Consider the following 57671-nt stretch of genomic DNA (forward strand, 5'->3'; position numbering starts at 1 on the left):
GATTCATGAAGATTCTGATACTTTTTTATGTAATATTTTTAATTCAATGACAAAAAGGAATATTCGATAAATCAATATTTTGTTTAATAATATGTGGATATACTGCATTAAAGCCTCTTATTATCAACCAAATAGCAAGAATTGAATAGGTAATTGGAATAAGTTTAGGTAGTTTCAAAGCAAAGGTTTTACGAAACCAAGTTGCTCCTAAACTTATTCCAAGCATCATTGGCAAAGTTCCAAATCCAAAGAATAACATAAAAAACATCCCATCAATCACTCGTTCGGTCAGAAAAGCTCCACTTAGGGCCGCATAAACCAATCCACAAGGTAAAAATCCATTCAAAAGCCCAAACGTAAATTGTGTTACAAGAGAATGTTTTTTGAAAAGAGCCGATAATGAAGATTTAATAAAGTTAGTAAATCTAAAAATTTGAGGATTGAGACTTAACTTATTTTGCCAACTTTTGGGTAAAAAAACACCAAATAAAATCAAAGCCCCAAGTATGATTGAAAGTGATTTTTGAGAAATAAAATAACCTGTACTTTCTCCGATAAACCCCACAAACAAGCCCAATACACCATAAGTCAAAACTCTTCCTCCATTATAAAGTACCCTTCCTAAAATAAATTTCCATCTTTTTGAAGTATCGGCTGGTAACATCATAGCAATTGGGCCACACATACCAACGCAGTGTAAACTTCCAATAAAACCCATGATGAATGCTGAGTAAAACACTTTTTTATATTTTAGATACTTGGTTTAGAATAACAGATTCTAGAATCTATTATTCTAAACCAATTATAATGTCATTTTTTCTTCTTTATAATAACCTTTACCGTCTTTATTCCAAGAAACTTTTACAACCCATAAACCTCGGTCAATATTAGCTACTGGAATTATTTGGCTTTCCGCATTTGTAATATCAAGATTTACCGCAAAATCTTTGTGAGCATCAGCAGGGCGATAAAAATTAACCTTACCCGTTGACCCAATAGATTCTTTAGGAAAATCCAATGTAACCACCTTACTATCAGCTTCATAGGCAAATTTCAATTCTTTTGAAAGCTGATTTGTGTTATTCATCTGGTCAATATTTTCTTGGTAAGCAATTTCCTTTTGATAATAATCTTCACTCACCAAATTAATATCTTTTTGTTGTAAACATTTCCAGACCATAAAGCCCATAAAAGCCACAAAACTTAAATATACGATTGCTATTTTTTTTCCCCAGTTCATATTGTTTTGAATTAAGAATGATGTTTTCATTATTTAATTTATCATTCGATTTAAATTTTATTCTGCTGGCCCCAAGAAATTGGTTTTTACAGTTTCAACCAAAACATTGCCATTATAAACTTCAATTTTCAAAGGCGTTTTTATAGCTTTAATCGCTTCTTTTGGCATATCTAAAAAGAAAACTGCATCAGCTCTACCTTGCATTGGTACACTAATTTTGCTACCTTGAATCCTTATAACACCTTTATTATCAGCCACTTTCAAGACTAAATCAATTGGTTCGGAAGTTTTATTAATAAACTGTACATTATACAAGTTACTGATTTTCCCATTAGGTTGCTCTTGATACATTTGACCTGGCACTCGCATAATTGTCGTTTCAACCATTGTACGACTCATCAATAAAAACGCTTCAACCCCAACTAAAAGCAACAAAACCACAGAATAAGCATAAGCTCTTGGTGACATTTTAAATGGTGTCCGTTTTTCAATACTTTCTTGTGATGCGTATTTAATTAAACCTGTTGGTTTATCAACTTTAATCATTACTTCATCGCAAGCATCAATACAAGCTGTACAATTCACACATTCAAGCTGAGTTCCATTACGAATATCAATACCAGTTGGACAAACCTGTACACACAAAGCACAGTCAATACAATCACCTTGTTTGGCTTGAACTGTCGATTTTTCAGTATTTTTACTCAACTTACCTCTTGGTTCACCTCTGACGAAATCATACATAATTGCCATCGTACTTCGCCCCATCAAAACACCTTGTAAACGACCATAAGGACAAATTGCGATACAAACTTGTTCTCTTAAACGAGTAAATACGAAGTAAAATAAAGCTGTAAATACTAAAATACCGATAAATCCTGATAAATGGTAAGCTGGTGAAATTGTTACAATATTGATTGTTTCTTCAATTCCGATGATGTATGCCATTGTAAAATGAGCAATAATTACCGAAAAAATGATATAAATTATATGTTTAAGCGTTTTCTTCCTTATTTTTTCAGCAGTCCACGGGCCGCTATCTAATTTTTGTTGTTGACGAGCATCACCTTCAATCCAGTATTCAATTTTACGGAAAATCATTTCCAAAAAAACCGTTTGAGGACAAGCCCATCCGCACCAAAAGCGTCCATAAACAACAGTAAATAAAATGATAAATACAAAAAATGTAATCATTCCTATGCCAAACAACACAAAATCTTGAGGAAAGAAAGGTTGTCCAAAAATTACAAACTTTCTTTCAAAAATATTCATCATCAATAAAGGCTGTCCGCTGATTTTGATGAATGGTACTGAAAAAAATATGACTAAAAAAACAAATGTTGCAATGATTCTTTTGTTGTGAAAACTACCTTTTGGTTTTTTGGGATGCAACCAAATACGTTTCCCATTGGCGTCCACCGTGGCGATTGTGTCACGGTATTCTTCATCATAAAACTGTGAAATATCTGGTGTTGTGGTATTCATTTTATTTTGTTTAAACCCCACCATCTTGTCAAATCCAGCAAAATGGTGGGGCAAATTATTATTTTGTTGCAGTCGAATCTGCTTTTACACCTTGCGGAGCTTTTCCGTTTGGTGGGTTTGTTCCAGCAATTGATAAGATATAATTTGATACATCTTGCATTTCGTTTGGCTTCAAAGTTGCTTTCCAAGCAATCATTCCTTTTTCAGGAACACCATTTTTGATAGTTTTGAAAACATCATTGATTGTTCCACCGTGTAACCAATATTCATCAGTTAAGTTTGGACCAACGCCACCTTCACCTAATGCACCATGACAAGCAACGCATTTTCCAGTAAAAATCTCTTTACCTTTAGCCAGTACTTTTGCATCAGTTACCAATAATTTTACTGTTTTTTCGTCAATACTATTGGCATTTTTGGCTTGGTATTCTTCAATTTGTTTCTGAGCAACTGTCACTTCTTGTTGGTATTCTTCTTCTTGAAGCGGGCTTGAGTACCAAACGTGGTAATCGAGCATATAAACTATAGCAAACACAATTGTTGCATAGAATAAATATTTCCACCAAGGTGGTAAGTGGTTGTCGAGTTCTCTAATGCCATCATAATTATGATTAAGCAAAATCACTTCTTCTTTTTCCAACGGAACTGCTCCCGTTAAACTTTTCCACCAAGTATCGAAACTAAACGCTTCAACTATTTTTCCGCTTCGCTCTGCATCAATTTGTTTCAAAGCTCGGAAAATACCGAAAACAACGAACAAAATAACGATTGCGAAAATGACGAGAGTTACCAATACCAAGAATAGAATAAGTTCATCTCCTGTTTTGAATGATAAGTTCATTTATTACAATTTTTATGATTGATAAAATAAATTTCTACTGTTGTGAAAAACTACTCATCTTTACCAAAAGGTAGATTTTCCATGTGTTTTACGTATTTTTTGTCTGCTTTAAAAACCCAAAAACCTAATGCAGAAAAGAAAACAACAAACACGATTAGTGAAAAGATGGGATAAACCGATACGCCATCAATGCTAGACAATGCGTTTTTAAACATAATTGTATTTGATTTATTCGAGGTTACTAGACCATAGTGAAAGTTTATGGCCTAGCACCTTTCGAGTTCTTATTTAACAGCAGTTTGTTCTTTTTTGATGTCAGTTCCCATGCGTTGTAAATAGGCAATCAAAGCGATGATTTCTTTATCTGGACTTGCTTTGATTTTGGCATCAGCTAAAGATTGAACAATGCCATTTGCTTGATTTTCTGCATTTGCAATCGCCTCATCTTCAAAACCTTCTGGATACGGAACACCCAATTTACGCATTGCATTTACTTTATCAGGTAATTGATTTTTATTGTATTTATCTGATAATAACCATGGATAAGTAGGCATAATTGAACCTGGTGACATCGTTTGTGGGTCCATCATGTGGTTATAATGCCAGCTATCAGGGTATTTTCCACCAACACGATGCAAATCTGGACCAGTTCTTTTTGAACCCCATTGGAATGGATGGTCATAAACAAACTCACCTGCTTTTGAATATTCCCCGTATCGCTCAGTCTCCGAACGGAAAGGACGAATCATTTGTGAGTGACAGGTATAACAACCTTCACGAATATAAATATCACGACCTTCAAGTTCGAGCGGTGTATAAGGTTTCACCGAAGCGATGGTTGGAATATTTGATTCAACCAACCATGTTGGTACAAACTCTACAATTCCACCAATAATAACAGCAACCAAGGCTAAAACCATAAACATTATTGGTTTTCGTTCGATAACTGAATGCCAACCTTCGCTTGCAATTCTTACATTTTTTACCAAGGCTGGTGCTTCATCGTATTCGTCAGCAACAAAACTTCCTTGACCAGCTGTTTTGATGAGATTATAAATCATGATGAATGTTCCAACCAAATAAAGTAAACCACCGAAAGCACGCATGGCATATAATGGAACAATTTGAGTAACCGTTTCAAGGAAGTTTGGATAAGCCAAGAATCCTTCTTTTGTAAATTCTTTCCACATCAAGCTTTGTGTAAAACCTGCCCAATACATCGGTAATGTCCAAAACAATATACCAAGTGTACCTACCCAAAAGTGCGTATTTGCAAGCGAAACAGAGTATATTTTGGTTTTCCACATCCTTGGAACCATCCAATAAAGCATACCAAAAATCATGAATCCGTTCCACCCTAAACCACCTACGTGAACGTGAGCGATTGTCCAGTCAGTAAAGTGAGAAATAGCATTTACGTTTTTCAAAGAAAGCAAAGGGCCTTCAAAAGTAGCCATACCATAAGCAGTTACAGCAACCACAAAGAATTTTAAAACTGGGTCTTCACGCACTCTATCCCAAGCACCACGAAGCGTGAGTAATCCATTTAACATACCACCCCATGATGGAGCAATCAACATGATTGAGAAAACTGTTCCCAAACTTTGAGCCCAATCAGGCAATGAAGAATAAAGTAAATGGTGCGGGCCTGCCCAGATATATAAAAATATCAATGACCAAAAGTGAATAATTGAAAGTTTGTAAGAGAAAACTGGTCGATTTGCTGCTTTTGGCATGTAATAATACATCAAACCCAAAAAAGGAGTTGTTAAGAAAAACGCCACTGCATTGTGTCCGTACCACCACTGTACTAGAGCATCTTGCACACCTGCATAAATAGAATAACTTTTTGTCCAAGAAATTGGCAATTCGAGCGAGTTCACAATGTGAAGCATTGCAACGGTTATGAAGGTAGCAATATAAAACCACACTGCAACATACATATGTCGTTCACGACGTTTGATAATCGTACCAATCATATTGATACCAAAAACTACCCAAATTAGAGCAATAGCAATATCAATTGGCCATTCTAACTCTGCATATTCTTTACCAGTTGTTAAGCCCAACGGTAATGAAAGAGCAGCAGCTACAATAATTAATTGCCAACCCCAAAAGTGAATCCAATTGAGTAATGGACTAAACATTGGAGCTTTTAGCAACCTTGGCATTGAATAATAAACCCCCGCAAACATGGCATTACCAACAAAGGCAAAAATGATAGCGTTGGTATGAAGTGGGCGAATCCGTCCGAATGTTGTATAAGGAATACCAAAATTGGCAGTTGGCCAGAACAATTGGGTAGCCGCAGTAAGACCAACCAACATACCGACAACTCCAAAAATGACGGCCGCAATCATGAAAGCTTTTACAACTTTATTGTCGTAGTAAAAACCTTCTAATGCACCCCCACCCCCGGAATGGACATGAGAGTCGCTACTGAAAAAAGGTTTGGCAAATAATCGCATAAGATTTGGTTTATGGTAGTGATTGTGCAAAAGCACAGTTTAGAAAAAAGAATTATAATTATGAATTAAGTATAAAAACGCATCAAACGACTAATAATCAATCATTTACTAACAAAATACAAATTGCCAATGCACGGTGAAGTATGATTTCATGCTGTAAAATTACTTTTAGACCCCAATCAAAAACATGATTGAGGTCTGAAGTAATTATGATTAAAATCATAAAATCAATTAAGCGTTACAGGATTTTCAAAGGAAGCAATAAAACGTCGGAATCGATATTTCGTCTCACGATAATCAGTCTCAAAATATTTCATTTCGTCATTGAAATATAGATGGTCTTTTTTTTGGTCTTTATCAAAAATATTATCACTGATTACACCTTGTGCCATTTCTTTGTCGATTCCTTGCATTTCTAACAATAATCGTTTTACCAATCGTTGGAAATGATGAAATTGATTAACAAATTCGGCAACAACTAACGAATTATGAGGCTGAGAAAGCGTTTTAACTTTATATTCGTCCAAAATCTTCAAGAAAAATGAGGCTTCTTGCCTAGCTAATTCTAGTTCATTTCGCCAAATTTTATGTTCAAAGTAAGCGTGAGTCAATTGCTGTATTTTTGAAGTTGCCATTGCTAATTAGATTTTTAAGTATCGTATCACAATCGTACAAAAGTTTGCGATATTTTGGGTTAGTCCACTTTATTTAGAATTTTTTATTTCCACTTCATTCAATTTCTAAAATGTTACCATTTCAGAATCCTTCAATAAATCTTCAGGAACATCATCATAAATGCTTAAAAACGGCACTGAAGGATGAAAAGCAAATTTTCTGGTTTGACTTCTGTTAAATACTACATCAAGAAAAGAATGATGGCGAGAAACCATCGCTAGCAAATCAACACGATGAACATTTAAAAATGCTTTTATGCCTTTTTCTACATCATTATTTCTGATGAAATAATCTTCAGTTTTAATATCTCCAAAGTAATTATGATATTCAAATTTGGCCAAACCATCCAAACTTTCTGGCGTTTGGTTTTCCTTCAAAATTGTCAAAAATGTCAATTTGGCTTCTTTTCGTATCAATAAATCCTTTAAATTATCAAAGACCTTAAACTCATTAAGATGTTGATAATCAACGGCCAAAACAATATTTTTAATGCTATTGATAGTTGCATTTAATGGAACAACGAGTGTATTTACTGGTACATTTCTCACAACATCGGTTGCAACACTTCCAAAAAACAAATTATTTCCTGCACCGCTCGCACCAATAATGACCAAATCATAATGATGGGTTTGATTCAAAATATCAATCGCACTTGCTGGAGAAACTGGTAAAAATTCGGTTTTGAAAACATGAAAAGATTCGTCATCAAATTTTTTCAAATTTTTAACAAATTTTTCCATCATATTTTCTGCATTCACTCTCAAATCATCCAAAACATACATGGCTATCTCAGGCTGAGCATTAGTGCCATAAGTATTTAGCAAAGTAAACTCACATGCAGTATCACTAAACATTGCTAAAGCATAGTGAATCGCCTTTTCAGAAGCTTTAGAAAAATCGGTCGGAAGCAAAATCTTTTTCATCGAAATTATGAGTTATAATTAATTGATGAAACAAATGTAGAAGTCAGCCAATCCAAAAAAAATGATCGACATTTGATTAAAATATGAGAGAAATCAATTTTATATTACTTTTTCGCCTTTAAAAGTTAGTATTTGTAGTAAATTCCCAAACAGACTTTGTCTTGTTTTTGGACAGAATTATTAAGAAAAAACATCTAAATTGAGCTAAAACATAGATAATTTGGTTTCTTTTGTTGCTTACAAAAACTATTTAATCAAACAAATTCAAGCTTAAAACCAATAATTAAAATAAACATTATACTCCTTTTTCAGCCTCAATTTTTGGCTCACTCTTTTTTTCAACACTATCAAAAAGCATTCTAACTGATGGTGTATACGTATCATCATATTGTCCATCTTTAGTAGCCCAAATAAAAGCTCCTAAAAACCCAATGGCAACTGCTAAAGCGGCAATCGCTAAAAAAATTATTACTGTCATAGCTTAAAGTATTTGTAATCTTGAAAAGACATCAACAAGATTGGGTTCAATAATAAATACAAAATCAAAAGAGGTTGTTATTGTTTCATATTTATAACTTTTTGAAATATGCGAATAAATGCGTTAATCCGACTGCGAAAAGAACTACTGACATCGAACTAAGTGGCATGAAAATAGCTGCTAAAACTGGTGACAACGCACCACTTACAGCCCAACCAATACCGATAAAATTATAAACTAAAGATAATACAAAACTGGCTTTAACAATGTTAAGCGATATTTTACTAAATTTCAAAAAATCAGCTAATTGTCCAAATTTTGATGCATCTAAAATGGCATCGCAGGCGGGTGAAAATATTTTTATGTCTTCACTGATTGCAATTCCAACATCACTTTGGCGTAAAGCTCCTGCATCATTAAGTCCATCGCCAATCATTAACACATGATTTCCAAGCTTTTGCTGTTGGCTAATGAACTCCAGTTTGTCTTGAGGTTTTTGCTTAAAAAACAAAGAGTTTTGCTTTAAAAATTGCGATAATTTACTTTTATCCGCATCATTATCACCTGACAATAGAAATAACTTAAAAGATTTATTCAAATTTGAAAGAATACTTTGCCAGTCTTTTCTATAAGTTGTTTCAACAACAAAATAGCCTATTTCTATTCCATTTATCTCTATAAATGAATGTGTATGCGAAATATTCTGTTTATGGCTGGTTTTCACAAAACCTTCTTTGCCTAGTTTTACCAAATTTCCAGCAATACTCGCTTCAATTCCTTCACCCTGAAATTCTTGAAAATAATCAATTGGTAATGATTGAAAATTTGGAATATTTATTGATTGCTCAATCATTTTACTCAACGGATGAGCCGATTGCAAACAAAGAGTTTTTAACAATTTTTGTTCGTATTCACTTAAAGTAGAGCTTTGAATGTTGCCTTCAAAACTAACTTTTTCAGAATTACTTTCAGTCAAAGTACCTGTTTTATCGAAGACAATTTCATTAACTTCATTCAACAACTGAATCACGCCTTGATTTTTAACATAAAACTTATTTCTACCAAATATCGCCATCGTTGTTGACATCGTAAATGGCATCGAGAGTGTCAATGCACATGGGCAAGCAACCATTAATACTGCTGTAATGGAATTCCAAAACAAGCCTGGCTCAAAAAATGACCAATAAATACCAGCCGATGCTGCAATCAAAAAAGTTATTACCGTAAAATATTTACTGAATAAATTTGCTAATTCGGTTGTTGGCATAACTTTTTCTTTCAAAAAAGCTTCATTATTCCACAATTGCGTTAAATAACTTTGAGAAACAGGTTTCTGAACAATCAATTCTAAACGTTCTCCTTTTTGTCGGCCGCCTGCATATATTATTTCACCAGTTGCTTTGTTTACAGGGTCAGATTCGCCAGTCACAAAACTATAATCAATTGTAGCTTTTCCTTTACTAATAATTGCATCTGTCGGAATCAATTCTTGGTGATGAATAATAATTGTGTCACCTTTTTTGAGTTCCATTACATTCAAAAACATTTCAACATTCTCACGTATAACTTTTACTGCAAGCGGAAAATATGATTTATAATTTCGTTCAAACGAAAGGTAATTATAAGTTATTTGCTGCATCCATTTTCCAACTAAAAGGAAGAAAACTAATCCAGCCAAACTATCATAATAACCCGCGGTATGATTAACAAAAGTTTCAAAAATGCTTCGTCCGTAAAGCGTGATAATTGCCACCGCAATCGGAATATCAACACTAAAAATATTTGTGGTTTTATTTATATTTTCACGAATCGAAATGTATGCACCATTCAGATAATCAGAAGCTCCATAAAAGAAAACTGGTAATGAAAGCAGAAAATTAAAATATAAAAAAAACTTTTGATAAGTTGAATCAATACTGTTTTTTAGGTCGAGATGGAAATATTCAGGAAAACTCATCATCATGATATTTCCCATACAAAAACCTACCACGCCAATTTTCAGAATGAGGCTTCTTTGTAGCGTATTTTTAGAATTATTTTTTTCGGTACTATCCAAATTGAGCAAAGGTTCATAGCCTAAAGTTGCTAAAAGTTCGACAATTTCTCGAAAACTTACTTCCTCAGGATTATAACTAAGAGAAAGTTCTTTTTTTAGAAAATTGAGACGAGAAGTGACAACCCCTTTCTTGATTTTATTGAAGTTTTCTAAAAGCCAAACACAAGAGCTACAATGAGCGGCAGGAACATAAAAAGTCACTTTGCACAATTTATCTGACTGATAATCAAGCAATTGTAAAACAATATTATTTTCATCCAAATAATGATATTTGCCTTCAAAGTTTTTGGCTTTTAAGCTAACGCCAGCATTATCGTTAAGGTCATAATATGTACAAAGATTGTTATCCTGTAAAATTTCAAATACAGTTTGGCAGCCATGGCAGCAAAAATGTTTTTCTTCAAGTGTAATTGAATCATCGGGACATTCGTCACCACAGTGATAACATACAAGTTTTTCTTCAACCTCTACCAATGCATTCATAACGATACTTTTTGTGGTTGGATATTCATAAAATCGTTCATTTCTTTTCCTAGATTATTCTGACGCTCAAGCGACCAATAATTGGTAAAAGAAGATTCGAGCCAGGTTTTGCCTGATTTTCTAAAAATAGAAATTTGTAGTCCCATCTTTTCCCAAAATATTTCTTCCACTTCACAAACTTTCATTTGAGGTGTTATTTCAAAGCTATCTACTGCCTTTTTGTGGACAATATCTTTCAAAAGGCAATTATGTGCCGCATTACCCATCTCCTCACCTCGATGATATATTTCGAGGCGTAGATATGGGTAGCACTCACTGAAAAGTTTTATCAATTCAGATGCCCTCATTTCGGATTTAACAGATAGTATCATCGACGTATATTTAAAAATCAGATAACCATTAAAATTGGAAGCTTATCGTTTAATACCAACCGTTGGGTGTTACTTTCAACAAAAAGCCTTTCAAAAAAATTATGTTTCTTAGGTAAAGTAATTATCAAATCAGCATGGCTATTTTTTGCAATCGCCAAAACCGATTTGCTAAACTCTTTATCTTTATAAATTGTAAAAGTATGTGGAATATGAACGAGTTTTTCTCTGATTTTTAAGGCCGCTTTTTCGGTGTATTCTGAATCATCAGCACAAGTAAATAAATCTACTGAAACATCTAAATCTCTCAAAAAATCAATTATTTTATCTAATATTTGCGTATCAATGTCGAAGTTAAAATCTAATCCTAATATAGCGTTTCTATACATTGAAAACTTAGTTTTTGGTGGCACTAACAACATTGGTACTTTAGAATGATTTATCATTGTGGACGAAACACTGACAAAATATTTCGTACCAATGGGCGAATCACCAACGCTTCCCATGACTAATAAATCAGCTTCTGTTTCAGCCAAAATCTGTTCTAATGCATCAACAACCAATCCTTCTCTAGTTTGTATTTCAATTTTTTTCTCGTCAGGATAAATTGCTAAAAGTTTATCCTTTAAACGCTTAAGTTTTTTTATACTGGCATTTTCAAGTTCTTTTGATGAAACAGTAAGCATACTAATTTCAGAATCGTAAGGAATAATATAGCGAAATGCGTGAAAAAGAACTAGCTTTGCCTTAGTCTTTATGGCTATTTGAGCTGCAGTTTCGGCAGCTTTACGTGAACCCTTAGAAAAATCAGTTGCAAAAACTATTGTTTTCATTTAAGTACTATTTATCGTTACTTGAAATTACTTCTATTTTCATTTGCACAAATTTTGCCTTTTTAAGAGGCAAAATTTATGACTTATGTCATAAATCGGTATGATTAAAAAGCATTCAACACCCTAAACAAAGATTTTTTCTTTATTCATCCTTACTTATTTGGTTAAAACTGACTAATGTCATATTTTCGCTTATTATCATTTTACTAACTTGCCGATTATTCCAATGCCCAATTCAATTGCAGAAAATGATATGCTCAACCAAGTAGAGGCTATTTTTCAGTACGCCACTGAAGCCATACTCATCACTGATAATAATGGTAAAATTATAAAGGTAAATCCTAGTACAGAAGTGATGTTTGGCTATGAATCGAGCGAATTTATCAATCAGACGATTGAGATGTTAATCCCAAAGCGATTAGTTGAACGACACGAAAAGCACCGTGCAAATTTTAATAGAAATCCGCATGCTCGCTCTATGGGGGCAAATTTTGACTTGTTTGCTAAGAGAAAAGACGAAACTGAATTTCCGGTTGAGGTAAGTTTAAGTCCATATACTAACAGTCAAGGAAGTTTTGTGATTGCTTTTATAATTGATATTAGCATCAGAAAAAAAGCTGAAAATCAATTAATTGCCTATAAATCCGAGTTAGAAAAAGAAGTTGAAGAACGCACCATGATTTTGAAGGAAGCGATTCAGAAACTCGAACAAACTAAAGATGAACTTGATAATTCGTTGAAACGAGAACGAGAAGTAAATTCGATGAAATCAAGATTTATTTCGATTGCATCACACGAATTTCGTACGCCTTTAGCAACAGTTCTTTCTTCCTTATCATTGGTTGATAAATATTCTTCATTGCAAGATGAAGAAAAAAGGGTTAAGCATATCGGTCGAATAAAGTCTTCGGTAAGAAATTTAACTGAAATTTTGAACGATTTTTTATCATTAAATAAACTAGAAGAAGGAAAGGTATTTTTGAATATCGAAAAATTCAGCCCGTATGAACTCATAGAATCACTCATTCAGGATTTACAAGGAATCACAAAAGTTGGTCAGAAAATTACTACTTCTTCCAAAAAAGAAAAAAATTCATTGGCAAATCTTGATAAAACATTGGTTCGGAATATTCTTATTAATTTAATTTCAAACGCTATTAAATTTTCTCCAGAAAATACAATTATCAATGTAGAGGCTATTTTGAATGACAACGAACTGCTTTTGAGTGTTCAAGACCACGGAATTGGAATTCCAGAAGGCGACCAAAAACACTTGTTTGAACGTTTTTTTAGGTCGAGTAACGCAGGTGAAATTCAAGGAACAGGCTTAGGATTGAGCATCGTGGCACATTATGTAAATTTATTAAAAGGGTCAATTAAATATATAAGTAAAGAAAACGAAGGAACAACCTTCTTTATTAATCTTCCCAGAAATTATTAAGGATAATGAAAAAAATATTACTCATTGAAGATAATACCGAAATAAGAGAAAACACCTCTGAAATTCTTGAATTAGCTGATTATCAAGTAGTTACTGCCGAAAACGGCAGAGTTGGCGTTGAAAAAGCTCACCATGAAAAACCTGACCTGATTATTTGCGACATAATGATGCCAATTATGGACGGTTACAGCGTGTTACATTTGTTATCCAAAACGCCTGATACTGCCAATATTCCTTTCATTTTTTTGACTGCCAAAGCCGACCGCTCTGATTTCAGAAAAGGCATGGAAATGGGTGCTGATGACTATATAACAAAACCTTTTGATGACGTTGAGTTGTTGAATGCCATTGAAAGTCGTTTAAAAAAAATTGAGCTCTTACAAAAAAATTATTCTAAAGATTTGACGGGTCTTGACGAGTTGGTAAATGATGCGGGTGGCGACCAAGAACTTAAAAAATTACTAGAAAGTAGAGAAATTAGAAGCTATAAAAAGAAAAGTGAAATTTATCGAGAAGGCGATTATCCGCTTTATCTTTTTTGTGTGGTGAAAGGCAAGTTAAAAACTTTCAAAACAAACGATGACGGTAAAGAATTAATCATTAATATTTTTGATAAAAACGATTATTTAGGATACGTCGATTTGCTTCAAGAAAGCAATTATACAGAGTCAGCAGCAGCGATGGAAGATTGTGAAATATGCTTAATTCCCAAAAATGATTTTTATAATTTGATTCATAAAAATCGCCAAGTTGCCCAAAAATTCATTCAATTGCTATCAAATAACGTAAAAGCTAATGAAGAACAATTGTTAAAATTAGCTTATAATTCGGTTAGAAAACGAATTTCGGAGGCGTTATTAAAATTTCATGCTCATCTCACAAAAGAAGGAACTACAAGCAGCAATATGAAAATTAGCCGTGAAGATTTATCGAATGTGGCAGGGACTTCACTCGAAACGGCTATTCGTACGCTTTCTGATTTCAAAGATGAAAAACTCATAGAAATCGAATCTGGCAAAATAACAATTTTGAATTTAGAAAAATTAAAACGGTTAAAAAATTAAAAAAAGCAGGGCTTTCACCCTGCTTTTTTTTAAATAATCATTCCCATTGCTGGGTCAGTAAAACTTTCCTTACCTGTTTCAACATGGCCAGCATAACGTCTTTCAAAAACTTCATTTTCCTTTATTTTTACTGAAAAATCATACCAATTGTGGCTTTTTTGTAAATATAAAAGTATCTTAACTGTTTTTCCTTTAGCAAGTTCTACTTGCATTTTATCAGTTTTATAAGACAAATCGACAATTTCAATTGTTTGATTTTTAGGTTCCAAATTTTCTAACTCTAAAATCAAATTACCAGTTAGTATATTTTTTGATTCTTCAGTTGTTTCATAGTAAAGTTTGGTTTCAATGCTTGATTGAATAGCATTTCCTTTGAAACTTCTGAAAAAACCATTCGGTCCATATACATCCAAGTGATAACTGTTTTGTTTAAATTCACTTATTTCCCAAGTATCTGCAATTTTATCTCCCTTTTTAACCGCATAATTACGTGTTTTTAGCTCTTTTGTATGTGAATAAGTTACAAAAGGACAGCCCAAAGATTTTTTACCAAAAACACTATTTCCTGCCTGAAATTGAATCTCAAAATTTTTATTATCTTCCTTTAATTTACCTTCTACGTACAGTTCATAAGGCAAAGCACAGGCTTTTCTAACACCTTTTTCTTGCTTTGGCATTAATTCACTTTCATTTTGATTTTCGTTTATTTGCTTAATTTCTTCATCAGTCAAAGGACGAAAATTTGAAGGCAGTTTTTTGAATTTCGCTTGATGAACTGTCTGAATAAATGGCACTTTATCGACAAATGTTGGCAAAGAGATTTTCTCGCCATTGTACGGTTTAAAAATCGAAGTTAAATCTCCACAAACTGTTCTACGCCATTCGCTTATATTGGTTTCAGTAATATTTTTTTTAGTTTTTTTGTTTAAAAATTTCTCTAAAAACTGTAAAACTGATGTGTGATCAAAGACTTCTGAACAAACATTTCCACCCCTACTCCATGGTGACGCAATCACCAAAGGCACTCTAAAACCTAATCCAATTGGGTTTTCACGAGCATCTTTATCAGGATTTTTGTAGTTTCGAGCCTTCTCGTGAGCAATATTTACTTGCTCAACAGAGGTATCAATTCCCTCAGAAACTTTACCAGAATTTGGCTTTGAATGATGCGGAGCAACGAAAGGCGGCACGTGGTCAAAATAGCCGTCGTTTTCGTCATAGGCCAAGATAAAAATAGTTTTCTTCCAAACTTCAGGATTATGCGTCAAGATATCCATCACTTCTGAGACATACCAAGCACCATACCACGGAGCTCCTGGATGGTCAGAAAAGTTTTCGGGTGCAACCAACCAAGATACCGTTGGAAGTTTTTTGTTGGCAACATCTTTTCTGAATTGATAAAGAATATCTCCTTTTGGCACTTCCACAGTTCGTTTTGTGCCATTATCATCATATTCAAGACTTGTTAATTCATGAAAATTTGGGTCTTTTCGATTATTGGTGAACGCTTTTTGGTGGATGTTTTTTTGAAATTTACTTAGTTTTTCAAAAAATTCAGGCTTCCATTTCTCCAAATCTTCTTTTAAAATTTCTAAATATGCATTTTTCTTGGCTAATTCTTTCTTTGATTTTTCTGCTTCAAGACCTTTTAAATTAACAATATCTTTTTCTAATTGAGCAATTTCTTGCGGCAGAATATCCTTCATTTTCAACAAATACTTATAATATTCTGGTGAAAATTTAACATGATATTGCTCAAACCATTCTATTGGATTATCGGTAAAATTAGCAAGCCATCCTTCTTCTTCTCCTTCAAATCCTACTGGCAAACTGATTTCATTTTGGTAAATTTTCCAAGAAATATCATTTTCTTCGAGTCTTTCGGGAAAAGTTTTCCATTTTGCCCATTTACCATAATCAACATCTTCATTTTTCACATTGGCTTTTGAATCGAAGTCTGCTTTTTCACGAATTGTCCCTGTCCACAAATACAAACGATTGGGAGTTGTTCCAGTAAGTGATGAACAGAAATTTTGGTCGCAAACCGTAAATGCATCTGCCAAAGCATAATAAAACGGAATATCTTCACGGTTATAATGCCCCAAAGTTAGTGGCATATTTTTGTAGGCTTGGTTGCCAGATTGCTTCACTTGTAGCCATTTATCGTATTTTCCATCATTTCGTGCATCCACTTGATTTTCCCAAGAATGCGGCAGCGAACTCATCCAAGTAGCGTTTGAATCCTTTAAATTGAGTCGAAAAGGGGCATAAGTTTCACCTTTTGCATTCGCTTGAAGCCACACTTTATTTTTGTTTGGTAATGTAATTGCTCTTGGGTCATTGAAGCCTCGAACTCCTTGTAATGAGCCATAACAATGGTCAAAAGAGCGATTTTCTTGCATCAAGATTACTACATGCTCAGCATCCCAAAAAGTACTTCCTTCAGTTGGATTGATAGCTAAAGCCTTTTGAATTGAAGGAGGTAAAACGCCCATTAGACTTGCTCCACTCGTTAATAAAGATGCTTTTTTGATAAATTCTCTTCTTGATTCCATGTTTGGACTGAATAAATGCTAAATTTTAGTCGAAAATTACGGCTTTCTTAAATAATTTTAATAATTAGACTATTATTTTTTTGTAAACTATTCTGTTAATCAATTTTACCACTTAGCCGATTATTTTTTCCTGAAATTTTAGTTAGATTATCTCCTAAATCTTGGCGAGCAGTTTCGGCTACTTCTTGAAGTTCTGCTACAATTTCAGGGTTTAGCGTTTGCACATCATATTCTTCGCCTGAATCTCGACGCAAATCATATAAAGCCATCGGCACATCAACTTTTGCATATTTTCCTGGAAAACCATTTACACCTGGGAGCATTGTTTCATAACCTTGTCCATTTTTGTGAGGCAATACTAACTTCCAATTATCACGTCTTACAGCTCTAAGTTCGTTATTGGCATAATAATAATAGAAATATTTGCGAGGAGAATTAGACAAATTTCCTTTCAAAATAGGTAAAATATCAATTCCATCAATTTTATTGTCAGAAAGTTTTGTGCCGCAAATTTTTGCTAAAGTAGGCAAAATATCGAGTGTTGAAGTCAATTGATTACAAATTACTCCTTCTGGAGTTACACCTTTCCAACGCATAATGCAAGGCACTCGGTTACCGCCTTCAAAGATTTCACCTTTGCCTTCACGCAAACCAGCGGTTGAACCAGCATGATTACCAAAATTTAACCAAGGGCCATTATCGCTCGTGAAAATAACCAACGTGTTTTTATCTAAGCCATTTTCTCTCAATGTTTTCATGATTTCGCCAACCGACCAATCTACTTCCATCATAACATCGCCAAAAAAGCCTTGTTTACTTTTACCTTTAAATTTATCGGAAACACCGAGCGGCACATGAACCATCGAATGTGGCAAATACAAAAAGAACGGTTTATTTTTGTTTCTTTTGATAAATCCAAGTGCTTTTTCGGTATAAAGTGTGGTAAGTTTATCCTGACCTTTAAGGTCATTAATTGTTTCGATTTGCTCATTATTTTCAATTAATGGCAAAGGCGGATATGTAATTTTTCGATAATCGTCGGCATTTGTAATAGGTTTCCCATCAAAATCAACTGGCCACATATCGTTTGAATAAGGAATACCAAGATATTCATCAAAACCATGCTGAAGTGGCAAAAACTGTTTTTGATGCCCCAAATGCCACTTGCCAAAAATGCCTGTTGCATAACCTTTTTGTTTCAACATTTCGGCAATTGTCATTTCATTTTGACCAATCCCGATTTTAGAATTTGGCATCAAAGCTCCTGAAATACCAATTCTGTTTGGATAACACCCTGTCAATAAGGCAGCACGAGAAGCACTACAAACAGCTTGTGCGGCCAAAAAATTAGTAAATCGAATGCCTTCGCTAGCTAATTTATCAATGTTTGGCGTTTGGTAATCCAACGCACCATAACAGGCTAAGTCACCATAACCCATATCATCCATAAAAATGATGATAATGTTTGGTTGGACTATTTTTTTTGTGGTTGAACCAATAAAAAGGATTGAAATTAAAAATAAAACAATGTTTTTTTTCATAGTTAAGTATCAATTAGGGCTGAACAAAAATAGTCTTTCCAAATAATGAAAAGACTATTTTCTAAAATTTCATATAAATATCTACTACTTTTTATAAAAAGAATACGTTTTTATTCATATTTTTTTGTAAATTTCAATTATCTGTATTTATTAAACCTTTATTTCTTATTTCTCTATTGTGCATTATCATCAACTTCAAATATCCCAAAAGTGTTATTGTCTAAATCAACAAAATATCCTTGCCAACAACGAGTCGGAATCGCAAATTTTGGCAATGCGATTTGACCGCCATTTTCAATAATTACCTCAGCAGTTTTATCAAAATTATCAACTTGAATTGAACACACAAAAGCATTTGTACCGCTGCTTTGTGTAGGAACAGTCGCAGGCCTTTTCAGAAGCCCGCCATTGATACTATTTGTTTCAATTCTATAATATTCAATTGGAATAAAATCATCTTTCATGAACTTCCATCCAAATACAGATTCATAGAATTTTGCATCTCTTGCAGGATTTGAAGATTGTATTTCAAAATATCCAATTGTATTCATAGATTAAATTTAGATTGATAAACATTAGTTGTTTATTAAAACCAGCAACTCAGTTATTACTCTTTGTAATTCTGTTTTTTTAGACAAAACATCGGTCATATCTTTAAAATAAACCATTCTTCGGTCTTTATAATCACCTTCTAAAATTGTAGAACTTACTTTCGGAATAGAATCATTATGAAATATCAAATGTACTTTATCTTGCATTCGATGATTAAAGGTAAGGAAGTCTTCTTTGCAATAATAACTCGGAGCATTCCATTTGATTCTTTCAGAAATGCTTGCATCAGTTTCTTTGATAATCGTTCTCAAAACTTCAATTTCTGCTTTCAAAGGGTGATTTAATTGTTGCATATAAACACTTACTTTTTCGACATCTTTCATTGAGGATTAAGTTTATGATAATAGATGTATGAAACCGCTAAAAAAGCCAAAATTATCAAGGGAAAAAAGGCAAAAAAACCAAATCCATCCACACAAATATAGCTCAAACTGGCAAAAATAAAGTCAAAAGCAAAACCAGCATAAGCCCATTCTTTTATCCGACTTGAGATTTGAGGAATAACAAGTATCAAAGTGCCGACTACTTTAAAAACTACTAAAATATTTCCAAAATATTCGGGATAACCCAAATGACGAATTCCTTCTTTGGCTGCTTCAGTTTGCGAAGTGAATGCGGGCATTACACCTTCAAATAAAAAAATAAAAATTGTAGGAATCCAATAAATGATTTTGTCTTTTTTCATTGTTTTTATGCGTTTAAAAGGGTTTCAATATCAAATTTTCTCATTTTCAAGAAGGCGATCATTACTCTTTGACCTTTTTCGGGGTCGCTCATTAATTTACCCAAAATTGTTGGAACAATTTGCCACGAAAAGCCATACTTATCTTTCAACCAACCACACATACTTTCTTCGCCGCCTTCGGTCAATTTAGTCCAATAATAATCAATTTCTTCTTGTGTTTCGCAATTTACTACGAGCGATGCCGCTTCATTAAACTTAAACATTGGGCCGCCGTTGAGTCCCATCATTTTTCTTCCATTCAGTTCGAATGTGACCATCATTGGATTTGCGGAGGTAATTTTTGAGTTTTCAAAAATTGAACAGTAAAATTCCGCAGCTTCTTTGGCTTGACCATCAAACCAAAGGCAAAGGGATATTTGATTATTCATATTTTTTTCATAAAATATTTGTAGGTAAATTAATCCTTTTTAAGTTTATAACAAAGCACTACAATGCCACATTCAAAGCCTTTTGCGTGGTTTAAAGTAAGATTTTGTTTCGATGTAAGACTTTGAAAAATAGGCATTCCGTTACCTAATGCCGCAGGATTTACAAAAAGGTGATATTCATCAATTAAGCTTTGATTAATCAAAGCAGAAACAAAAGACCCTCCTCCATATACGATAATATCGCTGCCCGCCTGATTTTTTAAAGTATTGATTTCATCAGCAAGATTACCTTTCGCTAAAATAGTTTTCGACCATTCGGAAGTTTCGAGGGTTTTCGTAAAAACAACTTTTGGTGTTTCGCTCATTTTGATTGTAAAATCTTCGCTGCTTTCTTTTGCAGCGGCTGCCCAATGTGGAATAAACCCTTGAGCGAGTTTTCGGCCTAAAATAATACAATCAACGGGTTCTGTGATTTCGGCAACGTAGTTTTTCAGTGCATCATCCCAGTTCCACACCATCCAATCCATTTCCCCATTTGAGCCAGCAATGAATCCATCGACCGACATTTGTACTTGTAGTTTTAGCTTTCTCATAAGTTTTGTGTTAAAATTTAAAAGAGTGTAATTTCATCTCTTTAATTCTACAAATCTAATGGCTTTATTTTAATTTAAAAATATGCAAAAACGACAAAGTAACGGGTTGATTACGACAAAGTTATTTAATAGTTTTGTTGGATGAAAAATGTAATAATCTTAGTTCCCGAAACCGCCGTACCCGCTGCCATTGTTGACCCAAGGTATATGTTTGCTGCCGTCAACGAGTTTTATAAAAGTATGGAATTACAACCTGCTTTTAACATAAAATTAGTCGGAATAACGAAAGAAGTAAAACTAAATGATGGCTTAATTTCGGTTCATCCTGATTTTATTTTACCTGATGCTCAAAAAGCAGATTTAATAATTATTCCTGCATTGAGTGGAAATATGTCGCAAGCTATTCAGAAAAATGAAGCGTTTATTCCTTGGATTCAGGCACAATATCGTAAAGGTGCAGAAGTGGCTAGCCTTTGTATTGGAGCATTTTTATTGGCCTCGACTGGGCTTTTGAATGGCAAATCTTGCTCAACGCATTGGTTATACGCCAATGAATTTAGAAATATGTTCCCCGAAATACATTTGACTGACGATAAAGTGATTACAGAACAAAATGGTATTTATTCGAGCGGTGGAGCAACTTCATATTGGAATTTACTGCTTTATTTGGTTGAAAAATATACAAATCGTGAAATGGCAATTATGGCTTCCAAGTTTTTCCTTTTGGAAATGGGAAGAAATAGTCAATCGCCATTTGTTATGTTTCAAGGACAAAAAGACCATGAAGATACGCAGATTTTGCATGCTCAAGAGTTCATCGAGCAGCACTTTCAAACCAAATTAACAGTTGATGAATTAGCCGATAGATTTGGAATTGGTCGCAGAACGTTTGAACGAAGATTCAAGAAAGCAACCTCTAATACTGTTGTGGAATACATTCAAAGAGTAAAAATTGAGTCAGCAAAAAAACAACTTGAAAGTGGACGCAAGACCGTTAATGAAGTGATGTATGATGTTGGTTACACCGACCTCAAAGCGTTTAGAGATGTTTTCAGAAAATACGTTGGCATGTCGCCTGTTGAGTACCGAAATAAATATAATGCTTGATTTTTGGGGCATTTTTTGAAAATACCCCGAAAATTTTCATTTCTCCACCAACAAACTTTTCAAATATTGGCTATCAAGGTATTTTCCATGAGCAACCAAGCCACTGATATTTTGCGTAGCAGAAATATTGAGTAAAGGATTTTCATTCAATATCAAAATATCTGCTTTTTTACCTTTTGTAACGCTTCCATAAATAGCTGATTTGTTCAAAAACTCAGGTCCATTGATGATTGAAGCCTGTAAAGCTTGCAAAGGAGTAAGTCCATTTTTCACCATTAATTCTAATTCTTGGTGCAAGCCTAAACCTGGATAATCGAAACTATTTAAGTATCCTGCATCTGTTCCAGCTAAAATTTTCACTCCCGAACGTTGCAACAAAGGCAACAAAGAAGCTGCTTTTTCGATTGTTCTGTGTCGTATTTCAATGGCTTCTTTTGAATCTTTAGCTGCTCTTTGTACTCGCCAATCATAGGTTTTTCTTAGACCTGGCCCTATATATTTTAGAAAAGTATCTTTTTGATGGTCATTTACATCCAAAAAAGCAGTTGCATAACTAATTGATAATGTCGGTGTTACGGCTGTTTTATTTTTAGCTAAAACCTTAAATGCAGCTTCTGCAGTGGCTTCATCAAATTCATTGAGAGCTTTCAACGATAATTCACGTGCTGACAAAGAACCATTGGCAACTTGTTCAGTCAACTCTTTTTGGTTTTTTAAACCAGCCCGCAATAAATATGAAATATGCTCAATACTACTCAACCCAGCCTCGCTTATTTGTTCAATCGTAAATACCGACGGAATATGAGCAGAAGTTTTGTAACCTCTTTTGCGTGCTTCTTTTATGCTTCCCAAATATATTTCGGGCTTTATCGTATTATCCGTAATTTTTACAAAATCAACTTTTAATTTATCAAGCGAATCAAGAGCTTTATTTACTTCTTCAATTGTACCAACCTCAATATCCCCTTGCCAAATCGACTTGTAACCTTCGAGTTTTGGCCCAGATGTAAAAATAGTTGGTCCTAAAAGTTTACCTTCATTTACCGCTTGACGCCATTCCAAAACACTCGGCGAAATATCTGCAGCGGCATCACGAACGGCCATAATTCCATTGGCAATATACAGATTCATCAAATCTTTGTTCTCTTGAATCAAACTGTCGCCACCACCAAAATGTACATGCATATCCCACAAAGCAGGCATAACAAATTTTCCTTTGGCTGAAATAGTTTGGTTGGCTATGTACTTTTTACCTTCAGTTGCCGAACAAACATTAATAATATCGCCATTATTGACAATAATAGCTTTATTATTGGTAATTATTCCTGAATGAATGTCAATTATATTAGCATTAGTAATAATTAAATCGACTTTATTTTGAGAAAAAACTGGAGCATAAAGAAGTAAAAAGAGAATGCTCAATACGAAATATTTTTTCATGTTTGTTGATGTTAGGTTTTTAAAGTCAGGAATGAAAAAAAACATCGCCAACGAGAAGCGATGTTTTTCACTAAAATTATTTAACCGAAAATTTATAGGCTGTCGTTGATTCAAAAACTTCATTTGGTCTCAAAACCGTACTTGGGAAATTTGGTTTGTTTGGCGAATCTGGAAAATGTTGCGTTTCTACACAGAATGCCGAACGACGACCATAAATAGCTCCATTTTTACCTACTATATCCCCTTTTAAATGATTTGCTGTATAAAACTGCATTCCAGGTTCTGTCGTAAAAACTTCCATGCAACGCCCCGTTTGAGGTTCAAAAACTTCGGCAGCCAATCTTAAATTCGAACTTGTGTCGGTCAAAACAAAGCAATGGTCATAGCCACTTCCTAATCTAATTTGTTCATCTGTAATTTCATTGATTCGCTCACCAATTTGTTGGCGTTTAGTAAAATCAAAAGGCGTTCCAGCTACAGATTTCAATTCACCAGTTGGAATAACTGTTTCATCGACAGGTAAAAAATTATCGGCGTATAAAATCACTTCGTGTTCAAGCACATCAGTTGCACCATTGAGATTAAAATACGAATGGTTCGTAATATTGAGTACAGTTGCTTTGTCGGTGGTTGCCTTATAATCAATTCGAAATGTATTATCTTTTTGCAAAGTATAAACGACTACTGTTGTCAAATTCCCTGGATACCCTTCCTCTCCATCGACAGATAAATAGGTCAATTTCAATGAAGGTTCTTCACCATCTGTGACCACTACATCCCAGACTTTTTTATCAAAACCTTTCAAACCTCCATGCAAGGCATTGACACCATTATTGATTGCCAAAGTATATTTTTCACCATCCAATTCAAAAGAACCTTTTGCAATTCTGTTGCCATAACGACCAATAATTGCTCCAAAATAAGGCACACCTTTTAAATAACCTTCAAGCGAATCGCAGCCATGAACAATATCAGCCAATTTACCATTTCGGTCAGGTACAGATAATGCAACCAAAATCCCACCAAAATCAGTAATTTTTGCTTCCATTCCAGCAGTATTTTTTAATGTAAATAGGCTTGTTTCTTGGCCATCAGGTAGTTTTCCAAAAAAGTTTTTTTCGATACTCATTCTATTTAAAGGCTTAAAATATAAAATTGAATAGTTAAAAATTATCCACACTAAAATTCATTTTACTTCATTATCAATTAATAAAAAAGCAAATTTCACAAAAGTAATATTTAAAGTTGAACCAGTTTTAACTTTTCTTTTTTTGAGAGTCAAACCACAAAAAATACTTATAAACTGATAGGGATAGAGAGCTACTTAGGTAAGTTTTTTAATCATAATTTTTATCCAAAAAAATAGTTTTTATGAACAAATTGATCACCTAATATTTTTCAAAGCTAAATAAATATAATGATTTTATTAATTGATATTATTTGTTGAATACGACTAAAGAAAAAGTCGCTAAAAAAGCACTATTTGTCTATCATAGTATTGAAACAAGTATTCAATTTATTAGTTTAGCTAATGAAATGTATGAAGTCAAATTTGTTTATTTAATCAAAAAAATTACTTTTACTGATTAATTTTTCATTTTTACTATAATTTTATTTTCAATTCAATCAACAACCTAAACATGAAAAGAAGGGATTTTATCCAGTTATCTGGCATGGGTTTGGGAGCAATGATGGGAGCTTCAATTCCTGTACTCGGAAATATGGTTCCTGTCGAGCATCTTCTTGAGCCTGGTGCTGATATTGCAACCAAAAAACGATTAGCCGACATTGCTCTGAATGCTACAAAGTCACGTGGTGCTACTTATACTGACGTTCGTATTGGTCGCTATTTACAACAATTTATCTTCACCCGTGAAACCAAAGTTCAAAATATTGCAAATGCCGAATCTTACGGAGTAGGCATTAGAGTAATTGCCAATGGCACTTGGGGATTTGCTGCAACCAGCGATGTTACTCCTGATGGGATTGCCAAATGTGCCGAAACTGCGGTAGCCATTGCTAAGGCAAACGCCAAAATTCAGAAAGAGCCTGTAATTTTAGCTCCACAAAAAGGCGTTGGTGAAGTAACATGGAAAACCCCAATCGTGAAAAATGCTTTTGAGATTCCTGTGCAAGAGAAAATAGATTTATTGATGAAAGTCAATAGTGAAGCCATGAAAAACGGGGCTGGTTTTGTAACTTCCAATTTGTTTTTTGTGAATGAACAAAAATATTTCGCTTCGTCTGATGGTTCGTATATCGACCAAGATGTACATCGTATTTGGCCGACATTCACCGTTACTGCAGTTGACAAAGCAGCAGGAAAATTCAAAACGCGTGACGCAATCAGTTCGCCAATGGGAATGGGATACGAATATTTAGATGGTTTGGCAAGTGAGAAAATTTCTGCTCCAAATGGTTTAATTGGCTACCGAAACTCTTATGACATGGTTGAAGATGCCATTATGGCATCGAAGCAAGCCCAACAAAAACTCACTGCAAAAACAGTTCCTGCTGGCAAATATGATCTAGTGCTTGACCCAAATCATTTAGGTTTAACAATTCACGAATCGGTTGGACATCCAACAGAGCTTGACCGTGTTTTGGGCTATGAAGCCAATTATGCAGGTACAAGCTTTGCAACTTTAGATAAATGGAAAACCAAATCGTTTAATTATGGAAGCAAGCAAGTAAATATTGTGGCCGATAAAACACAACCCTACACACTCGGTACAGTTGGCTTTGATGACGAAGGCGTACCTTGCAAAGAATGGGATTTAATCAAAGACGGCATTTTGGTAAATTATCAAGCCACCCGTGACCAGGTGAATATTTTGGGCGAAAATGCTTCGCACGGCTGTTGTTATGCCGATAACTGGAATTCGGTGCAGTTTCAACGAATGCCAAACGTTTCTTTGCGTCCTGGAAAAGAAAAATTGAGTGTTTTTGATATGATTAAAGGTGTTGAAAAAGGCATTTATATCATCGGACGTGGGTCATATTCGATTGACCAACAGCGATATAACTTCCAATTTGGTGGACAATTATTTTACGAAATCAAAAATGGAGAAATTGTTGGGATGTTGGATGATGTGGCTTACCAATCAAATACGCAAGAATTCTGGAATTCGTGCGTGCAGATTTGCGACAAAGATGATTACCGTACATTTGGTTCATTTTTCGATGGGAAAGGTCAACCTTCACAGGTAAGTGCCGTTTCGCATGGCAGTGCAACTACTCGTTTCAACGGTGTAAATGTCATCAACACAGGAAGAAAAATCTAAATACAAAGTTTTGAAGGAACAAAGTCACAAAAAATATTGATAACGATTATTAAAAAACTGATGCCTTTGAACCTCAACAGCTTTGAACCTTTATTTCTAAAAAACTAAACAAATGGCTACATTAACAAAAGAAGAAGCTAAAAAAATCATAGATAAAGTTTTGGCGTTTTCAAAAGCAGACGAAATGAGTGTTGCTTTAAACGGAAGTCGCACAGGAAATATTCGTTATGCTCGAAATTCTGTTTCGACAAGCGGCGAATCGACCGACCTTTCATTAGCAATAACTGCAGTTTATGGGAAACGTTCGGGAACAGCAACAATCAATGAGTTTGATGATAAATCACTCGAAAAAACAGTAAGAAGAGCAGAAGAAATTGCACGACTTGCACCCGAAAATCCAGAATATATGCCTATGCTGGGGCCACAAACCTATATTGATACCAAAACTTTTGCCGAAAGTACAGCTAATATCGACCCTGATTTTCGTGCAAAAGCAGCTTTTGATAGCATCGAACCTTGTTCAAAAAAGAACTTAACGGCTGCAGGTTATATGGAAGACTCGTCTGGTTTTTCTGCTATTGGCAACAGCAAAGGGCTTTTTGCTTATAACAAATCTACATCTGTCGATTTTTCTATAACGGTGCGAACCGCCGATGGACTTGGTTCGGGATACGCAATTCGTGATTTTAACGATGTTTCTAAATTAAGCACAAAACAGGCAACCGAAATTGCGATGCAAAAAGCTTTGGCTTCAAGTTCAGCAAAAGCTCTTGAACCTGGAAAATATACAGTTATTCTTGAACCAGCTGCTTCGATTGATTTATTGCAAAATATGATGCGAAGTATGGATGCAAGAAACGCTGACGAAGGACGCAGTTTCTTGAGTAAAAAGGGCGGTGGTATTCGTTTGGGCGAAAAATTGTTTGATGAAAGGGTTAATATTTATTCTGACCCAACCAATCTTGAAATTCCGAAAGCAGGGTTTTCTGGCGATGGTCGTCCACAAGAGAAAATTTCATGGATTGAAAATGGTGTGGTAAAAAACCTAACTTATTCAAGATTTTGGGCTGATAAAAAAGGAGTAAAAGCAACGCCTCCACCCTCAGGATTTATCATGGCAGGCGGCACAGAATCGCTCGCTGATTTGATTAAAAGCACTGAAAAAGGCATTTTAGTTACTCGTTTTTGGTATATTCGTGCCGTGGACCCACAAACGTTGCTCTACACTGGACTTACTCGTGACGGAACTTTCTACATTGAAAAAGGACAAATTAAATTTCCAATCAAAAATTTTCGATTCAACGAAAGCCCGATAATTATGCTCAATAACTTGGAAGCAATGGGCGTTCCCTCTCGAATTGGTGGCTCATTAGTACCACCGCTTAAAATTAGAGATTTCACATTCAGCAGTTTATCTGATGCCGTATAAAATAAAATTGGGCTGAATGGCTAAATTAAGTTAAGCCATTCAGCTCAATTTTTCACCTTTTATAAAAATCCCAAAAAGTAGTATTAGCTATAAAAATTAAATTTATAACTTTAAATCTTCATTAATAACCTAATTATTTTACACAAAAACTGAAAAAGCTTTGAAAAGAAGAGATTTTATCCAGTTATCTGGATTGGGCTTTGGGGGGCTGATGCTTCCAAATATGCCCGTAAACGGCATTCCTGTCTTCGGAAATGCAGTTTCACAAGAAGCAATGCTTGATGGAGCAGTTGATGTTGCCGTTAAAAAAAGGTTGGCTGATGCAGCTCTCAATGCCGCAAAAGCCAAAGGTGCTACTTATACCGATGTTCGTATCGGTCGTTATCTCAATCAATTTGTGATAACTCGTGAAGACAAAGTTCAAAACATTGTCAACACCGAATCTTATGGTGTTGGTGTTCGTGTGATTGCAAATGGTTGTTGGGGATTTGCAGCCGTTGTTGATGCAAAATCTGAGGCAGATACTGCAAAAGCAGCAGAACAAGCAGTTGCAATTGCAAAAGCAAATGCAAAATTAATGACCCAACCAGTCATTTTAGCTCCACAAAATGGCTATGGAGAAGTAAGTTGGAAAGCTCCGATTCAAAGGAATGCTTTTGAAGTTCCAATCAAAGAAAAAGTTGATTTGCTCTTGGGTGTTAATGATGCTGCCTTGAAAAATGGTGCAAACTATGTCAATTCGGTGTTATTTATGGTTAATGAGCAAAAATATTTTGCCTCATCTGATGGCTCTTATATCGACCAAGATATTCATCGTATTTGGCCGATTGCAGCAGTTACTGCCATTGACCCAAAAACAGGCAAGTTTGAAACTCGTCAAGCATTGTCTGCTCCTGTTGGAATGGGCTACGAATACCTACAAACCAATCCTGCGGATAAAGTTTCAGGTATCACCACTCGCTACAACAAAGGTTACGATATGCTTGAAGACGTAACTGCAGCAGCAAAACAAGCCAAAGAAAAATTGACTGCAAAATCAGTAGAAGCTGGAAAATATGACTTGGTTCTTGATCCTTCTCATTTATGGTTAACGATTCATGAATCTGTTGGTCATCCGCTCGAACTCGACCGTGTTTTAGGTTACGAAGCCAATTTTGCTGGAACATCATTTGCAACATTAGATAAATGGCAAAGCAAAAACTTTAATTATGGTAGCAAAGAAGTAAATTTATTTGCAGATAAAACGCAAGTTGGCTCACTTGGTGCAGTCGGTTGGGACGATGAAGGCGTAAAAACCAAAAAATGGGATTTAGTAAAAGAAGGAACTTTGGTAAATTATCAAGCTATTCGTGACCAAGCCCACATTATTGGCGAAAAAGAATCGCACGGTTGTTGCTATGCCGATAGCTGGTCGTCAGTACAATTCCAGCGTATGGCAAACGTATCGCTCGCTGCGGGAAAAACACCACTTTCGGTAGCTGAAATGATAAAAGATGTAAAAAAAGGAATTTATATTATCGGTGATGGTTCGTTCTCAATTGACCAACAACGTTATAATTTCCAATTTGGTGGACAATTATTCTATGAGATTAAAGATGGACAAATTGCAGGAATGTTGAAAGACGTGGCTTACCAATCGAATACACAGGAGTTTTGGAATTCTTGTGTAAAAGTTTGTGACGAACGTGACTACCGTTTGGGTGGCTCATTCTTTGATGGTAAAGGGCAACCTTCACAATCAAGTGCAGTTTCACACGGAAGTTCAACTGCTCGTTTTAATGGCGTAAACGTGATTAACACAGCTCGTAAAGTTTAACTCATCATTTAATCTCGAAAAAAAATGTCAGTCATCTTAACAGAAAATGAAGCTAAAGCCTTGCTCAAAAAGGTTTTAAGCTACTCAAAAGCCGATGAATGTGAAATAAACTTATCGGCCAATATCAACGGAAATATCCGTTATGCTCGCAATGAAGTTTCAACTAGCGGAGCTTTAATGAATCAAAACCTTGCCGTTCAATCTTCTTTTGGCAAAAAAGTAGGTGTTGCTACTATTGATGAATTTGATGATGCTTCTCTCGAAAAAGTAGTTCGTCGTTCGGAAGAATTGGCAAAACTTGCTCCTGAAAATCCTGAATATATGGGAGTTTTAGAACCACAACAATACATCAATTCGAATGGATATTTTGACTCAACAGCCGATATAAATCCAGATGTAAGAGCAGAAGCAGTAATGAAAAGTCTTAAATTAACAAGAGAACAAAAGCTCATTGCTGCAGGTTTTCTTGAAGATACGAAAGGCTATTCTGCGATTATGAACTCAAAAGGTCTATTCGCATATTATAAAAGTACAAATGTTAATTATTCCTTGACAGTTCGTACTGAAGACGGCACTGGCTCTGGCTACGTTATTAAAGGTTTCAGCGATGTCAATAAGTTAGATACCGCAGCAGCAACCAACATTGCTATTCAAAAATCGCTTGGTTCAAAAGGTGCAAGAGCCTTAGAGCCAGGTAAATATACAGTAATTCTTGAACCAACAGCTGCCGCAGTTTTGCTTGAAAATATCTATTTTGATATGGATGCTCGCAGTGCAGATGAAGGTCGTTCATTTTTCAGCAAACAAGGAGGCAAAACTAAATTAGGCGAAAAAATTGTCGATGAAAGAGTTACATTTTTTTCAGACCCAACTTATGCTGATTTACCTGCTTCACCGTGGGCTGGTGATGGACAAGCCCAAGAAAAACGTATGTGGATTGAAAATGGAGTTGTGAAAAACTTAGCTTATTCTCGTTTTTGGGCCAAAGAAAAAGGGGTAAAACCGATTCCTTTTCCAAGTAATATGATTATGCTCGGAGGAACTGCAACTTTAGACGAAATGATTAAAAGTACGAAAAGAGGTATTCTTGTAACCAAACTTTGGTACATTCGAGCAGTTGACCCACAAACCCTTCTCCAAACTGGACTTACTCGTGATGGAACTTTCTATATTGAAGATGGTAAAATAAAATATCCAATTAAAAACTTCAGATTTAATGAAAGTCCGATAATAATGCTCAATAATCTCGAAATGTTGGGTAAAACCGAGCGTGTTGTCAGTACAGAATCGAACCAAAATTATATGGTACCGCCGATGAAAATTCGCGAATTCACATTTTCGAGTTTATCTGACGCTGTTTAAAAAGCCATAGGCATTTGGCTATAAACAATAAGCAAAATTGAAAAAAGTTTGTTGTTTATAGCCATTGTCTAAAGCAAAATAATATGAAACCATTTATTTTTACAAGAATTCAATATACTTCTGGAGATTGGGATACAGACCAACGAATGCCTTCAAATATTCTCAATTCATTGGTTGAATACACAACTATTCCGATTGATGAAAAAGAGAAAGTAGTGCTTTTGAGTAGCAATGAGGTTTTCAAAAGTCCATTTTGTTATTTAAGTGGGCATAAATTAGTTGAATTTTCGAGTCAAGAGCGTGACCATTTTCGGAAATATATCGAAAATGGTGGTTTTGTATTTGTGGATGATTGTAACCATGATATTGATGGACTATTTGCTAAGTCTTTTGAGCAAGAAATGGCTCGAACTTTCGGTGCAAATGCTCTTCAAAAAATACCAAATACACACCCAATTTATAATTGTTTTTTTCAGTTTGAAGGCCCTCCTACTACCACTTTTGAACTAAATGGCTGGGGTGATGACCTCGTGCATGATTATCTAAAAGCAATTATCATTAATGGTAGAATTGGTGTTTTATATAGCAATAAAGATTACGGTTGCGAATGGGATTATGATTTTAGAAACAAACGTTGGCTTGCAGAAGACAATACTAAATTTGGTGTAAATATTATTAACTATGCCTTGACAATCTAATTTTTCATTAATTGTTAGATTTTTCAAATTTCATAAAAATCATCAACAACTTGTCATTTATAACCACTTATCTAACACTTTATAACAATTGGAAACCAAAGAACTTCATCACTATAAATCGTTAGTAGCTAAGTTACCGCTACTAAAAAAAGAAATTGCCAAAGTTATTGTCGGTCAGCAAGAAGCCATCGATGAAATATTGATTTCACTTTTAGCTGGCGGTCATTGCCTATTGGAGGGTGTACCAGGCTTAGCCAAAACTTTGATGGTAAAAACCATTTCTGAGGCTTTGGAAATGAAATTCAAACGCATTCAGTTTACACCCGACCTCATGCCAGGCGATATTGTCGGTACGGAAATTTTAGAAGAAGACCACGAAACTGGTAAAAAATTCTTCAAATTTAACCGTGGGCCTATTTTTGCCAATATTGTTTTGGCCGATGAAATCAACCGAACGCCTCCAAAAACGCAAGCGGCTTTACTCGAAGCCATGCAAGAATATAAGGTAACGTATGCAGGAACAAACTACGATTTACCAAAACCGTTTTTAATTATTGCCACCCAAAACCCCATCGAACAAGCAGGAACGTATCCACTACCTGAAGCTCAACTCGACCGTTTTTTATTGTATATCAAATTGGGTTATCCTTCTGAAAACGAAGAACTCGACGTTTTGAAAAGCACTACTGGTACAAATAAACCTATATTGCAAACAATTATGACCGACGATGACATTATTGATTTACAAAAACTCACTCGTCAGGTACATATCAGCGAAGAATTGATTGTAAAAATCAACCAAATTGTTCGTTCAACTCGTCCATCAAATACCAATTCTACGTACGTAAAAGAATGGTGTGAATGGGGAGCAGGCCCTCGTGCTGGACAAGCCTTAGTACTTTGTTCAAAAGCAAGAGCGGTTGTAAATGAACGTTTTTCGGTACTACCCGAAGATATTGAAACACTCGCCTATCCAATTTTGAGGCATCGAATTGCCCTCAATTTCAGAGCCGAAGCTGAAGGAATTACGACTGATGATGTGATTAAAGATTTGTTGAAGAAGTAAAACCTATATGCTTACAACCGAACTAATCAAACTCAATAATCTTCAACTAGCAGGAAAACTGGTGAGTGAACAACTGATGTTGGGTATTCATCAAAGTAAGCGTTTTGGTAATGGAATTGAGTTTGAACAATACCGACATTATGAACCTGGCGACGACCCAAAACGAATTGATTGGAAGTTATATGCCAGAACTGATAAACATTTAGTGCGTGAATCTTCGACTGAAAGTAATTTTCATTTAAGATTTATCATTGATTTATCTGGGTCGATGAATTATGTGGAAAAAGGCGTGAGTCGTTTGCAATATTGCAAAATCTTGTTGGCTTCATTGGCATATTTAGGTTATCGACAAGGTGATTTAATGAGTTTATACGCCCTTCAAAACGACGAATTATCAACGCTTGTAGCTTCGGGAAAACAATCTTTTCAACGAATTTTATACACACTTGAAAAATCAATCGCCAGTGGAAATTGGAAAAATAGTAACCCTAAATTCCCTGCGTTTCATGCTGCCAAACAAAAAGAAGTTGTAATTATTGCATCTGATTTTTTACAAATTAATGAAGAATGGATTCAAATGATAAAAAACTTGGCAAATCCACACCGAGAAATCATTATTTTTCAAGTTTTAGGCAAACAAGAAATTGAATTTGACCTGAAAGGTTTCTATCGTTTCAAAGATTTGGAATCAGGAATTGAAATGGAGTTACAAGCAGAAAATATCAAAGATGAAGTTCGGAAAAATGCTGAAAATTATCTTAATAAATTACAAATCGAATTGCAAATTCCGTTTGTTCATTTAGTCAGAACTGACCTAGAAGCACCCATCGCCAATGTTATTACAGAATCTATAAAGAAAAGAAAAATTTAACATGGAATTTTTAAATCCGTTGATGCTTTGGGGGGCCTTAGCGATTTCAATTCCCATCATTATACATTTTTGGCATCAAAAAAAAGGCAAAGTCATTGAGTGGGCAGCTACACAATGGTTAATCGAAAAAAGCCTTCAACAATCAAGAGGCATTCGGCTTGACAATATTTTATTGCTGATGTTCAGATGTTTGCTTTTACTTGCATTATGTTTTTTTCTCTGTAAACCAATCATAAAATGGCTAAATAATGATAAAACTGCCAAGAAAATCCACCTTATTCAACCCAATATTTTAGTTACTGAAAATTACAAATTTGAAATTGAAGAAGCTTTAAAAAAAGGTGAAAAATGTTATTGGATCCATTCTAATACACCATTAATTCAATATCTAAAACAATTACCTTCTCAAGAAACTTTTAATGCAAATTTATTACAAAACAGCATTAATCAAATAAGTAAAAGCATTGATAATGAGACAATTGAGTTATATTTCATCAATAAAAAAACTTTAAATCAATATCCACATATTTATATTCCAACGACTTTTCATTCACACATTATTTCAGATTCTAGTTCACTTCGTAAGCAAAATTATATCGCATTTTCGGGTAATAGAAAATTATTCATAAATGAAAAAAATACGCTTATTAGTCAAACTATTACTACAAAAAACGGCATTATAACGCATCAAGGAGCTATCAAAGTTTTAGTTCAAAACAATGATGCAAGCGAAACACAAAGTATCAAAGCTGCATTAAAGGCTCTCAATGAAGTATATCAATTTGAGTTTTTAATTGATGAAAAATCTTCTCCAAACAAAGTATATGATGTCGTTTTTGATAATAAATTAATTCCTCAAATTCACAACAATCATACATTGTATATTTTTTCTGATGCTGATAGATACAAAAATCAAGATTTTAAAGCAGAAAACATTATTTTTCTTCCAAATCGTTTAAAACCTCAAACTTCAGAAATAGTTTTTAATGGAAGTTTAGCAGAATTTATTGGCGAAAAACTTATCAAACATTTTGATTTACCAAACTATGACCAAACACTAAGTAGCAACCAGATTAAAAGCATTTTTAAAATTCAAGAATCGCCAAATTTAGAAGAAAACGCTTGGTTTTCTAAAAGTATTTTGTTGTTATTTATTTTATTATTAAGTATTGAACGATGGCTGTCAATTCATAAAAACGCATGAACGAACTGAAAAAAATCATAGCGAAAGTAAATTTTCAACTCTATGCAGTTGCAATATTGATGTGCCTAATGGCAGCGGGTTCGGCGTACTTTTTTATACATTTATTAACAAAATCATTGTTTTTTGCAGGAATTGGAGGGTTTTTATCTTTCGCAGGAACAGCATTTTGGGTAAATCTTTTTAAAAATAAGAAAAAAGAAGCGATTCATCTTATCCATCAAAAACTTGAAGATACAGAATATAGCCTTGAATTATTGAACATTGAGCAACCAAATTTGGCTCAACAGCTTCAACTCGAAAGACTTTTCTCAAAAGTTAAATTCAAAACTCCTTGGGTATTTGATTTTAAATTAATTTACTTTTTGCTAATATTTATTATTTCATTATTATCATTTTTTTATTTCCCAAAATTCAATTTTTTACAGAAAAATACGCTTAAAAAACAAGGAATTTCAACTAATTCTATCGAAAAAACAGTTCAAATACCAACATTCATATCGTCAGAATTAAGCATTACTCCTCCTGCTTACACAGGATTATCAAGCACAAATTCAGAAAACATGAACGCCTCAGCTATCAGTGGCTCGATTTTAAAATGGCGTTTATCTTTCAGTAATCATCAAGATTTGACTGTCAAATTAAGTAATAATCAAGGCGAAGAAATTATATTATCTAAAAAATTAGATAAATTTGAATATGCCGACCAATTGGTAAGTTCAGGTTTTTATGCTTTCAAAGCTTTTTGGCATGATTCGTTGGTTTATCAATCGGATTATTATCGTTTGGAAGCAATTCCAGATTTAACTCCGAAAATCGAGCCGAGTTCAAAGGAATTATATAAACTACACTACTTGAAAGACCAAAAAAATGTGCAGATTTCGGCCAAGATTTCAGATGATTTTTCAGTTAATCAAGCCTTTATTGTTGCAACTTTAGCTCGTGGTTCGGGTGAAAATGTAAAATTTAGGGAAGTAAAATTTCCAATTGTAGAGAAAAATTTTAAAGAAGCAAATATTACTAAAAACATTGATTTGAAGTCGCTCAATTTTGCCCCTGGCGACGAATTATATTATTATTGGGCGGCTTTCGATAATAAACGCCCAATACCCAATTATACAAAATCTGACACTTATTTTATTGTTTATAAAGATACGTCGCAAACCGAAGAAGCTGATTTGGCAACGATGGCTATGAATATCATGCCTGAATATTTCCGAAGTCAAAGGCAGATAATTATTGATACTGAAAAACTGATTGCAAAGCGTAAAAAACTTTCAAAAGAGGTTTTTAATAGCACTTCAAATGAAATAGGTTTCGACCAAAAAGCCCTCAGATTACGCTACGGACAATATTTAGGCGAAGAAGAAGAAAGTTCAATCGGTGGCGTTAATGCTTTACCAAGTGATGTAAAAACTGACGGAGATATGCTAAAAGGCTTCCGACATGACCACGATGAAGGCGAAGGCGACCATGAAGATGGAGAAAAACATAATGAACACGAGCATTCTCACGAAACAGAAAAACTCAATGAAAGCGACCCAGTAGCAAGTTTATTGGCAGATTATGTTCACTCGCATGATGATGGCGAGGTGAATACTTTTTATGAACAATCGACTCGAAGTCTATTAAAAATGGCTTTGGAACAAATGTGGCAATCTGAGTTACATTTACGTTTGTATGAACCAGAAAAGGCCATTCCTTTTGAGAAAAAAGCCCTTGAATATTTAAAATCTGCTCAACAAAAAGCCCGAACATTTGTCAAGAAAACAAGTTTCGACCCTCCGCCAATCAAAGAAAAAGAAAAACGTTTAACGGGTGAGTTGACAAAATTTAATACAGCTTTTAAATATGAGAAAACATATTCACAACAACAAATTGAGCAATTAATAGCAGAAGTAATGGGGATTATTTCAGCGAAAAGTATAGATAAAAAATTAGACAAAGTTCAAAGACAAAAAGTTCTTGAATTAAGTTCTGTTTTGGGTAACAAAATCGTAAATAGTAGTTTATCAAACTGGTCGATTTTAAGTAATTTACAACAAATAATTAACGATAAAGACCTTTCTAAGAATGAACAATTATTGCTCAAAACCAAACTTTATCAGCTGATAAACAAGACTTTACCCAATAAAAACAATCCAAGAAACGCTTCGTATATGAGTGAGAAGAAATTAGAAAAAGCTTTTTGGAAAAACTTTTAATTATGACTTTAATTCTAAATATATTTAAAACGTTGACGATTTCCGAATGGTTAAATATCATTGGATTATGTTTATTGTTTGTAATACAGCTATTTGCTTTTTGGCGAAATAAATCAAAAATTGTTAGTCGTTTTTGGCTCAAAATTGGATTAAACCTATTGCTTTGGTTTAGTATCTGCATGCTTGTAATAAACCCGTCTTGGGAAAAGAAGGCTGATACAAGTAAAGTTTTGATTTATAGCGAAAAAATTGACACCCAAACTATTCAGCAACTGAAAGATAGCCTTCAAATTGGCGAAGTATTTTCTCAAAAGGATTTTAATCGTCGAGTGAAAGAGAACCCAAATTTTGTGTCAAAATTGGGGAAAATTTATTTTTTAGGACAAGATGCAACGCCTGAAATACTGAGCAAACTTAGCGAGCATCCTATTTCTTGGATTCCGAAATTCGGCATTGACGAGTTGCAAGATATTCGTTGGAACGGTATCATCAGAAAAGGAGAAATACAGGAAATAAATGGCAAAATTGAACTTTCGGAAGCGAAAACAATGAAAATCAAATGGGGAAATCAAGTTTTGGATAGTCTGAATTTACCAAAAGGGTTTTCAAGTTTTAACTTAAGATTTCCAAGTTTTTCGATTGGACAAACTTCCTTAAATTTAGAATTAAATCAAAATTTGCTTCAAACTATTGATTATTTTACAGCCAAAACGCTACCTCAAAACATTCTTTTCATTTTGAGTAATCCCGATTTTGAAAGTAAAACACTAGCAGATTGGCTTGGAAAAAGTGGTAATAAAGTAGAAATTCAAACAACGATTGCAAAAAACACGGTTAATAATGTTTCTATTAATAAAAACACCAACAAATTTACGCCAGATATTATCATCACCGACCCATCAAATGCTTCAAACAGTTTGGTAAAAAAAGCATTTTCAGAAGGAAAAAGTGTATTATTTATCAATCTTGAAAACCCCGATTTAGCGGCAAAAAGTATTAATCAAAATTTAGGTACAAAATGGAAATTGAAGAAAATAAGTAATGAGGAAAATCGCCAAATTTCGCAAGATTTATCGGCTTATCCTTACCAATTTGAAACTTACGCTTTACAAAAATCTATCCTTGATTATCCGATTGCGATTCAAAAAAAAATGGGTAAAGTTAGTTTAAGTCTGCTCAATGAAACATTCCAGCTTAAACTAAGTGGCGATAGCTTGACTTATTCAAAGATTTGGCAAAGTGTTTTTCAAGCATTAAAACCTTCTAATGATAATAATATTGAAATTCAAGCTCCTATTTATCAAAATATAAATACAGAAATTGCCCTAAATTCGACAAATTTTCAAAATCATTTGTCAATTGAAGACGATACAATTAAAACTAATCAGTCGGCTCTTAATCAAACTGTATTTAAAGCAGATTATACTTTCAGAAAAACAGGTTGGCAACCTTTGCAAGATTCATTAGAAATTTATGTTGACGGTTCTCAACCATCGTTGGCTAGAGCAAATTTGTTAAAACCTTATCTGAAAACAGGTACAATTTCAGAAGGTTCAGAGCAGCAATTAACTGTTAAATTAACCGAATGGGCTTGGTTTTTGGTTATTTTATTAATTTTAGCTGGTATTTGGGTGGAGGCGAAAATTGGGTAAAATACTAAAGTCAAGTTTTAAAACCAAAAGTTCTAAAACTTGACTTTAGTTACAAAAAACAAATTTTTATCTCAAAGCTTCTGCTCCATTTTTAATATCTTCAACAACTGTTGGGTCGAGAAGGGTTGAAATATCACCTAAATTTGAAGTTTCGCCTTCAGCAATTTTACGCAAAATTCTTCGCATGATTTTTCCAGAACGAGTTTTTGGTAAACCTGTTACAAACTGAATTTTATCAGGTTTTGCAATTGGTCCGATTACACGAGAAACGGTTGCCAAAATATCTCGGCGAGTCAAATCTTCATCATGTACAAAGCTTTCGCAAATTACGTAAGCGTAGATACCTTGGCCTTTGATGTCGTGCGGATAGCCCACAATGGCACTTTCTACTACACCTGTGTGCATATTTATGGCATTTTCAACTTCGGCAGTACCAATTCTATGACCAGAAACATTCAATACATCATCAACACGACCAGTGATTCTGTAAAAACCATTTTCGTCACGCATTGCACCATCACCAGTGAAATATAAATTTGTATAGGCTGAAAAATAGTTTGTGCGACAACGCTCGTGGTCGCCCCAAGTTGTACGTAAGATTGATGGCCATGGGAATTTAATACAAAGATTTCCGCTTACATCTCCACCTAAAATTTCATTGCCATTTTCATCAACCAACATCATTTGTACACCAGGCAATGGCAACGATGCCCAAGCAGGTTTCAATGGTGTGATTCCTGCCAAAGCAGAAATCATAATTCCCCCCGTTTCGGTTTGCCACCAAGTATCAACTACTGGACATTTATCTTTACCAATATTTTTAGAATACCATTGCCAAGCTTCCTCGTTTATTGGTTCACCAACCGACCCTAAAACTTTGAGTGAACTTAAATCTTTTCCTTCTACATATTCCAAACCAAAACCCATCAATGAACGAATGGCTGTTGGAGCAGTATAAAGAATATTTACTTTGTGTTTTTCAACAATATCCCAGAAACGACCCGCATCTGGATAAGTAGGCACACCTTCAAACAAGACCGAAATAGCTCCTGTTGCCAATGGCCCATAAACAATGTACGAATGTCCTGTTATCCAGCCGATGTCTGCTGTACAGAAATGTACCATTCCAGCTTTGTATTGGAAAACATTTAGGAAAGTATAGGCCGCATAAACCATATAGCCACCACAAGTTTGCACCACTCCTTTGGGTTTTCCAGTCGAACCTGACGTATAAAGAATGAAAAGAGGGTCTTCCGAATCCATTTCTTCGGCTGGACAATCACTTGTTACGTGCTTTTCTTCTTCTTCCCACCATACATCACGGCCTTTAATCATACTTACAGCCGTACGAGTGCGAGTTGCAACAATTACTTTTTTCACTGATGGACAACCAATCATGGCGTCATCAACGGTATCTTTCATCGGAATTGCCTTGTTTCCACGCACAGCTCCATCTGTAGTCACAACAGCTACACATTGCGAATCATTTATACGATCTGCAATGGATGATGCAGAAAAACCACCAAAAACTACTGAATGAATCGCTCCAATTCTGGCACAAGCCAAAACTGCAATTGATAATTCTGGAATCATCGGCATATAAATACAAACTCTATCGCCTTTTTTAACTCCATTACGTTTCAAAACGTTTGCAAAACGACACACACGCTCAAATAATTGGCGGTAAGTAAGTGTTACACTTTCTTCATTTGGGTCGTTTGGTTCCCAAATAATAGCTGGCTGATTTGGTTTATCTTTTACGTGGCGGTCGAGACAGTTTTCAGTAATATTGAGTTTTCCTCCAACAAACCATTCAATTTTTGGTTCACTGAAATTCCAGTTCAAAACCTTTCTCCACGGTTTTCGCCACTCGAAGTTATTGGCAGCAATTTCACCCCAGAAATCTTCTGGACTTTCGACACTTTTTTTGTACGCTTCTTCGTATTCTTGGAAAGAGTTGATTTTCATTTGGTTAAAAAATAAATATGTGATTGAATAAGTAAATGAGTGAATCCTATTTTATGAAAATGGTTTTCAACTCGAATATTTTAAAGGAATAATAAGTCAGACTTATTTGACAAAAAATTAAGTTAATTTTACTGAAACGCATTACCCACTTTTCGATGAATTAAAGTATTGGTTATTTCTGTTAAAATCATTGGGTCATCAATAGTTGATGGAACTGTATATGTTTCTCCATCAGCAATTTGACGAATGGTTTTTCTGAGAATTTTACCAGAGCGAGTTTTCGGTAAACGCTTTACTACCAATGCATTACGAAAAAATGCCACCGCCCCTATTTGGTCACGAATGAGTTTTACCAATTCATTTTCCATTTCATCTTCTGAAAACGAAACGCCATCTTTCAACACCACCAAACCAATAGGTCTTTGTCCACGCAACTCGTCTGAAATTCCAACCACTGCACATTCGGCAACGGCTTTATGTGAGCCAACTATTTCTTCCATTTCACCAGTTGAAAGGCGATGTCCTGCCACGTTGATAACATCATCAATTCGACCCATAATAAAAACATACCCTTCTTCATCAATATAACCACCGTCTCCTGTAAGATAATAGCCATCAAATTTATTGAGGTATGAACTTCTGAAACGTTCGTCATCGTTCCAAAGAGTTGGTAAACAACTTGGCGGTAAAGGTAATTTTATACAAACATATCCTTCTTCATTTGCTCCAAGCTTTTGTCCATTTTCACCTAAAATCTGTACATCAAAGCCGCATACTGGTTTAGTTGCAGAACCCGCTTTCACAGGAAACTGCTCTACTCCCATCATATTAGCCACAATTCCCCAACCACTTTCAGTTTGCCACCAATGGTCAACAATTGGTACTTTCGCAATTTGTTGTAGCCATTCTAAAGTTGGTGGGTCGCAACGTTCGCCTGCAACAAAGATTGATTTCAATGAAGATGTATCATATTTTTCTTTCAGTTTTGCCTCAGCATCTTCTTTTTTTATAGCCCTAAAAGCCGTTGGTGCAGTAAAGAATACATTAATTTTGTGTTCGTCAATTACTCGCCAAAACGTACCAGCATCAGGGTTTCGGACTGGTTTCCCTTCAAAAAAAACCGTTGTACAGCCATAAATCAACGGAGCATAAACAATATATGAATGCCCAACTACCCAACCCACATCCGATGCCGCCCAAAAAACTTCATTGGGTTTTACATCATAAATATACTGCATCGAAAAATTTAGAGCGACTGCATGTCCACCATTATCACGGACGATTCCTTTTGGTTTACCTGTCGTTCCTGATGTATAAAGAACATAAAGTGGGTCAGTTGCATTGACTGTAACACACTCGGCTGGAGCTGAATCATTTACAAAAGTCGCAAAATCAATATCTCTTCCTTCAACCATGCTGGCATGAGCCATTGGTCGTTGTAAAATTAAGCAATGAGAAATCTGGTGTTCTGCCAAATGAATTGCTTCGTCAAGTAAAGGTTTGTAGGGAATTACTTTGTCGAATTCGATACCGCAGGAAGCCGAAATAATCACTTTAGGTTTCGCGTCATCAATTCTTATTGCCAATTCATGCGGGGCAAATCCACCAAAAACTACCGAATGAATTGCTCCTAATCTTGCACATGCCAACATTGCAAATGCCGCTTCTGGAACCATCGGCATATAAATCACAACGGTATCACCTTTGTTTACTCCTAAAGATTTTAATGCCCCAGCAATCTTTGAAACCTCCGTTTTTACTTCTGAATAGGTAAATTTTATAGTCTTTTGAGTAGCTGCCGAATCATAAATTATTGCCGTTTGGTTACCCCTTCCTTGCTCTACATGATAATCAATGGCTAGGTAACAAGTATTCATTTCACCTCCTTCAAACCAACGATAAAAGCCACTTTTATCGACAGAAAGTATGCTGGATGGTTTTTTGAACCATGCTATTTTTTCCGCTTGCTCACCCCAAAATGCTTCAGGTTGGTCAATGCTTCGCCTGTAAAATGAGTCGTAATTCATCGTTTTATTATAGTTTTGTTGTACATTATGTATTTCAATGAATAAATAGTTGACCTAAAAATTTTCATTGAAGTATTATTTTAAAAATTTAAGCCACAACCCCAGAAGCCATCATATTCACTTTTTTCACTAAATCACGAGTGGAAAAAGGCTTTGGAATATATAAATCGGCTCCGACACTATAGCCTTTTTCAATATCAGCTTCTTTACTTTTGGCACTCAAAAAGATTACTTTTGTTTCAGCAGAATCTTTGTTTTGTTTAATAAATTTACAGACTTCGTAACCATCAACTTTTGGCATCATAATATCAAGCAAAACTATTTTTGGATGTTCTCTTTTTATGATATCAAATGCTTCTTCACCATCACGGGCAATGAAAACAATGAAACCTTCTTTTTTCATCAAAAACTCTAATGAAAGTAATATATTAGGTTCATCATCAACGATTAGCACTTTTATGTTTTTCTGAATATTCATGGACGTAGTTCTTTGTTGTAATAGATATTATCTGTTTATTTTTGCTTAAATACTGATTATTTTTAGGTATTAATCGGAATCGTAAATGAGAATTTAGACCCTTTATTGACTTTGCTTTCAACCCAAATTTTACCGTTATGTAATTCAATTATTCTCTTTGAAATAGCTAGACCTAGTCCACTTCCTTTCGGTTTTCTGATGGTTTGGTCGTGGGCTTGATAAAATTTATCAAAAATTAACTCTTGATAATCTTTTGAAATTCCTGAGCCATCATCAATCACATTTACGTACAAATTATTATCTTCGACATAAGCTGTTATTGTGATGCTACCTTTTTGAGCCTCAGTAAATTTGAGTGCATTTGACAATAAATTTAGCATTACTTGCATCATTCTGTCCTTATCTCCATTAAAAACAGGAAGATTTTTGTCAATGATTTTCTTAATTTTCACTCCTTTTTCTTTTGCGAGTTGCTCAATAGTTTCAACTGAATCTTCAATAATTTCTTGTAAATCAATTGTTTCGCTTAGAACCCTCACTTTTCCCGATTCTAACTTTTCCAAATCTAAAACTTGATTGATTAAGCGACTTAATCTATCTGATTCTTTAATAATTGTACTCAAAAAATGTTGTCGTTCTTCATGTTCCAAATCATCGTTATCATATAAAATTTCGGACAATGCTTTAATTGAAGTCAATGGCGTACGAATTTCATGCGTTACTGTTGCTAAAAAGTCATCTTTAAGTTTATCGGTCAACAATAATTGCTCGTTAGCAGCTTGCAATTGCTCGGTTAACTGCTTCAATTCTTGCGATTTCTGTTTTAATTCCTTATTTACTTCCATCAATTCCTGCGATTTTTTCAGGATTGCCACCACTTCATCAAGCGAAATATCTTCTTCCTTTGAAACTGACGAAACCATCATTCGGGCAGAAGCTGTACCAACAATTCCAGCCAAAAGTTTTTCAGAATAGTTTACAAAGCGAGCGTCAGCGTAGCGATTTTGCATATTTACATTATTTCTGGTTGCAAAAACCCTAATAATTCGCTCTGTTCGATTACTACCTAAAAAACTTTCTAATAATGATTTCAAATCGCTTACTAATGCTTTTCCACGCCAAGCAACTGAGTTTTCGATTCCTTTAGAATAATGAAAGACATCGACAAAAAGTACGGCTTGATTGTGTTCTATTGATGTTGGTTTAGTGCATAATGAGCAAAAAAAGTAAAGAGCTGTATTAAAAAATAATGTCCAAAATGTAGCATGAGAAATATTGTCCATTCCTTGCATTCCAAACAATTCGTAAGGTTTCAGTAATGAATTACCAAATAGTCCATTGGTCATAATAGCTTCAGAAAGTACCCCCGAACTGACCAATGAAGGAATAATTAATGTAAAAAACCAAATAACAGTACCACCAATCAAGCCAATCATTGCACCTTTTTGAGTACCTCTTTTCCAAAATATTCCCCCTAAAACAGACGGTGCAAATTGAGCGACAACCACAAAAGCGGTCATTCCAATTGAAACTAAGGAGTATTTTTCTGTAATAAATTTAAAATATAAATACCCTAAAAAAATAATCAGTGCGATTGCCAAACGACGCATGTATTGAATAACTTGACTCGGATTGAGATTAATGATTTCTTTCGAGGCAGGAATTCCCAAAAAAATTGGCATCAATAAATTATTACTAACCATAACACTAATGGCAATCGTCTCTACGATAATCATTCCTGTTGCCGCTGAAAATCCACCGATATAGGTAATAATTGCTAGAAATTCGTCAGAATAATTTAATGGTATTGACAAAACGTATAAATCAGAATTCATCGCCTTATCACCAAAAATAATTTCCCCAGCAAGCGTAATTGGCATCACAAAAATATTGATGAGCAACATATATAACGGAAACAACCACATAGCTCTATTAATGTATTTTTCATCAACATTTTCAACAACTGCTACTTGAAATTGTCTTGGTAAAAACATAAAGGCCATCATTGCCAAAAAAGTATGCCAAAACCATTTCGACATTCCACTATCTTTATCCAGAACAAAGTTTTGTTTGGCTGCGTGAATAATATTCGCCTTAGAAAAAATATCTTCAAATCCATCAAAAAGCCAATATGTAACGTAAATTCCGATGGCAAGAAATGCAATTAACTTTATGATAGATTCGGTTGCAATTGCAGCAACCATGCCTTCATGTCGTTCGGTGGCTTCAACATTTCTCGTACCAAATAATATTGTAAAAAGTATCAATATGATGACTATATAAAAAGTATGGTCGGTCAAAATGTTATTGTTTTGAAGACTTTTTGTCAAAATCCCAAAGCTGTTAGAAATTGCTTTAAGTTGTAATGCGATGTATGGAATGCCTGATAGCAAACAAATGATTGTTACTAATACACCCAGCGAGCGATTTTTTCCGTAGCGAGACGAAATAAAATCAGCAATACTTGTCAGCCGTTGGGTTTTACAGATACGAATGATTTTTAGAAGTATCGGTATTGCCAAAAACATCACTAAAGTTGGGCCAATATAAACTGTCAAAAAATCAAGGCCGTCAGTAGCGGCTCGACCGACACTTCCGTAAAAAGTCCATGCTGTACAATAGACAGCCAACGAAAGAGCATAGATATTGGCATTGCTTACAATACTTTTATCTCTTTTTGATTTTTGCTCGGCTTGGTAAGCTACAATAAACAAAAAAGCTAAATAATAAATAGAAATGAGTCCTAAAATATAGCTATTCATTCTCTGGTGTATTTACTTCGTTTTTAGATTCTGCAATAAGGGCAATTATAATAATTCCGATAATCCAAACACTGAAAATATATACATACACAAGAGGAATTCCTAAAACAAAAATAGCTTTATTGAACAATGATAAAATCGGGAAATTGAGTAAACAAATCAAGAAAATCGTTATTGCAATTGCTTTTTGTTGTTTCATTTTAGGGCTTCATATTTATTGCACTAAGCTACGGTAGATGTGGTATTATTCCAAGATATATTTAGCTATTTTTGCTAAATAAATATAGAATTAAATAAACGAGCTAGTCCTAAAATAAGAATGTATGCCAATGGGTTTTATCCTCAACTGGCATACATTGCTCTATTAAACCCTAAGCCTTACTTAAATAGTATTACTTATTATCTTTTCGATAGCTGATTGGCTTAGTGTATCAACTATAGTGTTTTTCAATCTTTTGAATCAAACTCACCTTGAATCGAATATAGACCAAATGCACCTAATGCACCTGCAATCATTGGACAAAGAATAACGGTATAAATAACTGCTGGAATTACATTTTCACCACCTTTATTCCAAAGTGAAATTGCTTGATTTACGATAAGGTAATAAACTGCAAACCCACCAATGATTATCCAGAGAAATCCTAAAATTCTTTTTATAGTATTCATTTTATTAATGTATTTATGAGTTAAAAAATTAGTCGTTTACTTTATTATCATTGTTATTTAAGTAGATTGTTCCGATTACAAAACAAACTCCAGCAATGATAATTGGATACCAAAGTCCTTCCAAATATGGTTTGTCAATCACTTTTGCTAAACCTGCTTCAGTAGCAACTGTATTTGCTTTAGTAGCATTTGTCACTAAGAAAGTAGCAATTGCAGGAAGTAAGCCTCCGAAAATACCATTTCCGATGTGATAAGGCAATGACATTGATGTATAACGAATTTTGATAGGGAACATTTCAACTAAGAATGCAGCTACTGGCCCATAAACCATTGTTACGAATAACATTTGAATAAATACAAACCAAATTAATGTCCATTTGTCAGTATCAGTGATGGTCACAGTTTTCTTTGTATCAACCAATGGTTTACCATCTTTTTCATTGATTTCAACTACACCATTTTTCAATGTTTTGGTTTTTACTTCTTTGTACGTTGTACCGTCAGTAAAAGCTTTCGTTACAGTAAATACTGAATCAACGCCACCATTTTTGTTTTTAGCATTTTCTTTCAATTCTGCTACTGAAGTTGCTTTTTCTACAATCTCAGTTTTGCCTTTGATATCAACTGTATCGTACATTTTAGAATAAATCGTACGGTATGACAAAATTGCAACTAACATACCACCCAACATAATCCACTTGCGACCAATACGGTCTGACAACCAACCAAATACAACAAAGAATGGAGTTCCGAGGCAAAGTCCCCAAATCATAATACTATCTACTTGCTCTTTTGGAACATTCATGATTTTCTCGATGAATGACATTGCATAAAACTGACCTGTGTACCAAACTACACCTTGACCCATCGTAACACCTAATAAAGCTAGTAATACATATTTGAAGTTCAAGCGATTTCCAAAAGATTCTTTCAAAGGATTTGTTGAAGTTTTTCCTTCAGCTTTTGCTTTAGAAAACAATGGAGATTCGTGCATATTTCTACGAATAATGTACGAAATCCCAACCATAAAAATAGAAGCTAAGAAAGGAATTCTCCATCCAAAAACATCAAAATCTTCTTTACTCAATACTAATTTTGTAATTGCAATAACAATCAAAGAAACGATTAGACCCGCCGTTGCAGTAATTTGAATCCACGAAGTCATATATCCTCTTTGTTCGGTTGGTGAGTGTTCGGCAACATAAGTTGCAGCACCGCCATATTCACCACCCAAAGCAAGACCTTGCAATAATCTTAATAACAATACCAACATTGGTGCGGCCATACCGATGGTTTCGTAAGAAGGAATACAACCGATAGCAAACGTTGCTCCACCCATCAATAATAAAGTGACCATGAAAGTATATTTTCTTCCAATTAAGTCACCTAGACGACCGAAGAACAATGCACCAAAAGGGCGAACGACAAAACCAGCTGCAAATGTGGCTAAGGTAGAAAGGAATGACAATGTTTCATTACCTGGGCCTGCTGGAAAAAATTTAGAAGCGATTACTGTAGCTAAACTTCCGAAAATATAGAAGTCATACCACTCAATCATTGTACCTACTGATGATGCTCCAATAATTGAAAACATCGAATTCTTTTTACTGTCAGACATAACGTAAATAGTTAAAAGGTTTTAAAATAAATTTTAGGGTTGATAATTAAAATGTATAAGCTGTTGAAAATAAGAATCTTACGTTACCAACATTTGTTAAAGTTCCTGAAACTTTACCTGTTTTGTCGGCATTTCCCCAATTTGCTGCTGTATATTCTAGTTCTGGAGAGAATCTCATTTTACCTGATTTAAAATCAATTCTTCCTGCTGCTCTAACAACATCTTTCACTGAACGCTTTTCTAAACTAATTCCACGTGCATAAGCCGCTTTTCCAGCTACATCTGCACCATTATTTACTGTGTATCCCAAAAATAAAGCTGGTGCTACTTTTGCATCGTTACTCATCAATTCCAACCAGAAGGCGTTTGTTTTAGTTGGTTTATATTCTTCCTGAAAAGGATTAGATGTTGATGCAACACTTACATAACCACCTAACATAACCATTTGAGTGATATTTTGACCCAAAATTCCGTATGCTTTCAAAGTTGCTTTCTTACCAGTAATTTTTGCATAGGCATTAACTGATAAACTATTTACTTTACCAGTATTTTCGATTGTCACGGCTGGTGTTCCACCAGTAATAGATGTGCGAGGTTTCAATGAACGTGCCTCTGCTCCTATTCCTAACAAAACTTTAGCATTTTTGTATTGTAAATTCCCATGAATAGTTGGCATTACAGAATTTACTGATGGTTCATTTGCAACGCCTGTAGGTGAAACCGAACCAAACTCACGGTCTTTATAAACTGTCAAAGCAAATGAGGTAGTTTTGCTCAATGAATGCGTAACTTTTGCTTGCGAAACCCAACCAAATGGATTGAATAAAATACCTGTACTAAAGTTGGCTACACCTGGAAAACACTCTGGAATAAACTGCGGATACCACGATTGTCCGAGTGTTAATTTCGTTTTTGTCCAATCTAAACTTGCATTGGCATGTCTAAGTCTAAATAGACCGATTGTTCCTTCGGTGTTTCCAAAAAAATCACCTTCAAAAAATGCTGATGTTTTTGCACCAAAAGCATCTGGTCCAGTAATTTTCAAATTTATTCTCGAAACAATCGAAAGGAAATTTGATTGTGGCACTGCATTCAAATCTTTTCCATTGGCATCTTTTACAACATCAGAAGGATAAAGATTTAAGTGATTTTCTCTTACTTGAGCGTTTTTGCGTGAATCCCAGATATAATCAGTTCTGACGAATCCACCAATTACGGTACTAAATACTGGTTGAGGCTTTGCCGCTGGTGCTGAAGCTGTGGTTTCAACCTTTTTTTCTTCTGTTTTTTTCTCTTGTGCCTCAGCTTGATTATATAGCGAAACACTCACAATTAATGGAAGGATAATTTTTTTCATAGGTATTCAGATGGACTTTTATTATGGTTTTGTTGTACGTTTTAACGACACAAAACTTCCATTAAATCCTATGCTAACCTAATCCTTGATATAGCTTTGCTAAGAACAGATAGAATTCATTGTACTTTAAATTTTCTTAATAAATAGAATCAAGTGAAACAAAAAGCCTCATAAACAAAATTATATATCAATTATTCAAAATAAATCAACATATTATTCTGTCAACTATATACTTAAATTAACGATTACAGAACATTCTTCAAAATATAGAAATAGTAGATTAAGCAGTAAATATATTGTACTATTTCATGATTTTTTATTATTTCTTAGATACACTAAAAACTAAAAGTGTTATTTTTTAAATCTTTCCCATTTAATCAACATAAACTTATCTCCAAGTTCGGTTACTACCATTCCTGCACCTTTAAGGTTTTCACGATTGGCGTAAAACTCAGCTAATTCCTTGTGATTCATTACTTTATAAGTTGGATGATAAAGGGTTTGTTTCGGAATTTTTACTTGGTATTTTTTTACCCAATTCATCACAGAAACGTGACTTACGCCTAATAAACGCTCTATTTCACGATAACTCACCCCTTCAATGTAAAGCTGTAATGCTTTAATGACATAGTAGCTTTCGATACTTTTTCCCATCTTCTCGACAGTAAAATTATATCCACAATCTTTGCACTTAAATCGCTGGCGTTCTTTGATTATACCATTACGAGAGATATTATTTGAGTCACATTGAGGGCAGTTAGGTAAGTTCATAGGTATCTATATTTTTTTAGCAAAGATATATTTTTTTAGCAAAAATAGATTATTTCAAGAATATATTTTCTTTTTTCTCTAAAATATTTCAGAATCTTGTTTGAAACAAAAAAAAATACAAATAAAAAAAAGCTACTAAATCATGCTGATTTAGTAGCTTTTCTAACGATTAAAATATACCTAGTGCATCGAATCTGCCAATTTTCCTTCGGGAAGCTTTATATCATATCGATACACTTCTTCAATAGAATTCAAATCATCAGGCAAAATCTCCATGATGGTTTTGATAAGACCTGAATTTAAGTCTAAAACCCAACCGTGCAAATGAGGATAATCACCAGCAGCCCACGCTTTTTGAATAATTGTTGTTTTAGCTAAATTACGCACTTGCTCCGTGACATTGAGTTCAACAAGTCTATCAAATTTATCTTGTCCGTCAGAGATTTTATCAAGTTCTGGTTGATGTTTAACGTAAACATCTTTAATGTTTCGTAACCATTTATTAATTAAACCATAATCTTTATTGTCCATAGAAGCTTTCACCCCACCACAATTATAATGTCCAACCACTAAAACGTGCTTAACTTTCAACACTTCAACAGCATATTGAAGTACACTAAGCATATTTATATCAGTATGAACAACCAGATTGGCAACGTTTCGATGCACAAAAATATCACCAGGTTGAGTACCAGTTACTTGGTCGGCAGGTACTCGACTATCGGCACAACCAATCCATAAAAATTCAGGACTTTGATGGGACGCTAATTCTTCAAAATAGCCTTCATCGACACGAAGCTTTTCGGCCGCCCATGCTTTATTCGCTAATAATAGTTTTTGATACGACTGCATTACTTTGTCTATAATTTAGTTTTTTTCTTGAAATTCCTTTAAATTCAACTTCTATATTTCTAACTTTTACCTCCCTTTGAAATTCTTCGAGAGTTATAAATATATCATGGTCAATAAACGATGCCTTAGTACCATCAATGAATACAAAATCTCCTTCTTGCAAAGAGGCTAATTTTTGTTTTAGCTCAGGTTTATTGATGTAAAAAATATCTTTATTAAACTGTATCAATACATTTTTTTTATCTCGCATAAAAGAAATAGAGCCTTTGTAATTAGTGTACAAAATATAACACATAGCTACAAAAACACCTATCCCGATTCCTTTGAGTAAATCTGTCAAAACAACGGCGATAACTGTTACTAAAAATGGAACAAATTGGTCGTGACCTTCTTTATAAACTTCTTTGAAAATTGATGGTTTAGCTAGTTTATAACCAACCATTATTAATACAATTGCCAAAGATGCAAGTGGAATTTGGTTTAAAATTGTAGGAATAGTTAGCGTACAAATCAATAGAATTAGGCCATGAATAATTGTTGAGAGATTTGTTTTTCCACCCGCATGAATATTGGCGGAACTTCGCACAATAACCTGTGTTAGTGGTAATCCACCCAAAAATCCTGAAACAATATTCCCAGCTCCTTGAGCTAGTAACTCTTGATTTGTTGGTGTAATTCTCGAATCTGTATCAAGTTTATCAGTAGCTTCCACACTTAATAAGGTCTCCAAACTTGCAATAATGGCAATAACTACAGCTGTTTTCCAAATTAAAGGGTTTGAGATAGCAGAAAAATTAGGAAATTGAAATAAATTAGAAAAGTCTTTAAGTGAATTTGTAACAGGAAGTGCAACAAGGTGATTGGTTTCTAAATGAAAAAAAGAAGGTAATATAGTTAATCCAGTATTAAGAATAATTCCAACAATTACGGCAACTAAAGCCCCTGGAATCATATTTAAGATTTTATTTTTTTTGATAAAAGGTTGCTCCCACAAAATCATGATACCTAAGGAAATTACACCAATCATTAAAGCCCCTTCATTGAATAATTCGGTCACTCTGATTAATTCAGAAAATGTGTTTTGTCCATCATTTTGAAAAAAACTTTCATCTCCTTCATAATCCAAATCAATTCCCATTGCATGTGGAATTTGCTTGAGAATAATAATTATACCAATTGCGGTTAGCATTCCTTTAATAACTGAAGTCGGGAAATAATAACCAATTACACCAGCTTTTAATGCTCCTAAAATAATCTGAAATATACCAGCTAAAACTACTGCAAGTAAAAACGAATCGTATGCACCGATTTCTGTAATTGCATTTAAAACGATGACTGTTAAACCAGCAGCAGGGCCGCTAACTCCTAATTGAGAACCGCTCAATAATCCAACAACAATTCCTCCTACAGCACCCGCAATTACACCCGAAATGAGCGGTGCTCCAGACGCTAAAGCAACACCTAAACATAAAGGCAGTGCAACTAAAAAAACTACCAAACCTGCTGGCAAATCAGATTTGATATGCTTAAAACTAAAGTTATTCATAAAATAATAGTGTATTATCAATTGAATCGCAGATGCGACATCCAATCTAAATATGATTATTGAGACAAAATCAAAAACCTTTCCATATTGACATAACGCCTTAAAACAAGCTTTTACAGTCAATCGAACAAGATGTGTTTTTGAAAATAAATCGAAATTATTTTAGAATAACTGTGGCGGTGGTGAGTCTATCGACTTGAAATGTTGCGAAATGATTGAAGAAACATCATCACAAACAACTGTTTTTGGAAAAAAAATAGTGAGACTAAACTGAAACAACGTACTGGCTATAAAGTATTTTTCAATATCAATTTCGGTGGAAGAATCTTCACCTTCATTATTATCTTCAATATCATTGACTTCTACTGATGCTTTAAAATCGTTAAAATACTCTCTAACGGTCGAAAATTCGACTGTCAATAAGAGCAAAATAAGTAAGATTTTTTTTAGCATCAATTAAATGTTTTATAATGAATTTAAGATTTCATTATCCAAAAGTAACACAACAACACAAATATTAAATAATTGGTTTCAGAAAAAACTTCAACATATTATTATTTTTCCAAATAATAGAGGTTTTTACAAAGCATTTATTTGAAATTAATTCATCAAGCTACAAAGCAAATTCAACTATTTCATTAGCCAAATTTTCGGATAAAGTAGGTGCAAGTGCAACTCCCATGCCATTCATCCGCACGCTCATTGAAAGTTGTGAATGAATACATTTACTTACTGGTGTTTTAGAAGTGTCAAAAGCCATAATTCCACTCCAACGATGTTCGATTTTAACCGATTTATGTGTTGGAATAATTTTTTCGTAAAGTAATTTTTCAAGTGCATTTTGTACCAAATCTGTCAAACCAAATTCTGCGGTATTTTCTTCTGCAAAATTCAGGTTTCGACCACCACCAAATAGTACTCGGTTTTTATAATTTCTGAAATAATAAAATCCTTTATCGAAATGAAATGTTCCTTCCCAATTTAGTCCTTCAATTGGTTCGGTTATTAAAACCTGTCCTCGACCTGGAAATAAATCAATCTCAGGAAGTAGCGATTTGGCAAATGCGTTAGTAGTAATACTCAAATGTTTTGCTTGGAAAATGAGTCCTTTTGATGCAAAAACATTCACATTATCTTTATCGAAATCAAAACTTTGGACCTCAACACCATTAAATATTTGAACTTTCATGGCATGAAGGTTTTCCATCAAAACTTTCAATAATTTGCCGCTATGAATCGAACCTTCAACCGTATTTGTGATGGCAAAATCAAAACCATTAAAACCACAATTTTTGATTATTTTGTTTTCAGTAAAAAAGTGAGTGTCGTTTCCAGTAATAAACTTCAACTCCTTGTTTAGATAAGCCATTTGGTTTTGAGTTTCATCAAAAATAGTTTTATCGCTAAAAAGTTCTGTTCCACCACAAGCGTTAAGTTCGATTTCTGAGCCAAAATGCTGCGAAATCATGCTAATTCCTTTGAAACGCTTTTCGGCCCAATACATGGCTTGTTCAATTCCCATGACCGAAATGTTTTCGAGCAATTCAGTTGGACTTCCAAAACACGAAAAACCAGCATTTTTAGAACTTGCTCCCGTCGGTAAAACACCCGATTCCAAAATACAAACAGTCATTTCAGGTTTGTTTTTCTTCAAGAAATAAGCTAACCATAATCCTGAAAAACCTGCTCCAACAATAATCACATCATATTTCTTCAAAAAGACATCTTTTTCCCAAAAACTAATCATAATATTGCGTTTTGTATTTGAACAAAATTAGAATTAAGAATTTGAAATTAAGAAATAAGAATGATAAATATTTTCATTCAATCAGCCAATGGTGCAACAACTCAAACAGGCAAACGAAATAGCCAGACAAATACAAGACGTTGATATACAAGCATTTATACTGAAAAATCAGAAAAAAATTGACACACATTTGTTGCGTTTGGTAGCTGACCAATGGCTTTCTCGACAAAAAGCAAAAAATAAATTACCGTCTTGGTTTATCAATGAAGGTGTTCTTTTTCCTCCTCCATTGTCGGTCGAACAAGCTTCCTCTGAAATAACTGCTCATTATAAAGCCCAAGTTTTTGTGGCAAATTTTGGCAATAAAAAATGTGTAGATTTAACTGGAGGTATGGGGCTGGATAGCTGGGCATTATCAAAAGTGACTGAATCGGTAACTTATATTGAACAAAATGCTGATTTGGCTCAAGTTGCTGCTTACAATTTTGACGTTTTAGGACAAAAAAACATTGAAGTTCTGAACGAAAATTCAACCACTTTAAAACAATCTTTTTATGAAAAAAACAGCAACTTTTACATTGACCCACATCGACGTGATAATGCTAAAAATAAAGTTTTCAAAATTGAGGATTGTGAACCCAACTTATTAATAATCAAGCATTTGCTTGACAATTACATGGTTAAATTTTCTCCGATGTTGGATATAAAACTAGCATTGGAACAGCTCAAAAACATTTATCAAGCACATATCGTAGCAGTGGAAAACGAAGTCAAAGAATTGCTTTTTTTAAGTAAAAATGAATCTAAATCAGCCAAAATCATTTGTGTTAATTTTCTTTCAAACAATAACCAACAAATTTTTGAATTTGAATACCAAAATGAAGAAAATTTAAGTATTAATTATTCAAAACCAAGTAATTACATTTACGAACCAAATGCCGCCATTTTGAAGGCTGGAGCTTTTAAAAGCATTGCTAATCAGTTCAAAGTCAACAAATTGGCTCCAAATAGTCATCTTTACACTTCGGAAGAAATGGTTGAAAGTTTCCCTGGAAGAAGTTTTATTTGCGAAGCTGTTTGTAAATTTGATAAAAAAGAAATTTTGTCGAATTTACCGAATCAGAAAGCCAATATTAGCACAAGGAATTTTCCGTTAAAACCAGAAGAAATTAAAAAGAAATTGGGTTTACAAGATGGTGGAGATTACTATTTATTTGCTACCGAAAATCTAGAAAAACAAAAAATTGTACTTATTTGCAAAAAAGTAATTTAGTTAATTTAAAATTTGAGTTACAAAACCTCATTAACTGCGTCCAAAAATTAAAAAACAAATCATTTTATGAAAAAAATATTCATTATTTCGTTCCTCTTGACTGTTCATCTTGTAAGCTTTTGCCAAACTATTTTAAGTGGTTCGGAAGTATTTGGTAAAGAACGCAAAGAAGGTTTTTATATGACTTTAAACATCGACAAAAAATACATTGAAAAAGATTGGTCTTTGTATATTTCAAAATTTGGCGGTGTTTCGCAAAACAAAGAGATTTTCAATATTTCGATGGCAAATTTGCCCGATATTTCGCCAGACCCAATCAATTTGATGAGCAAAGTGATTTCAGAACAAAAAGTAAAAACCAAAGTTTTTGCTTCTTTTGACCTTGGCGGTGGAAATGTTGTAGCCGAAAATAATAGAAGATATTATGCAGTTGAGCAATTATTTAAAGATTTCTATGCTTTTGCCATGCAAAATGAGGATGTTCGTTTGGCAGACCGTGATGCTGATGAATCACAAAAAAACCTTGAACGAGTCAATAAAACTGGCAATAAAATAGCTAAAGAAATTGAAAAGAATAAACGTGAAAAAGAAAAGTTATTGAAAGAGATTGAAGAAAATAGACTCGAACTTGAAAAACTTTTGCAAGACCAAATTTCTAATAAACAAGACCAAGAGAACGCTCGCATTGCACTCGAAGAAAAGCAAAAAGCGGCAAGTATTGTCAAAACTCGAATTAAGTAAATGTAATTAATTGATAGTTAGAAAGCCTCTTAGTAATCCTGAGAGGCTTTTTTAATTTCTAAAACAAGCCCAACTGGTATTATTTCAATAATTATTTTAATTATTACAAGTGATTCACAGTCGAGGCTTTCATCATTTATAATTTTTCATATTTTTGTGGACGACGTTATACTTAACTTACTTGTTTTTGAACAGTTTTACTCAAACTGCTTTATAATTTCAAAAACTCAATCCTAAAACTAAAACCCAACTACCAAACTGGTTGATGAAAATTATGACGGAAATACAAGAGAAAATTCGACTAAGCCAAAGAAAAGACAATAAAGGTTGGAAAAAATGGGGGCCCTATCTTTCGGAAAGGCAATGGGGAACAGTTAGAGAAGATTATAGTGTGTATGGAAATGCGTGGGATTATATTCCACATGACATGGCTCGGTCAAGAGCTTATCGTTGGGGCGAAGATGGTATTGCAGGTATTTCAGATAACAAACAACATATATGCTTTGCCGTTTCTTTTTGGAATCACCAAGATAAAATTGTTAAAGAAAGACTTTATGGTTTGGCAGGTTCGGAAGGAATTCATGGTGAAGATGTGAAAGAATTATACTATTATTTAGATAGTACTCCGACACACTCGTATATGAAAATGTTATATAAATATCCTCAAAACCAGTTTCCTTACAAACAAATTATTGAAGAAAATCAACAAAGAAATAGAAAAGACCCTGAATTTGAAATCGAAGAAACAGGAGTTTTTGATAATAATGAATACTTTGATATTTTTATTGAATATGCGAAAGCCGACGAAAATGATATTTTAATAAAGATTACAGCTCATAATCGAAATAAAAAAGCTGCTTTATTGACCATTCTCCCAACTATTTGGTTTAGAAATACTTGGAGTTGGGGTTACGAAGCTTACAAGAAAAGTCCAATGATGACTGGTATTGCCAATAATTTAAT

At 34.2% G+C, this 57671-nt stretch carries 51 protein-coding genes (1 of these 51 cut by a window edge); 16 read left to right on the forward strand and 35 right to left on the reverse strand.

What is annotated here, in order from left to right:
* Positions 1–43: 43 nt before the first annotated feature.
* The 13 genes from MJQ71_RS07940 to MJQ71_RS07995 all read right to left on the reverse strand — a co-directional run bounded on the left by MJQ71_RS07940 (position 44) and on the right by MJQ71_RS07995 (position 11850).
* A complete protein-coding gene (locus tag MJQ71_RS07940; RefSeq protein ID WP_238806037.1) occupies positions 44–739 on the reverse strand; it encodes a sulfite exporter TauE/SafE family protein in 696 nt (231 codons plus the stop codon).
* A gap of 63 nt (positions 740–802) precedes the next feature.
* A complete protein-coding gene (locus MJQ71_RS07945; protein WP_238806038.1) occupies positions 803–1240 on the reverse strand; it encodes a FixH family protein in 438 nt (145 codons plus the stop codon).
* Between the two features lie 57 nt (positions 1241–1297).
* Positions 1298–2725 carry a cytochrome c oxidase accessory protein CcoG gene (gene ccoG / locus MJQ71_RS07950; protein ID WP_238806039.1) on the reverse strand — a complete coding sequence of 476 codons (1428 nt, stop codon included), beginning with the start codon at positions 2723–2725 and terminating at the stop codon, positions 1298–1300.
* 58 nt (positions 2726–2783) lie between these two features.
* The gene (locus MJQ71_RS07955) at positions 2784–3566 is read right to left on the reverse strand and encodes a cbb3-type cytochrome c oxidase N-terminal domain-containing protein (RefSeq protein WP_238806040.1); all 783 of its coding nucleotides are present in this window, start codon (positions 3564–3566) and stop codon (positions 2784–2786) included.
* Positions 3567–3616: 50 nt separating this feature from the next.
* Complete coding sequence (locus MJQ71_RS07960; RefSeq protein ID WP_238806041.1) at positions 3617–3781, reverse strand: CcoQ/FixQ family Cbb3-type cytochrome c oxidase assembly chaperone; 165 nt, start codon at positions 3779–3781, stop codon at positions 3617–3619.
* Positions 3782–3850: 69 nt separating this feature from the next.
* On the reverse strand, positions 3851–6034 hold the full coding sequence (gene ccoN / locus MJQ71_RS07965) for a cytochrome-c oxidase, cbb3-type subunit I (RefSeq protein ID WP_290370165.1): 2184 nt from the start codon (positions 6032–6034) through the stop codon (positions 3851–3853).
* Between the two features lie 97 nt (positions 6035–6131).
* Positions 6132–6257 carry a hypothetical protein gene (locus tag MJQ71_RS20880; protein WP_290370166.1) on the reverse strand — a complete coding sequence of 42 codons (126 nt, stop codon included), beginning with the start codon at positions 6255–6257 and terminating at the stop codon, positions 6132–6134.
* A gap of 4 nt (positions 6258–6261) precedes the next feature.
* Positions 6262–6669 carry a hypothetical protein gene (locus MJQ71_RS07970; RefSeq protein WP_238806042.1) on the reverse strand — a complete coding sequence of 136 codons (408 nt, stop codon included), beginning with the start codon at positions 6667–6669 and terminating at the stop codon, positions 6262–6264.
* Positions 6670–6774: 105 nt separating this feature from the next.
* Positions 6775–7632, reverse strand: a complete 858-nt coding sequence (locus MJQ71_RS07975; protein WP_238806043.1) for a universal stress protein — start codon at positions 7630–7632, stop codon at positions 6775–6777.
* Positions 7633–7927: 295 nt separating this feature from the next.
* The gene (ccoS, locus tag MJQ71_RS07980; protein WP_238806044.1) at positions 7928–8110 is read right to left on the reverse strand and encodes a cbb3-type cytochrome oxidase assembly protein CcoS; all 183 of its coding nucleotides are present in this window, start codon (positions 8108–8110) and stop codon (positions 7928–7930) included.
* 91 nt (positions 8111–8201) lie between these two features.
* Positions 8202–10649 (reverse strand): heavy metal translocating P-type ATPase, encoded by a 2448-nt coding sequence (locus MJQ71_RS07985; RefSeq protein WP_238806045.1) that lies wholly within the window; start codon positions 10647–10649, stop codon positions 8202–8204.
* Positions 10646–11020, reverse strand: a complete 375-nt coding sequence (locus MJQ71_RS07990; RefSeq protein ID WP_238806046.1) for a hypothetical protein — start codon at positions 11018–11020, stop codon at positions 10646–10648. The genes MJQ71_RS07985 and MJQ71_RS07990 overlap by 4 nt, the downstream gene beginning before the upstream one ends.
* A 17-nt stretch (positions 11021–11037) precedes the next feature.
* On the reverse strand, positions 11038–11850 hold the full coding sequence (locus MJQ71_RS07995; RefSeq protein ID WP_238806047.1) for a universal stress protein: 813 nt from the start codon (positions 11848–11850) through the stop codon (positions 11038–11040).
* A 226-nt stretch (positions 11851–12076) separates the two neighbouring features.
* On the opposite strand from MJQ71_RS07995, the gene MJQ71_RS08000 reads away from it, so the two are divergent.
* Positions 12077–13291 (forward strand): PAS domain-containing sensor histidine kinase, encoded by a 1215-nt coding sequence (locus tag MJQ71_RS08000; RefSeq protein WP_238806048.1) that lies wholly within the window; start codon positions 12077–12079, stop codon positions 13289–13291.
* 5 nt (positions 13292–13296) lie between these two features.
* Complete coding sequence (locus MJQ71_RS08005) at positions 13297–14355, forward strand: response regulator (RefSeq protein ID WP_238806049.1); 1059 nt, start codon at positions 13297–13299, stop codon at positions 14353–14355.
* Between the two features lie 29 nt (positions 14356–14384).
* Here the strand turns inward: MJQ71_RS08005 and MJQ71_RS08010 are convergent, their stop codons facing one another.
* The 7 genes from MJQ71_RS08010 to MJQ71_RS08040 form a co-directional block, all read right to left on the reverse strand.
* The gene (locus tag MJQ71_RS08010) at positions 14385–16910 is read right to left on the reverse strand and encodes a phosphocholine-specific phospholipase C (protein ID WP_238806050.1); all 2526 of its coding nucleotides are present in this window, start codon (positions 16908–16910) and stop codon (positions 14385–14387) included.
* Positions 16911–17005: 95 nt separating this feature from the next.
* Positions 17006–18451, reverse strand: coding sequence for a sulfatase family protein (locus MJQ71_RS08015; RefSeq protein WP_238806051.1), 1446 nt, complete (start codon positions 18449–18451; stop codon positions 17006–17008).
* A 173-nt stretch (positions 18452–18624) separates the two neighbouring features.
* Positions 18625–19002, reverse strand: a complete 378-nt coding sequence (locus MJQ71_RS08020; RefSeq protein WP_238806052.1) for a VOC family protein — start codon at positions 19000–19002, stop codon at positions 18625–18627.
* A 24-nt stretch (positions 19003–19026) separates the two neighbouring features.
* Positions 19027–19386, reverse strand: coding sequence for a DUF1801 domain-containing protein (locus tag MJQ71_RS08025; protein WP_238806053.1), 360 nt, complete (start codon positions 19384–19386; stop codon positions 19027–19029).
* Complete coding sequence (locus MJQ71_RS08030; RefSeq protein ID WP_238806054.1) at positions 19383–19748, reverse strand: DoxX family protein; 366 nt, start codon at positions 19746–19748, stop codon at positions 19383–19385. The genes MJQ71_RS08025 and MJQ71_RS08030 overlap by 4 nt, the downstream gene beginning before the upstream one ends.
* 5 nt (positions 19749–19753) lie before the next feature.
* Positions 19754–20176 carry a VOC family protein gene (locus tag MJQ71_RS08035; RefSeq protein ID WP_238806055.1) on the reverse strand — a complete coding sequence of 141 codons (423 nt, stop codon included), beginning with the start codon at positions 20174–20176 and terminating at the stop codon, positions 19754–19756.
* A 29-nt stretch (positions 20177–20205) separates the two neighbouring features.
* On the reverse strand, positions 20206–20769 hold the full coding sequence (locus MJQ71_RS08040; RefSeq protein ID WP_238806056.1) for a dihydrofolate reductase family protein: 564 nt from the start codon (positions 20767–20769) through the stop codon (positions 20206–20208).
* Between the two features lie 141 nt (positions 20770–20910).
* Here MJQ71_RS08040 and MJQ71_RS08045 point away from each other — a divergent pair, with 141 nt between their 5' ends.
* A complete protein-coding gene (locus MJQ71_RS08045) occupies positions 20911–21876 on the forward strand; it encodes a GlxA family transcriptional regulator (protein WP_238806057.1) in 966 nt (321 codons plus the stop codon).
* Positions 21877–21912: 36 nt separating this feature from the next.
* Here the strand turns inward: MJQ71_RS08045 and MJQ71_RS08050 are convergent, their stop codons facing one another.
* Both MJQ71_RS08050 and MJQ71_RS08055 read right to left on the reverse strand, forming a co-directional pair.
* The gene (locus MJQ71_RS08050; RefSeq protein ID WP_238806058.1) at positions 21913–23316 is read right to left on the reverse strand and encodes an amidohydrolase family protein; all 1404 of its coding nucleotides are present in this window, start codon (positions 23314–23316) and stop codon (positions 21913–21915) included.
* A 76-nt stretch (positions 23317–23392) separates the two neighbouring features.
* Positions 23393–24445: an aldose epimerase family protein gene (locus MJQ71_RS08055; protein WP_238806059.1), complete on the reverse strand. Its 1053-nt coding sequence runs from the start codon at positions 24443–24445 to the stop codon at positions 23393–23395.
* 511 nt (positions 24446–24956) lie between these two features.
* Here MJQ71_RS08055 and MJQ71_RS08060 point away from each other — a divergent pair.
* The 10 genes from MJQ71_RS08060 to MJQ71_RS08105 all read left to right on the forward strand — a co-directional run bounded on the left by MJQ71_RS08060 (position 24957) and on the right by MJQ71_RS08105 (position 38899).
* Positions 24957–26600: a TldD/PmbA family protein gene (locus MJQ71_RS08060; protein ID WP_238806060.1), complete on the forward strand. Its 1644-nt coding sequence runs from the start codon at positions 24957–24959 to the stop codon at positions 26598–26600.
* A 112-nt stretch (positions 26601–26712) separates the two neighbouring features.
* Positions 26713–28029, forward strand: coding sequence for a TldD/PmbA family protein (locus MJQ71_RS08065; RefSeq protein ID WP_238806061.1), 1317 nt, complete (start codon positions 26713–26715; stop codon positions 28027–28029).
* Positions 28030–28189: 160 nt separating this feature from the next.
* Positions 28190–29845, forward strand: a complete 1656-nt coding sequence (locus MJQ71_RS08070; RefSeq protein WP_238806062.1) for a TldD/PmbA family protein — start codon at positions 28190–28192, stop codon at positions 29843–29845.
* A 24-nt stretch (positions 29846–29869) separates the two neighbouring features.
* A complete protein-coding gene (locus tag MJQ71_RS08075) occupies positions 29870–31207 on the forward strand; it encodes a TldD/PmbA family protein (protein ID WP_238806063.1) in 1338 nt (445 codons plus the stop codon).
* A gap of 83 nt (positions 31208–31290) precedes the next feature.
* A complete protein-coding gene (locus tag MJQ71_RS08080; protein WP_238806064.1) occupies positions 31291–31905 on the forward strand; it encodes a DUF4159 domain-containing protein in 615 nt (204 codons plus the stop codon).
* A gap of 88 nt (positions 31906–31993) precedes the next feature.
* Positions 31994–32971 carry an AAA family ATPase gene (locus MJQ71_RS08085; RefSeq protein WP_238806065.1) on the forward strand — a complete coding sequence of 326 codons (978 nt, stop codon included), beginning with the start codon at positions 31994–31996 and terminating at the stop codon, positions 32969–32971.
* Positions 32972–32978: 7 nt separating this feature from the next.
* On the forward strand, positions 32979–33842 hold the full coding sequence (locus tag MJQ71_RS08090; protein ID WP_238806066.1) for a DUF58 domain-containing protein: 864 nt from the start codon (positions 32979–32981) through the stop codon (positions 33840–33842).
* Between the two features lies 1 nt (position 33843).
* Positions 33844–35046, forward strand: a complete 1203-nt coding sequence (locus tag MJQ71_RS08095) for a BatA domain-containing protein (RefSeq protein ID WP_238806067.1) — start codon at positions 33844–33846, stop codon at positions 35044–35046.
* A complete protein-coding gene (locus tag MJQ71_RS08100; RefSeq protein WP_238806068.1) occupies positions 35043–37247 on the forward strand; it encodes a DUF4175 family protein in 2205 nt (734 codons plus the stop codon). Before MJQ71_RS08095 ends, MJQ71_RS08100 begins: the two co-directional genes overlap by 4 nt.
* A 179-nt stretch (positions 37248–37426) precedes the next feature.
* Positions 37427–38899 carry a hypothetical protein gene (locus tag MJQ71_RS08105; RefSeq protein WP_238806069.1) on the forward strand — a complete coding sequence of 491 codons (1473 nt, stop codon included), beginning with the start codon at positions 37427–37429 and terminating at the stop codon, positions 38897–38899.
* Between the two features lie 66 nt (positions 38900–38965).
* Here MJQ71_RS08105 and acs read toward each other — a convergent pair whose 3' ends face one another.
* The 13 genes from acs to MJQ71_RS08170 form a co-directional block, all read right to left on the reverse strand.
* On the reverse strand, positions 38966–40891 hold the full coding sequence (gene acs / locus MJQ71_RS08110) for an acetate--CoA ligase (RefSeq protein ID WP_290370173.1): 1926 nt from the start codon (positions 40889–40891) through the stop codon (positions 38966–38968).
* 104 nt (positions 40892–40995) lie between these two features.
* Complete coding sequence (locus MJQ71_RS08115) at positions 40996–42927, reverse strand: propionyl-CoA synthetase (RefSeq protein WP_290370174.1); 1932 nt, start codon at positions 42925–42927, stop codon at positions 40996–40998.
* Positions 42928–42982: 55 nt separating this feature from the next.
* Positions 42983–43372 (reverse strand): response regulator, encoded by a 390-nt coding sequence (locus MJQ71_RS08120; RefSeq protein WP_238806072.1) that lies wholly within the window; start codon positions 43370–43372, stop codon positions 42983–42985.
* Between the two features lie 62 nt (positions 43373–43434).
* Complete coding sequence (locus MJQ71_RS08125; protein ID WP_238806073.1) at positions 43435–46134, reverse strand: sodium:solute symporter family transporter; 2700 nt, start codon at positions 46132–46134, stop codon at positions 43435–43437.
* A complete protein-coding gene (locus MJQ71_RS08130; protein WP_238806074.1) occupies positions 46127–46333 on the reverse strand; it encodes a hypothetical protein in 207 nt (68 codons plus the stop codon). The genes MJQ71_RS08125 and MJQ71_RS08130 overlap by 8 nt, the downstream gene beginning before the upstream one ends.
* A 248-nt stretch (positions 46334–46581) precedes the next feature.
* Complete coding sequence (locus tag MJQ71_RS08135) at positions 46582–46803, reverse strand: DUF6814 family protein (RefSeq protein WP_238806075.1); 222 nt, start codon at positions 46801–46803, stop codon at positions 46582–46584.
* Positions 46804–46831: 28 nt separating this feature from the next.
* Positions 46832–48421: an MFS transporter gene (locus MJQ71_RS08140; protein ID WP_238806076.1), complete on the reverse strand. Its 1590-nt coding sequence runs from the start codon at positions 48419–48421 to the stop codon at positions 46832–46834.
* A 46-nt stretch (positions 48422–48467) separates the two neighbouring features.
* Positions 48468–49778, reverse strand: coding sequence for a hypothetical protein (locus MJQ71_RS08145; protein WP_238806077.1), 1311 nt, complete (start codon positions 49776–49778; stop codon positions 48468–48470).
* A gap of 351 nt (positions 49779–50129) precedes the next feature.
* Positions 50130–50549 (reverse strand): IS1/IS1595 family N-terminal zinc-binding domain-containing protein, encoded by a 420-nt coding sequence (locus MJQ71_RS08150; protein WP_238806078.1) that lies wholly within the window; start codon positions 50547–50549, stop codon positions 50130–50132.
* A 180-nt stretch (positions 50550–50729) separates the two neighbouring features.
* Positions 50730–51401 carry a carbonic anhydrase gene (locus MJQ71_RS08155; protein ID WP_238806079.1) on the reverse strand — a complete coding sequence of 224 codons (672 nt, stop codon included), beginning with the start codon at positions 51399–51401 and terminating at the stop codon, positions 50730–50732.
* Complete coding sequence (locus MJQ71_RS08160; RefSeq protein WP_238806080.1) at positions 51367–52947, reverse strand: SulP family inorganic anion transporter; 1581 nt, start codon at positions 52945–52947, stop codon at positions 51367–51369. The genes MJQ71_RS08155 and MJQ71_RS08160 overlap by 35 nt, the downstream gene beginning before the upstream one ends.
* Positions 52948–53109: 162 nt before the next feature.
* Entirely contained in the window at positions 53110–53400 is a 291-nt protein-coding gene (locus tag MJQ71_RS08165; RefSeq protein WP_238806081.1) for a hypothetical protein, read from the reverse strand.
* A gap of 160 nt (positions 53401–53560) precedes the next feature.
* Positions 53561–54694 carry an NAD(P)/FAD-dependent oxidoreductase gene (locus tag MJQ71_RS08170; protein WP_238806082.1) on the reverse strand — a complete coding sequence of 378 codons (1134 nt, stop codon included), beginning with the start codon at positions 54692–54694 and terminating at the stop codon, positions 53561–53563.
* Positions 54695–54782: 88 nt separating this feature from the next.
* Here MJQ71_RS08170 and MJQ71_RS08175 point away from each other — a divergent pair, with 88 nt between their 5' ends.
* The 3 genes from MJQ71_RS08175 to MJQ71_RS08185 all read left to right on the forward strand — a co-directional run.
* Positions 54783–55967, forward strand: coding sequence for a class I SAM-dependent methyltransferase (locus MJQ71_RS08175; protein WP_238806083.1), 1185 nt, complete (start codon positions 54783–54785; stop codon positions 55965–55967).
* Between the two features lie 66 nt (positions 55968–56033).
* Positions 56034–56708 (forward strand): hypothetical protein, encoded by a 675-nt coding sequence (locus tag MJQ71_RS08180; protein WP_238806084.1) that lies wholly within the window; start codon positions 56034–56036, stop codon positions 56706–56708.
* 274 nt (positions 56709–56982) lie between these two features.
* On the forward strand, positions 56983–57671 hold the 5' portion of the coding sequence (locus MJQ71_RS08185; RefSeq protein ID WP_238806085.1) for an MGH1-like glycoside hydrolase domain-containing protein. It continues 1951 nt past the right edge of the window; the window shows 689 of its 2640 coding nt (coding positions 1–689); it begins with the start codon at positions 56983–56985; the stop codon falls past the right edge of the window.

This window comes from Emticicia aquatica, assembly GCF_923079645.1.
GTDB classification, from domain to species: domain Bacteria; phylum Bacteroidota; class Bacteroidia; order Cytophagales; family Spirosomataceae; genus Emticicia; species Emticicia aquatica.

What these genes read in the sequence shown, in the direction of transcription:
- MJQ71_RS07945 (WP_238806038.1), bottom strand. Translation starts at nt 1,240, where the DNA reads ATGAACTGGGGAAAAAAAATAGCAATCGTATATTTAAGTTTTGTGGCT.
- ccoG (WP_238806039.1), bottom strand. Translation starts at nt 2,725, where the DNA reads ATGAATACCACAACACCAGATATTTCACAGTTTTATGATGAAGAATAC.
- MJQ71_RS07955 (WP_238806040.1), bottom strand. Translation starts at nt 3,566, where the DNA reads ATGAACTTATCATTCAAAACAGGAGATGAACTTATTCTATTCTTGGTA.
- MJQ71_RS07960 (WP_238806041.1), bottom strand. Translation starts at nt 3,781, where the DNA reads ATGTTTAAAAACGCATTGTCTAGCATTGATGGCGTATCGGTTTATCCC.
- ccoN (WP_290370165.1), bottom strand. Translation starts at nt 6,034, where the DNA reads ATGCGATTATTTGCCAAACCTTTTTTCAGTAGCGACTCTCATGTCCAT.
- MJQ71_RS20880 (WP_290370166.1), bottom strand. Translation starts at nt 6,257, where the DNA reads ATGATTTTAATCATAATTACTTCAGACCTCAATCATGTTTTTGATTGG.
- MJQ71_RS07970 (WP_238806042.1), bottom strand. Translation starts at nt 6,669, where the DNA reads ATGGCAACTTCAAAAATACAGCAATTGACTCACGCTTACTTTGAACAT.
- MJQ71_RS07975 (WP_238806043.1), bottom strand. Translation starts at nt 7,632, where the DNA reads ATGAAAAAGATTTTGCTTCCGACCGATTTTTCTAAAGCTTCTGAAAAG.
- ccoS (WP_238806044.1), bottom strand. Translation starts at nt 8,110, where the DNA reads ATGACAGTAATAATTTTTTTAGCGATTGCCGCTTTAGCAGTTGCCATT.
- MJQ71_RS07985 (WP_238806045.1), bottom strand. Translation starts at nt 10,649, where the DNA reads ATGAATGCATTGGTAGAGGTTGAAGAAAAACTTGTATGTTATCACTGT.
- MJQ71_RS07990 (WP_238806046.1), bottom strand. Translation starts at nt 11,020, where the DNA reads ATGATACTATCTGTTAAATCCGAAATGAGGGCATCTGAATTGATAAAA.
- MJQ71_RS07995 (WP_238806047.1), bottom strand. Translation starts at nt 11,850, where the DNA reads ATGAAAACAATAGTTTTTGCAACTGATTTTTCTAAGGGTTCACGTAAA.
- MJQ71_RS08000 (WP_238806048.1), top strand. Translation starts at nt 12,077, where the DNA reads ATGCCCAATTCAATTGCAGAAAATGATATGCTCAACCAAGTAGAGGCT.
- MJQ71_RS08005 (WP_238806049.1), top strand. Translation starts at nt 13,297, where the DNA reads ATGAAAAAAATATTACTCATTGAAGATAATACCGAAATAAGAGAAAAC.
- MJQ71_RS08010 (WP_238806050.1), bottom strand. Translation starts at nt 16,910, where the DNA reads ATGGAATCAAGAAGAGAATTTATCAAAAAAGCATCTTTATTAACGAGT.
- MJQ71_RS08015 (WP_238806051.1), bottom strand. Translation starts at nt 18,451, where the DNA reads ATGAAAAAAAACATTGTTTTATTTTTAATTTCAATCCTTTTTATTGGT.
- MJQ71_RS08020 (WP_238806052.1), bottom strand. Translation starts at nt 19,002, where the DNA reads ATGAATACAATTGGATATTTTGAAATACAATCTTCAAATCCTGCAAGA.
- MJQ71_RS08025 (WP_238806053.1), bottom strand. Translation starts at nt 19,386, where the DNA reads ATGAAAGATGTCGAAAAAGTAAGTGTTTATATGCAACAATTAAATCAC.
- MJQ71_RS08030 (WP_238806054.1), bottom strand. Translation starts at nt 19,748, where the DNA reads ATGAAAAAAGACAAAATCATTTATTGGATTCCTACAATTTTTATTTTT.
- MJQ71_RS08035 (WP_238806055.1), bottom strand. Translation starts at nt 20,176, where the DNA reads ATGAATAATCAAATATCCCTTTGCCTTTGGTTTGATGGTCAAGCCAAA.
- MJQ71_RS08040 (WP_238806056.1), bottom strand. Translation starts at nt 20,769, where the DNA reads ATGAGAAAGCTAAAACTACAAGTACAAATGTCGGTCGATGGATTCATT.
- MJQ71_RS08045 (WP_238806057.1), top strand. Translation starts at nt 20,911, where the DNA reads ATGAAAAATGTAATAATCTTAGTTCCCGAAACCGCCGTACCCGCTGCC.
- MJQ71_RS08050 (WP_238806058.1), bottom strand. Translation starts at nt 23,316, where the DNA reads ATGAAAAAATATTTCGTATTGAGCATTCTCTTTTTACTTCTTTATGCT.
- MJQ71_RS08055 (WP_238806059.1), bottom strand. Translation starts at nt 24,445, where the DNA reads ATGAGTATCGAAAAAAACTTTTTTGGAAAACTACCTGATGGCCAAGAA.
- MJQ71_RS08060 (WP_238806060.1), top strand. Translation starts at nt 24,957, where the DNA reads ATGAAAAGAAGGGATTTTATCCAGTTATCTGGCATGGGTTTGGGAGCA.
- MJQ71_RS08065 (WP_238806061.1), top strand. Translation starts at nt 26,713, where the DNA reads ATGGCTACATTAACAAAAGAAGAAGCTAAAAAAATCATAGATAAAGTT.
- MJQ71_RS08075 (WP_238806063.1), top strand. Translation starts at nt 29,870, where the DNA reads ATGTCAGTCATCTTAACAGAAAATGAAGCTAAAGCCTTGCTCAAAAAG.
- MJQ71_RS08080 (WP_238806064.1), top strand. Translation starts at nt 31,291, where the DNA reads ATGAAACCATTTATTTTTACAAGAATTCAATATACTTCTGGAGATTGG.
- MJQ71_RS08090 (WP_238806066.1), top strand. Translation starts at nt 32,979, where the DNA reads ATGCTTACAACCGAACTAATCAAACTCAATAATCTTCAACTAGCAGGA.
- MJQ71_RS08095 (WP_238806067.1), top strand. Translation starts at nt 33,844, where the DNA reads ATGGAATTTTTAAATCCGTTGATGCTTTGGGGGGCCTTAGCGATTTCA.
- MJQ71_RS08100 (WP_238806068.1), top strand. Translation starts at nt 35,043, where the DNA reads ATGAACGAACTGAAAAAAATCATAGCGAAAGTAAATTTTCAACTCTAT.
- MJQ71_RS08105 (WP_238806069.1), top strand. Translation starts at nt 37,427, where the DNA reads ATGCTTGTAATAAACCCGTCTTGGGAAAAGAAGGCTGATACAAGTAAA.
- MJQ71_RS08120 (WP_238806072.1), bottom strand. Translation starts at nt 43,372, where the DNA reads ATGAATATTCAGAAAAACATAAAAGTGCTAATCGTTGATGATGAACCT.
- MJQ71_RS08125 (WP_238806073.1), bottom strand. Translation starts at nt 46,134, where the DNA reads ATGAATAGCTATATTTTAGGACTCATTTCTATTTATTATTTAGCTTTT.
- MJQ71_RS08130 (WP_238806074.1), bottom strand. Translation starts at nt 46,333, where the DNA reads ATGAAACAACAAAAAGCAATTGCAATAACGATTTTCTTGATTTGTTTA.
- MJQ71_RS08135 (WP_238806075.1), bottom strand. Translation starts at nt 46,803, where the DNA reads ATGAATACTATAAAAAGAATTTTAGGATTTCTCTGGATAATCATTGGT.
- MJQ71_RS08140 (WP_238806076.1), bottom strand. Translation starts at nt 48,421, where the DNA reads ATGTCTGACAGTAAAAAGAATTCGATGTTTTCAATTATTGGAGCATCA.
- MJQ71_RS08145 (WP_238806077.1), bottom strand. Translation starts at nt 49,778, where the DNA reads ATGAAAAAAATTATCCTTCCATTAATTGTGAGTGTTTCGCTATATAAT.
- MJQ71_RS08150 (WP_238806078.1), bottom strand. Translation starts at nt 50,549, where the DNA reads ATGAACTTACCTAACTGCCCTCAATGTGACTCAAATAATATCTCTCGT.
- MJQ71_RS08155 (WP_238806079.1), bottom strand. Translation starts at nt 51,401, where the DNA reads ATGCAGTCGTATCAAAAACTATTATTAGCGAATAAAGCATGGGCGGCC.
- MJQ71_RS08160 (WP_238806080.1), bottom strand. Translation starts at nt 52,947, where the DNA reads ATGAATAACTTTAGTTTTAAGCATATCAAATCTGATTTGCCAGCAGGT.
- MJQ71_RS08165 (WP_238806081.1), bottom strand. Translation starts at nt 53,400, where the DNA reads ATGCTAAAAAAAATCTTACTTATTTTGCTCTTATTGACAGTCGAATTT.
- MJQ71_RS08170 (WP_238806082.1), bottom strand. Translation starts at nt 54,694, where the DNA reads ATGATTAGTTTTTGGGAAAAAGATGTCTTTTTGAAGAAATATGATGTG.
- MJQ71_RS08175 (WP_238806083.1), top strand. Translation starts at nt 54,783, where the DNA reads ATGGTGCAACAACTCAAACAGGCAAACGAAATAGCCAGACAAATACAA.
- MJQ71_RS08180 (WP_238806084.1), top strand. Translation starts at nt 56,034, where the DNA reads ATGAAAAAAATATTCATTATTTCGTTCCTCTTGACTGTTCATCTTGTA.